The 57,671-nt window shown below is 28.2% G+C and carries 50 protein-coding genes, 1 tRNA gene and 1 riboswitch (1 of these 52 only partly in view); of the genes, 17 read left to right on the forward strand and 34 right to left on the reverse strand.

What is annotated here, in order from left to right; all coding sequences use genetic code 11:
• Nucleotides 1-448 precede the first annotated feature (448 nt).
• Complete coding sequence (gene purR, locus KQI36_RS07610) at nt 449-1,282, reverse strand: pur operon repressor (RefSeq protein WP_010297763.1); 834 nt, start codon at nt 1,280-1,282, stop codon at nt 449-451.
• Between the two features lie 53 nt (nt 1,283-1,335).
• On the reverse strand, nt 1,336-1,620 hold the full coding sequence (locus KQI36_RS07615) for an ArsR/SmtB family transcription factor (protein ID WP_010297766.1): 285 nt from the start codon (nt 1,618-1,620) through the stop codon (nt 1,336-1,338).
• A gap of 508 nt (nt 1,621-2,128) precedes the next feature.
• Here KQI36_RS07615 and KQI36_RS07620 point away from each other — a divergent pair.
• Nucleotides 2,129-2,311, forward strand: coding sequence for a hypothetical protein (locus tag KQI36_RS07620; RefSeq protein ID WP_216450411.1), 183 nt, complete (start codon nt 2,129-2,131; stop codon nt 2,309-2,311).
• Nucleotides 2,312-3,077: 766 nt separating this feature from the next.
• On the opposite strand, the gene KQI36_RS07625 is transcribed toward KQI36_RS07620, so the two are convergent.
• Together KQI36_RS07625 and KQI36_RS07630 are read right to left on the reverse strand one after the other, a co-directional pair.
• Nucleotides 3,078-4,256, reverse strand: coding sequence for a class I SAM-dependent rRNA methyltransferase (locus KQI36_RS07625; RefSeq protein WP_216450412.1), 1,179 nt, complete (start codon nt 4,254-4,256; stop codon nt 3,078-3,080).
• Nucleotides 4,257-4,482: 226 nt separating this feature from the next.
• The gene (locus tag KQI36_RS07630; RefSeq protein WP_216450413.1) at nt 4,483-5,721 is read right to left on the reverse strand and encodes a chloride channel protein; all 1,239 of its coding nucleotides are present in this window, start codon (nt 5,719-5,721) and stop codon (nt 4,483-4,485) included.
• Nucleotides 5,722-5,844: 123 nt separating this feature from the next.
• A riboswitch (Fluoride riboswitch) is annotated at nt 5,845-5,917 on the reverse strand.
• 260 nt (nt 5,918-6,177) lie between these two features.
• Between KQI36_RS07630 and KQI36_RS07635 the strand changes: the two genes are divergently transcribed.
• The 6 genes from KQI36_RS07635 (at nt 6,178) to KQI36_RS07660 (ending at nt 12,818) form a co-directional block, all read left to right on the forward strand.
• The gene (locus tag KQI36_RS07635) at nt 6,178-7,734 is read left to right on the forward strand and encodes an ABC-F family ATP-binding cassette domain-containing protein (RefSeq protein WP_216450414.1); all 1,557 of its coding nucleotides are present in this window, start codon (nt 6,178-6,180) and stop codon (nt 7,732-7,734) included.
• A 342-nt stretch (nt 7,735-8,076) separates the two neighbouring features.
• Nucleotides 8,077-8,655 carry an Ltp family lipoprotein gene (locus tag KQI36_RS07640; RefSeq protein ID WP_216450415.1) on the forward strand — a complete coding sequence of 193 codons (579 nt, stop codon included), beginning with the start codon at nt 8,077-8,079 and terminating at the stop codon, nt 8,653-8,655.
• A gap of 418 nt (nt 8,656-9,073) precedes the next feature.
• Nucleotides 9,074-9,232, forward strand: coding sequence for a hypothetical protein (locus KQI36_RS07645; protein WP_216450416.1), 159 nt, complete (start codon nt 9,074-9,076; stop codon nt 9,230-9,232).
• Nucleotides 9,233-9,522: 290 nt separating this feature from the next.
• Entirely contained in the window at nt 9,523-10,908 is a 1,386-nt protein-coding gene (locus KQI36_RS07650) for a L,D-transpeptidase family protein (protein ID WP_216450417.1), read from the forward strand.
• 301 nt (nt 10,909-11,209) lie between these two features.
• A complete protein-coding gene (locus tag KQI36_RS07655) occupies nt 11,210-11,626 on the forward strand; it encodes a hypothetical protein (protein WP_216450418.1) in 417 nt (138 codons plus the stop codon).
• 1 nt (nt 11,627) lies between these two features.
• On the forward strand, nt 11,628-12,818 hold the full coding sequence (locus KQI36_RS07660; RefSeq protein ID WP_216450419.1) for a PLL family lectin: 1,191 nt from the start codon (nt 11,628-11,630) through the stop codon (nt 12,816-12,818).
• Nucleotides 12,819-12,949: 131 nt separating this feature from the next.
• On the opposite strand, the gene KQI36_RS07665 is transcribed toward KQI36_RS07660, so the two are convergent.
• Nucleotides 12,950-13,459, reverse strand: coding sequence for a GNAT family N-acetyltransferase (locus tag KQI36_RS07665; protein WP_216450420.1), 510 nt, complete (start codon nt 13,457-13,459; stop codon nt 12,950-12,952).
• Between the two features lie 171 nt (nt 13,460-13,630).
• Here KQI36_RS07665 and KQI36_RS07670 point away from each other — a divergent pair, with 171 nt between their 5' ends.
• Nucleotides 13,631-13,936, forward strand: a complete 306-nt coding sequence (locus KQI36_RS07670; RefSeq protein WP_010297796.1) for a hypothetical protein — start codon at nt 13,631-13,633, stop codon at nt 13,934-13,936.
• 1,342 nt (nt 13,937-15,278) lie between these two features.
• Here the strand turns inward: KQI36_RS07670 and KQI36_RS07675 are convergent.
• The 5 genes from KQI36_RS07675 to KQI36_RS07695 all read right to left on the reverse strand — a co-directional run bounded on the left by KQI36_RS07675 (nt 15,279) and on the right by KQI36_RS07695 (nt 18,924).
• The gene (locus tag KQI36_RS07675) at nt 15,279-15,725 is read right to left on the reverse strand and encodes a hypothetical protein (protein ID WP_216450421.1); all 447 of its coding nucleotides are present in this window, start codon (nt 15,723-15,725) and stop codon (nt 15,279-15,281) included.
• Between the two features lie 75 nt (nt 15,726-15,800).
• Nucleotides 15,801-16,457 carry an HAD family hydrolase gene (locus KQI36_RS07680; protein ID WP_216450422.1) on the reverse strand — a complete coding sequence of 219 codons (657 nt, stop codon included), beginning with the start codon at nt 16,455-16,457 and terminating at the stop codon, nt 15,801-15,803.
• Between the two features lie 154 nt (nt 16,458-16,611).
• A complete protein-coding gene (locus tag KQI36_RS07685; RefSeq protein WP_216450423.1) occupies nt 16,612-17,955 on the reverse strand; it encodes a [Fe-Fe] hydrogenase large subunit C-terminal domain-containing protein in 1,344 nt (447 codons plus the stop codon).
• A 490-nt stretch (nt 17,956-18,445) separates the two neighbouring features.
• Nucleotides 18,446-18,521 (reverse strand) — tRNA-Pro (locus KQI36_RS07690).
• A gap of 88 nt (nt 18,522-18,609) precedes the next feature.
• Complete coding sequence (locus KQI36_RS07695) at nt 18,610-18,924, reverse strand: hypothetical protein (RefSeq protein WP_216450424.1); 315 nt, start codon at nt 18,922-18,924, stop codon at nt 18,610-18,612.
• Nucleotides 18,925-19,651: 727 nt separating this feature from the next.
• Between KQI36_RS07695 and KQI36_RS07700 the strand changes: the two genes are divergently transcribed.
• Complete coding sequence (locus tag KQI36_RS07700; RefSeq protein ID WP_216450425.1) at nt 19,652-20,530, forward strand: CAP domain-containing protein; 879 nt, start codon at nt 19,652-19,654, stop codon at nt 20,528-20,530.
• Nucleotides 20,531-20,582: 52 nt separating this feature from the next.
• Here the strand turns inward: KQI36_RS07700 and KQI36_RS07705 are convergent, their stop codons facing one another.
• The 5 genes from KQI36_RS07705 to KQI36_RS07725 all read right to left on the reverse strand — a co-directional run bounded on the left by KQI36_RS07705 (nt 20,583) and on the right by KQI36_RS07725 (nt 26,211).
• A complete protein-coding gene (locus KQI36_RS07705; RefSeq protein WP_216450426.1) occupies nt 20,583-21,893 on the reverse strand; it encodes a Na+/H+ antiporter NhaC family protein in 1,311 nt (436 codons plus the stop codon).
• A 212-nt stretch (nt 21,894-22,105) separates the two neighbouring features.
• Nucleotides 22,106-23,254, reverse strand: coding sequence for an ABC transporter permease (locus KQI36_RS07710; protein WP_216450427.1), 1,149 nt, complete (start codon nt 23,252-23,254; stop codon nt 22,106-22,108).
• A complete protein-coding gene (locus KQI36_RS07715; protein ID WP_216450428.1) occupies nt 23,254-24,375 on the reverse strand; it encodes an ABC transporter permease in 1,122 nt (373 codons plus the stop codon). The genes KQI36_RS07710 and KQI36_RS07715 overlap by 1 nt, the downstream gene beginning before the upstream one ends.
• A 9-nt stretch (nt 24,376-24,384) precedes the next feature.
• The gene (locus tag KQI36_RS07720; protein ID WP_216450429.1) at nt 24,385-25,320 is read right to left on the reverse strand and encodes an ABC transporter ATP-binding protein; all 936 of its coding nucleotides are present in this window, start codon (nt 25,318-25,320) and stop codon (nt 24,385-24,387) included.
• Nucleotides 25,321-25,830: 510 nt separating this feature from the next.
• Nucleotides 25,831-26,211, reverse strand: coding sequence for a hypothetical protein (locus tag KQI36_RS07725; RefSeq protein WP_216450430.1), 381 nt, complete (start codon nt 26,209-26,211; stop codon nt 25,831-25,833).
• Between the two features lie 219 nt (nt 26,212-26,430).
• Between KQI36_RS07725 and KQI36_RS17940 the strand changes: the two genes are divergently transcribed.
• Entirely contained in the window at nt 26,431-26,520 is a 90-nt protein-coding gene (locus KQI36_RS17940; RefSeq protein ID WP_216450431.1) for a BhlA/UviB family holin-like peptide, read from the forward strand.
• 90 nt (nt 26,521-26,610) lie between these two features.
• Here KQI36_RS17940 and KQI36_RS07735 read toward each other — a convergent pair whose 3' ends face one another.
• The 4 genes from KQI36_RS07735 to KQI36_RS07750 form a co-directional block, all read right to left on the reverse strand.
• The gene (locus KQI36_RS07735; protein ID WP_216450432.1) at nt 26,611-27,303 is read right to left on the reverse strand and encodes a hypothetical protein; all 693 of its coding nucleotides are present in this window, start codon (nt 27,301-27,303) and stop codon (nt 26,611-26,613) included.
• A gap of 583 nt (nt 27,304-27,886) precedes the next feature.
• Nucleotides 27,887-28,114, reverse strand: a complete 228-nt coding sequence (locus KQI36_RS07740) for a hypothetical protein (protein ID WP_216450433.1) — start codon at nt 28,112-28,114, stop codon at nt 27,887-27,889.
• A 332-nt stretch (nt 28,115-28,446) separates the two neighbouring features.
• Nucleotides 28,447-29,073: a response regulator transcription factor gene (locus tag KQI36_RS07745; RefSeq protein WP_216450434.1), complete on the reverse strand. Its 627-nt coding sequence runs from the start codon at nt 29,071-29,073 to the stop codon at nt 28,447-28,449.
• A gap of 56 nt (nt 29,074-29,129) precedes the next feature.
• Nucleotides 29,130-30,251 carry a sensor histidine kinase gene (locus KQI36_RS07750; RefSeq protein ID WP_216450435.1) on the reverse strand — a complete coding sequence of 374 codons (1,122 nt, stop codon included), beginning with the start codon at nt 30,249-30,251 and terminating at the stop codon, nt 29,130-29,132.
• Nucleotides 30,252-30,837: 586 nt separating this feature from the next.
• Here KQI36_RS07750 and KQI36_RS07755 point away from each other — a divergent pair.
• Nucleotides 30,838-32,208 (forward strand): aldehyde dehydrogenase, encoded by a 1,371-nt coding sequence (locus KQI36_RS07755; protein ID WP_216450436.1) that lies wholly within the window; start codon nt 30,838-30,840, stop codon nt 32,206-32,208.
• A 298-nt stretch (nt 32,209-32,506) separates the two neighbouring features.
• Nucleotides 32,507-32,848, forward strand: coding sequence for a hypothetical protein (locus tag KQI36_RS07760; RefSeq protein WP_216450437.1), 342 nt, complete (start codon nt 32,507-32,509; stop codon nt 32,846-32,848).
• A gap of 51 nt (nt 32,849-32,899) precedes the next feature.
• Here the strand turns inward: KQI36_RS07760 and KQI36_RS07765 are convergent, their stop codons facing one another.
• Entirely contained in the window at nt 32,900-33,832 is a 933-nt protein-coding gene (locus tag KQI36_RS07765; protein ID WP_216450438.1) for a PhzF family phenazine biosynthesis protein, read from the reverse strand.
• A 960-nt stretch (nt 33,833-34,792) separates the two neighbouring features.
• Here KQI36_RS07765 and KQI36_RS07770 point away from each other — a divergent pair.
• Complete coding sequence (locus tag KQI36_RS07770; protein WP_147582285.1) at nt 34,793-34,978, forward strand: hypothetical protein; 186 nt, start codon at nt 34,793-34,795, stop codon at nt 34,976-34,978.
• A gap of 71 nt (nt 34,979-35,049) precedes the next feature.
• On the opposite strand, the gene murC is transcribed toward KQI36_RS07770, so the two are convergent.
• Complete coding sequence (murC, locus tag KQI36_RS07775; RefSeq protein WP_216450439.1) at nt 35,050-36,432, reverse strand: UDP-N-acetylmuramate--L-alanine ligase; 1,383 nt, start codon at nt 36,430-36,432, stop codon at nt 35,050-35,052.
• 1,451 nt (nt 36,433-37,883) lie between these two features.
• Here murC and KQI36_RS07780 point away from each other — a divergent pair.
• Nucleotides 37,884-39,104 carry a NupC/NupG family nucleoside CNT transporter gene (locus KQI36_RS07780; RefSeq protein WP_010297847.1) on the forward strand — a complete coding sequence of 407 codons (1,221 nt, stop codon included), beginning with the start codon at nt 37,884-37,886 and terminating at the stop codon, nt 39,102-39,104.
• 557 nt (nt 39,105-39,661) lie between these two features.
• On the opposite strand, the gene fsa is transcribed toward KQI36_RS07780, so the two are convergent.
• The 10 genes from fsa to KQI36_RS07830 form a co-directional block, all read right to left on the reverse strand.
• Nucleotides 39,662-40,309 (reverse strand): fructose-6-phosphate aldolase, encoded by a 648-nt coding sequence (gene fsa / locus KQI36_RS07785; protein WP_216450440.1) that lies wholly within the window; start codon nt 40,307-40,309, stop codon nt 39,662-39,664.
• Between the two features lie 102 nt (nt 40,310-40,411).
• Nucleotides 40,412-41,119, reverse strand: coding sequence for a 2-phosphosulfolactate phosphatase family protein (locus KQI36_RS07790; protein WP_061996358.1), 708 nt, complete (start codon nt 41,117-41,119; stop codon nt 40,412-40,414).
• A gap of 24 nt (nt 41,120-41,143) precedes the next feature.
• Nucleotides 41,144-42,112, reverse strand: a complete 969-nt coding sequence (locus KQI36_RS07795; RefSeq protein ID WP_216450441.1) for a TRM11 family SAM-dependent methyltransferase — start codon at nt 42,110-42,112, stop codon at nt 41,144-41,146.
• Nucleotides 42,113-43,654: 1,542 nt separating this feature from the next.
• Complete coding sequence (locus KQI36_RS07800) at nt 43,655-44,377, reverse strand: ABC transporter permease (protein ID WP_216450442.1); 723 nt, start codon at nt 44,375-44,377, stop codon at nt 43,655-43,657.
• A gap of 3 nt (nt 44,378-44,380) precedes the next feature.
• Entirely contained in the window at nt 44,381-45,106 is a 726-nt protein-coding gene (locus tag KQI36_RS07805; RefSeq protein WP_216450443.1) for an ABC transporter permease, read from the reverse strand.
• The gene (locus tag KQI36_RS07810; protein ID WP_216450444.1) at nt 45,099-46,022 is read right to left on the reverse strand and encodes an ABC transporter ATP-binding protein; all 924 of its coding nucleotides are present in this window, start codon (nt 46,020-46,022) and stop codon (nt 45,099-45,101) included. Before KQI36_RS07810 ends, KQI36_RS07805 begins: the two co-directional genes overlap by 8 nt.
• 213 nt (nt 46,023-46,235) lie before the next feature.
• Complete coding sequence (locus KQI36_RS07815; protein ID WP_216450445.1) at nt 46,236-47,159, reverse strand: sensor histidine kinase; 924 nt, start codon at nt 47,157-47,159, stop codon at nt 46,236-46,238.
• 2 nt (nt 47,160-47,161) lie between these two features.
• Nucleotides 47,162-47,863: a response regulator transcription factor gene (locus KQI36_RS07820; protein WP_216450446.1), complete on the reverse strand. Its 702-nt coding sequence runs from the start codon at nt 47,861-47,863 to the stop codon at nt 47,162-47,164.
• A 596-nt stretch (nt 47,864-48,459) separates the two neighbouring features.
• Nucleotides 48,460-49,392: a tRNA modification radical SAM protein MnmL/YtqA gene (mnmL, locus tag KQI36_RS07825; protein WP_216450447.1), complete on the reverse strand. Its 933-nt coding sequence runs from the start codon at nt 49,390-49,392 to the stop codon at nt 48,460-48,462.
• A gap of 70 nt (nt 49,393-49,462) precedes the next feature.
• Complete coding sequence (locus KQI36_RS07830) at nt 49,463-51,481, reverse strand: sigma-54 interaction domain-containing protein (protein WP_216450448.1); 2,019 nt, start codon at nt 51,479-51,481, stop codon at nt 49,463-49,465.
• 383 nt (nt 51,482-51,864) lie between these two features.
• Between KQI36_RS07830 and KQI36_RS07835 the strand changes: the two genes are divergently transcribed.
• Both KQI36_RS07835 and KQI36_RS07840 read left to right on the forward strand, forming a co-directional pair.
• Entirely contained in the window at nt 51,865-53,031 is a 1,167-nt protein-coding gene (locus KQI36_RS07835; RefSeq protein WP_216450449.1) for a MalY/PatB family protein, read from the forward strand.
• A 28-nt stretch (nt 53,032-53,059) separates the two neighbouring features.
• The gene (locus tag KQI36_RS07840; protein ID WP_216450450.1) at nt 53,060-54,403 is read left to right on the forward strand and encodes an APC family permease; all 1,344 of its coding nucleotides are present in this window, start codon (nt 53,060-53,062) and stop codon (nt 54,401-54,403) included.
• Between the two features lie 86 nt (nt 54,404-54,489).
• Here KQI36_RS07840 and KQI36_RS07845 read toward each other — a convergent pair whose 3' ends face one another.
• Both KQI36_RS07845 and KQI36_RS07850 read right to left on the reverse strand, forming a co-directional pair.
• Nucleotides 54,490-55,854, reverse strand: a complete 1,365-nt coding sequence (locus tag KQI36_RS07845) for a DUF4179 domain-containing protein (RefSeq protein WP_216450451.1) — start codon at nt 55,852-55,854, stop codon at nt 54,490-54,492.
• Nucleotides 55,847-56,401: a sigma-70 family RNA polymerase sigma factor gene (locus KQI36_RS07850; protein ID WP_216450452.1), complete on the reverse strand. Its 555-nt coding sequence runs from the start codon at nt 56,399-56,401 to the stop codon at nt 55,847-55,849. Before KQI36_RS07850 ends, KQI36_RS07845 begins: the two co-directional genes overlap by 8 nt.
• Before the next feature lie 431 nt (nt 56,402-56,832).
• Here KQI36_RS07850 and KQI36_RS07855 point away from each other — a divergent pair, with 431 nt between their 5' ends.
• On the forward strand, nt 56,833-57,069 hold the full coding sequence (locus KQI36_RS07855; protein ID WP_216450453.1) for a hypothetical protein: 237 nt from the start codon (nt 56,833-56,835) through the stop codon (nt 57,067-57,069).
• Nucleotides 57,070-57,141: 72 nt separating this feature from the next.
• Here KQI36_RS07855 and KQI36_RS07860 read toward each other — a convergent pair whose 3' ends face one another.
• Nucleotides 57,142-57,671, reverse strand: the 3' portion of a protein-coding gene (locus KQI36_RS07860; RefSeq protein ID WP_216450454.1) for an aldehyde dehydrogenase family protein. Its footprint extends 2,119 nt past the window's final position; 530 of the gene's 2,649 nt are visible here — the last part of the coding sequence; its start codon lies off the right edge, out of view — the gene reads right to left on this strand; it ends in the stop codon at nt 57,142-57,144.

Consider the following 57,671-nt stretch of genomic DNA (forward strand, 5'->3'; position numbering starts at 1 on the left):
CTACATTTGCCACTACAATAAATTCCTTTTAAAAACTTAATTTGATATAGGTCCCTAAGTTAAATTTTAAACTTATTCATTTATCAAATGAGAAAACTCAAATTAATATTTTATCAATATAACAAATTATTTTAGCTAAGAGTTAAAAGTTGCAACGTTTCGCTAGTTAAAAGTTAATAGTGACTAGTTAAGAGTTTAGGCTTTATTGATAATCTTTTGATTTCATTGTGAAAACAACTTATGGAAAATTCACTTTGGTGCGCCTGTCCTTCTTGTTACAGCTGTAAACCATGAATTTAACTTTGTTTAGTTTAATCTCCCAAACTCAGATTTTACTCCCTTAAATTCAAAAGAAACTGGCAACCCAGTTTCATCCTGAACCCTTAACTCTTAACTTTTAACTACCTAAATCTGTGCTTGTTTTTTAATACAATAAAAGTTTGTATTCCTATAAAGTACGCTTATCAGAAGGGTTAACCATGGCTCTTCCCTCTTGGTTTATTCCATTAAATTCAATTATTGATATATAATTATCCATTAGCTTTTCTTGTCCTTCTGAATTGTTATCAACTAACACTCCACACGCTAAAAGTTCACTATCAAATTCTGAAAGCAGTTCTTTTATACCTTTGGCAGTTCCGCCGCCTCTCATAAAATCATCTATAAACACACATTTACTATTCTTTTTCATTGCTTTTCTTGAAAGTGACATTGTTTGTATTCTCTTATTTGTTCCTGATATGTAATTTACATAAACACTTGCACCTTCTGTAACTTTATTTCTATTTCTTACTGTTACTAATTGAACTCCTAAATTTTTAGCAACTTCATATGCTAGTGGAATTCCTTTAGTTTCTATTGTTACAACATAATCAACGTCTAAATCCTTAAATATTGATGATAATATTTTTGCTGCTGGAACTATTATGTTTGGATTAAATATTAAATCAGTAACATATAAAAAGTCTCCAACCATAACTCTATCTTCTTCACTTGCTATTTCACAAAGTTTATTTTCAAATTTTTCTTTTTCTTCTTCTGATATGTCTACAGTAAATTTTATTCCTCCAGCTGCTCCTGAAACAGTTTCAACTTTACCTTCTGACAATTTTTCTAAAGTCTCTCTAACAATAACTACGTCTTCACTAACTGTTGACTTTGCAGCATTAAACATTTCTGTAAATGTATTTAAGTTAACCACTTTATTTGGTGTTTCAGTTAAAACTTTAGTTATTCCTACTATTCTTTGGTTTCTACTAAACTTATCACAATCTCTTCCCATATTTAACTACCTTTCTGAATAAGAATTTTAATAAATTTATATAAAAATCTATACTACATCTCGAATAAAACTGATATGATTTCTTTCACCTTATCATTACATATATAATAATTAACTTCAAGACCATCTCTATTGCCTTTTATTATACCTGCAGATCTTAATTTTTGTAAATGTTGAGAAACTGTAGATTGAGGCAAATCCAGACAATTTTGCATGCAAGTTACATTTCTCTCACCTTGATCTAATAACCCTTTAACTATACACAATCTAACTGGATGTGCTAGTGCTTTTAGTATATCTGCATACTCTACATACAATTCTTTTATATCCTTATTCATAACATCAACAACCTTTCTACCTATAATATAAACTTTTAAATAATATCTATATATTATAATCTTTAAATATAACCATCGTGCTACATCGATTTATAACTTCTAACCTAATATAATGAAATATTTACATGATTAATTTACCTTTAAAGTAAATGTTAAGATTAAAATCTTTTATATAATACAATATTATCATATTTCCCTGTGTTTAGTCAGTATTTATATATTTTTATCATCTTTTACTGAAAATAAACCTAGTCCTGCTAACAAAATCTAAATAAGAAGTAAATTATAGTGTTACCTCCATAACAAATAAAACTTCTCTAGTTAAGAGTTATGGTTATTACTACTCACTTCGTTTCTGGTAATGCTAAATTTATTTTTTATTTAAGCAAGAATTTTTTAGGTTAAATAACAAACAAGTGAAATATTTTAAGATGTTTATTATTTTTGAATATTTGAGAAAACATTTGGAATAATAAATATAACATTTATTTCTTTAAGAGGTGATAACATGAAAAAAATTTTTACTGAAGAAGATTTGAAAAATGCTTATAATCTTGGAAAACAACAAGGTGCATTAGAATCTAATAATTTAAATAATAGTTCTAGAACAAACGAGTTTTCTTCTCAACTACCAATGGATAACTCAATTGTAAAATCCGTTGAAACAGACTCTCTTATTAGATTAAGATAAATAAAAGGCTTAGAAATTTCTAAGCCTTTTATTTATGTAGTTATAACGCTTTGCTAGTTAAAAGCTAAGAGTGAATAGTTAATAGTTGTGGTTATTACTACTCACTTCATTCCTAGTAATTCTAAACGTATTTTTAAACCTAGTTTTACTAACAAAATCTAAGCAAGCATTCACTTAAAGTTTTACCTCCATCACAAGAGGGACAGACGCGTAATTGGCTACTTTGCTATACTTTAGTATAGATGCTTTTGTTGATTTTAAATTCTCTCCAATGGTACTCAAAGTCGGTCCCCATCACCAACTTTAGCAACACACTTAAACAATTAAATCCTTATAGTACTACCTCCATTACAAGAGGGACAGGTTCATTTGTGGCTATTTTCTTCGCTTAAACTGTAGATTTCACAATTGCTCTATTTTTACAATAATATAAGCAAAGAACCAGTACCTAACAGGTACGCTGCTTTTCAGCTCAGGTACTGGTTCTTTGCTTGGTAATTTATTTTTATCTAGCCTTTTTATTGAGTACTAGAGTTTTTTATGGTGGTACAACTAAATGAACCTGTCCTTCTTGTTAAGGCTGTGCATTTTGAATATATCTTTAGTTTGTTTTATATCCTAAACTCAGATTTTACTCCCTTAAATTCAAAAGAAAGTGGTTTCCCACTTTCAACCAACATTGTCAATTGTCAAATGTCCATTGTCAATTGTCAATTTTTCAAAGACTCTTAACTCTTTAAACTCCAGTTTCCTCCGTCATTGTCAATTATATAACTTGGAAAATAAAGAATTTTAAGTAGTAAGATTCTTCATCTGCTGTCCATAATATAGGATGGTCTGGGGCTTGTGTTTTAAATTCAACTTGTCTTAATAATCTACCTGCATCTCTTGCAGCTTCGTATATAGCTTCTTTGAATGATTGTGGATCCATAAAATGAGAACAAGAAGCTGTTACTAAATATCCACCTTTTTTAACAAGTTTTATACCTCTAAAGTTTATTTTTTTGTATCCTTTTTTAGCATTTCTTATAGTTTCTCTTGCCTTTGTAAATGCTGGTGGATCAAGTATAACTACATCATACTCTTTTTTCTCATAGTTAAGTTCTTTTAAAATTTCAAAAGCATCATGACATTCAAATTTAACTGTATCTTCAAGGTTGTTAAGCTCTGCATTTTTTCTACAAAAATCTACTGCATGCTGAGATATATCTATTCCTAGAACACTCTTAGCTCCTGCAATTCCTGCATTTAATGCAAAAGACCCTGTATGTGTAAATACATCTATTACATCTGCATCTTTACATATTTTATGTATTGCTTTTCTATTTTCTTTTTGGTCTAAGAAAAATCCTGTTTTTTGACCATTTTCTATATCAACATTATATTTAACACCATTTTCTTCTATAGTTATCATAGTTTCAAAAGGCTCAGTTAAAAAACCTTTTTTAAGTTCCATACCCTCTTTTAATCTTACTTGCGCATCACTTCTCTCATAAACACCTCTTGCACCATACTCTTCTACAAGTATATCTACAATAATTTGTTTATATTGATCAATACCTAATGCTAATGATTGTATAACATATACATCTTCAAATTTATCTATTACTATACCTGGAAGAAAATCAGCCTCTCCGAATATAAATCTACAAGAAGATGTATCAACAACCTTTTTTCTATATTCCCAAGCATCTTTTAATCTTTTTCTAAAAAATTCTTTATCAATCTCTTCATTTATATCTCTTGTCATTATTCTTATAGATATTTGAGATGCATCATTTATGTACCCTTTACCTATAAACTTATCTTCCGCTGTATAAACTTCAACTATATCACCATTTGTATATTCACCATCATAACCTTGTATTTCTGTTGAAAAAACCCATGGATGACCACTTAATGTTCTTTTTCCTCTACCCTTGTCTAAATAAAACTTACAAGCCATTCTATTGATTGTCACCAAAAATTATAAGAATTAAATTCTTTAGTATTTTATAATTTAATCTTTGCAATGTTCTTTGTTTCTGGCAACATCCTCCCTTTTTTAGTTTATTTTTTGAACACTGTCTTTAGTTTCTTATATATTTTATTGTTTATTTTTTTACATTCTGATTATATTGTACAGCATAGTTTCATGCAAGAATTAATAAATATAAAATAGATTTTAAAATCTATTTTAAAATTTCTTCTATGCTGTACCCTTTATCTTTTAAGTACTTGCTTTTTTTAGGAGTCTCTATTACTTGAGCTCCATAAATACTATTATGTTCCCCTATATAATAACTTATTAGTACACTTATAATATAGTATGGTATTGCCCTATCACCAAACATTTCAATTCCAAGCATTATTGTTGCTATTGGTGTATTAGTTGCACTACCAAAAACACAGATTAAACCAAGTGCCGCTAATAACGATGGTTCTATATGAGCTATTTGTCCAATTGCACCACCTAAAGATGCACCTATATCAAATAAAGGAGTTACTTCTCCCCCCTGAAATCCAGATGCTAATGTTAGTACAGTAAGTATAAATTTCTTAATAGAATCACCTATTGAACTGGTACCATTAAAGCCTGCATCTATTAACCAAGTACTTAACCCTCCATATTCATAGAAATTAAATATTATTATTATAATAAGAACAATAAAAGATGATATTAATGCTCTAAGTAAATAATTCTTTATTTTACTAGAGTAAATTTTCTTTAAAAATTTTATACTTCTAGAGAATAGCTTACCTACAATTCCAAAAATGCAAGCTGAAATTATAGTTATAACTAGTGTATAAATATTTATATTTGGAACTGAAATTATAGAGTGTATAGAGTGTTTTATTCCAAAAAAACTTGTTACATAATCTGCAACATACGCACCTATAAAGCAAGGAAATATAGACTCATAACTTAGTTTACCAATAAAACAAACTTCAACTCCAAAGAATGTCCCAGCAAGTGGAGTTCCAAATACAGAACCAAAAGCAGAACTGATTCCTACCATTATTAAGGTTTTTTTATCTTTTCCCTCTAGTTTAAATATATTAGCTAATTTATTAGTTACGGTCCCTCCTATTTGAACTGCTGTTCCCTCTCTTCCTGCAGAACCACCTACAAGATGTGTTAAAACTGTAAATATAAATGTTAAAAATGCCATTCTTAATGGTACTTTAGTTTCCTTATGAGTGCTTTCAATAATAAGGTTGTTTCCTCTTTGAGAGCCTTTGCCATAATTATTATATATAAATGCCGTTGCTACACCAATGACTGGAATTAAATAAAATAATTGATAATGACTCATACGAAAATTAGTAACATACTCTAACGACTGCAGAAAAATAGCAGACGCACATCCCATAATTACTGCTGTTAAAATTATAAGTGTAAATAGTTTTATATGTCTTTTAAATTCCATGAAAATTTTATCTCCTTTCTATATTTATGTTTTCCAAAGTTATAGGTAAACAAACTCCCATTTAACTTTATTCAAAACTTTAAAGCTTTTTAAAATAAAAAAGACTAATGAATCTACGACAAAAAAATCATAGAAGTCATTAGTCTGTAAAGACGGTTTAGAATATTCATGGGAGAACTTCATTCCCAGTTAATAAGGCATAATCAAAGAAATACTAGGTTAGTATTCTTGCCTATATAATTTCTTATTTATTTTTCCATTCATAAATATATCATAACAGCACCTATTTTTCAATTATGCATAACCCTATTTTGTTTATATTCCACAAAATTCTTTTGACATAATATAATATAATCATTTAAACTATAAGTCGTATGAAATAAAATAGTAGACTAAAATTATAACATAATTTGAAATTAATTATAAATTATATATACATATTAAAGGAGATTGAAGATGAGTATTCTTACGGTAAAAAATATGAATCACGGATTCGGAGATAGAGCTATATTTGAAGATGTTTCTTTTAGACTTTTAAAAGGTGAACACGTTGGACTTATTGGTGCTAACGGTGAAGGTAAATCTACTTTCATGAACATAATTACAGGTAAATTAATGCCTGATGAAGGAAAAATTGAATGGTCAAACAGAGTGAGAGTTGGTTACATGGATCAACATGCACAACTTCAAAAAGGCGAAAGCATAAGAGACGTTTTAAGAGGTGCTTTTAAATATCTATTTGATTTAGAAACTGAAATGTTAGCAATAACTGATAAAATGGCAGAGGCTACCCCTGAAGAACTTGAAAAATTACTTGAAGATATGGGAACTATTCAAGATCTATTAGATAACAATGGTTTCTATGTTATAGATGCTAAAGTTGAAGAAGTGGCAAGAGGATTAGGTCTTAATGATGTAGGCCTTGATAAAGATGTTACTGATTTAAGTGGTGGTCAAAGAACTAAAGTTTTACTTGCAAAACTACTTCTTGAAAACCCAGACATATTGCTTCTTGATGAGCCTACTAACTATTTAGATGAAGTACATATAGAATGGCTTAAGCGTTATCTACAAAACTATGAAAATGCATTTATATTAATATCACATGATATTTCATTCTTAAATTCAGTAATAAACCTTGTTTATCATGTTGATAATAGACAGTTAAATAGATATGTTGGAAGTTATGATGATTTCCAAAGAATATATGAAGCCAGAAAGAAACAATTAGAGCAAGCTTATGAAAGACAACAAGCTGAAATTGCTAAATTAGAAGATTTCGTTGCAAGAAATAAAGCTAACGTTGCTACAACTGGTATGGCTAAAGCAAGACAAAAGAAACTTGATAAAATAGATAGAATTGAACTTGCACAAGAAAAACCAAAACCAACATTCAATTTTAAAGAAGCTAGAACTTCTGGAAAAATGATATTTGAAACTAAAGATTTAGTTATAGGTTATGGTTCACCTTTATCTAAACCACTAAATTTATATTTAGAAAGAGGTAAAAAAGTTGCTCTTGTTGGCGCTAACGGTCTTGGAAAAACTACACTTTTAAGAAGCCTTATGGGTGAAATAAGAGCATTAAGTGGAGAAGTTGAACTTGGCGACTATCAATATATAGGCTACTTTGAACAAGAAATAAAAGATGCAAATTACAACACTTGTATAGAAGAATTTTGGCAAGACTTCCCTGGATATACTCAGTATGAAGTTCGTTCTGCCCTTGCAAAATGTGGACTTACAACAAAACACATAGAAAGCAAGATAATGGTTCTATCAGGAGGAGAAGCAGCAAAAGTTAGACTTTGTAAAATACTAAACAGAGAAACTAACATACTAATCCTTGACGAGCCTACAAACCACTTAGATGTAGATGCTAAAGAAGAATTAAAAAGAGCATTAAAAGCATACAAAGGAACAATCCTAATGGTATGCCACGAACCAGAATTCTACCAAGACATAGTAACAGATATCTGGAATTGTGAAGAATGGACAACTAAAATAGTATAATGAAATTAAGGAGCTATTGCAAAAATCAACTAAAGGTTAGATGATCAATAGCTCTTTTTTACGTATAAATTACTTAATATACCACTAACGATGGAAAATATTCTTATAAATAAGTTGAAGAAATATAAAATATATTTTAAGAACACATTAATAAGAGAAATAAGAAAAAGAAAGTATCAGTAAGAATTTCTAATAGGGCTATCATAGGCAAAATGCTTAATTTTAACTTCAAAATATGTGAAATTAAAACAATAAATACCAAATATTGATAGACTTGGACAACAGAAATATGTATAATTAAGGAGATTGAATTATATATATTTTTAGTAGGAGGAAATTTTAATGGGTAAAATGATACAATGTAAAGATTGTTCTAAAGAAATATCATCGAGTGCAAAATTTTGTCCAAGTTGTGGAGCAAAAAACAAAAAACCATTTTATAAAAAAGTATGGTTTTGGTTATTCGTGGTAATTATTATTGGAATTATGGGTAATGCAGTTTCAAATGATTCAAAATTAGATACTGGAAATAAACAGGAAGTTAGTCAGAATCAAAAAACAGAAGAAAATGCCCCAGTAAAAGAAAATGCTCAGGTAAAAGAAAAGGCAGAAGATGTTCCAACAGAATACAAGTCTGCATTAAAAAAGGCCAAAGTATATAGCGATAATATGAGTATGTCCAAAGTTGGATTGTATGACCAACTAACATCAGAATATGGAGAAAAATTTACAGCAGAGGCAGCTCAGTATGCTATAGATAATATAAATGCAGATTGGAATAAAAATGCACTAAATAAAGCAAAAATATATCAAAAAGATATGGCAATGTCACCAAGTGCAATTTATGACCAATTAATATCAGAATATGGTGAGAAATTTACACCAGAAGAAGCACAATATGCTATAGATAATCTGGAATAAGATATACCTTATAAATACAAAAAAGCAAATTTAAGCATCTAGTATAAAATTAGGTGCTTTTTCTTTGTCTTCTACTCTTTATGCCATCTATTTATATATTGAGATTGTACTCATTTTCTTATAGAATTTTAAGCACTTTAGAGCCTGCCCAATATTTTATGTATCCAAATTTTTGTAAATAAGCTCGAATAAAGTTGAAAGGAAGATTACATAAAGGTATAATTTTGAATTAGACATATGAAAAAAATAATTAGTCAAAGATTCAAGGGATATTTGTCATAATATAAGGAGATAAAACTCTGTCATAGTAAGGCTATGTATATATGTATTTTGTTGACAAAGTATTCGTGGCAAATAGGCAAGAATGCTGACTTACTATTTATTTGATTATGCATTCTATGGTTAGGGGTGACAGTGTATGATACAGTGCGAATTATGCGAAGACTATTTTCATGAAGAGAATATAAAAGAATGTCCAGAATGTTTAAAGGAAATGTGTGAAAGTTGCTATGAAATACATGTTCCTATTTGTTTTTATGTTTCTCAGCATGGTGATATAAATACTTATGATGAGTAAATTATACTTATGAGTGGTATAAACAAGGGATACTAAAAATATGCAGTAATATTATTGTAGAATAATTTTTGAATAATGGATAACTAAAATATTTGATATTTGGGGTGGTAGGGAAAATACTATCTCTCTTTTTATATGCATTTGTTCCTATAAGATACTTTGATAAAAATTATCATATTTTAGGCGCATTATCAATATCATTACATATTATGGAAATGAAATTAATTCTATATTCTACTAAAAAATTTATATTGTCTTATTTTTTATAATAATGTAGGGGGGTAATTATTATGAAAATATTTAAAAGTAAACATAAAAAACTTGCGATAGGTACTTCTATTACTTTGGGAAGCTTTCTTATCATATATTTAGGTATATCAATATATTTCACCAACCATTTTTCTTTTGGAACCTCAATTAACTGTATTAATGTTGGAGGCAAAACGGTAAATGAGGTGAATAAAGAAATAACTTCTAACATTAAGAGCTATACCCTGGTATTAGAAGAGAGAGATGACGTTAAAGAAAAGCTTATCTGGAAGGATATTGGTTTAAAATATAATGGCCATGATAAGGTTGAAAGCTTAAAAGAGAATGAAAATCCTTTTTATTGGATTATTGGATTGTTTAATAAGAAAAAATTCAATATGCCTGAGATAATTTCTTTTGATGAGGAATTATTAGAAAAAGCTGTTAATAATCTTTCTTGCTTTAATGATAGTAATTTAGTTGAACCACAAAATGCTAGTCTTAAATATACAGAAAATGGTTATGAAATAGTAGAAAGTATTAGTGGTAATAAAGTGAATAAAGATCTTTTATATAATCATATAAAAAAAGCTATTTCTACAGGAGAAACTATAATAAATCTAGAATCAATTGATTGTTATGAAAAACCACAGTACACTTCAAGCTCTAAGGAAATTATTGATGCTAAGGATATACTTAATAAGTATGTATCTTCAAAAATTACTTACACCTTTGGAGAACATAAAGAAGTATTAGATGGCTCTAAAATTAATGATTGGCTTACGGTTGATAAAGATTTTAAAGTTGCAATTGATGAAGAATCAGTAAGAAATTATATAAACTCATTATCTCGTACCTATGATACTTATGGAGGCACAAGAAATTTTACTGCCTCATCAGGAACAGCAATAGCAGTTAGTGGTGGAAATTACGGATGGTTAATTGATAGTGATAAAGAATTGGAATACTTAATTGGAGCTATAAAAAAAGGAACTGTCACAACTAAGGAACCAGCATATGCACAAGTTGCCTTATATAGAGGAGATAATGATATAGGTAATACCTATGTAGAAATAAATCTTACAAAGCAACATTTATGGTTCTACAAAAATGGTAATCTTATTGTAGACGGAGATATAGTTACAGGCAATGCAAATAGTAAGTATTCAACACCACCAGGTACGTATCAGTTAGTTTATAAACAAAGGGATGCTACATTGACAGGTCCTAACTATGCAACACCGGTTGCCTTTTGGATGCCTTTCAATGGAGACATTGGAATTCACGATGCAACCTGGAGAGCAACCTTTGGCGGAAATATTTATAAATCAGATGGTTCTCATGGTTGTGTAAACGCACCATATAATTTAGCAGAATCAATATTTTCTAACATTGACGCTGGAGCACCTGTTATTTGTTATTTTTAACCAGTATAATAGATAAATTTAGAAACATGAATTTTATTTATTGTTGTTCTAACGTAAATAATTGCTTTAATGAACTAATAAATATTAATAAGAATTATAATAAAAATCAATCCACTATACAATATTAGATATAATATAGACTATATGATTTTTTGTATTATTAAAACTTATGAGCTTGATTTTCAAGCTCTTTTTTTTATGGAATAGTATCTTAATTATAGAGAATGATATATGTTATAACACATTGAATCAAAAACAAATATAACAAAAATTTCACTATACATGAAAGGCGTGAAAATGGATGAATAAAGTAGAAAATGAAAAAAGAAGAACAGAGCATTTATTAAAATCAAAATCACTTTATGAGGAATATTTGGATGAAAGTAATAACATTGATGAATATCATTATCTTGCAGAAGATCTAAAGCTAACAATTGATTACAAGTTAGGTAGTGATGCTAATGCTGATGATATTGAGATGTTAACGGTATATCAAAAAGAGATGTTAAAAGAAAAATTCATATTAGATGATAAATTTTTAAATAATCTTATATCTCCTGATGAATATGCTGAAAAAGTAAACCATTTAATGTCTCAATTCATAAATAAAAGTTCTAATCAATTAGGTGAAAAGAAATTTAAAATGTTATTCGATTTTAGTCCAATGGATGATATTAAAATAATTGATCCTAATATCCTAAAGAATGGAGTGATATAATATGAATTTTTTATTTGCCTATGCCCTTACAATGGGTGGTACTGGTTTAGAACACACTTATGTATCTAGCTCCGATGGTAAGGTATGGCGTTGCTTTGGAAGAAATAGTGGCGGAAGAATGATAGCAAATCATATAGGGAGCTCAAAACAAGCAGATATTATGTCAAAACCTAGTGAAACAAATGAGACTGGAATAAGATATGGTATAGATGGTGTATGTCATCAAGCAGCAAATAGGATACTTTATTTTACAAGTGAGGTTGTAGACAAAGCAGGCGGATATTCCGCTTCTAGAGCAATGTATGGAGTCTATGGAACAAATTATAAATATTCTAGCGATATATTTGTAACTAATAGGGATATAGCAATAAATATAGTAGATTGGAAGGATTGGGTAAAGCTTGGCGGTAAGTTAACATCTTCACCTGCCGCGTATTTTTATGATTTTGGTAGATTGGATGTTTTCTATAGAGGAGAAGATAATTCTCTTAGATATAGATACTGGAAAGATTCATGGAGTAGTGAGACAAATTTAGGAGGTAAACTAGCCTCAGACCCAGCCGTAGTTTCATGGGGAGTGAACAGACTTGACTTATTTTATAAAGGTGAAGATAACGCTCTAAAACATAGATGGTGGAATGGTTCTTCCTGGAGTAATGAAGAAAATCTTGGTGGAACCTTAACTTCTGCACCTACGGTATCATCATGGGATATTGGCCGATTAGATGTGTTTTATAAAGGCTCTGATAATGGGCTTATGCATAAATGGTGGAATGGTTCTTCTTGGAGTAATGAAGAAAACCTTGGTGGAAATTTAACATCAGATCCTTCAGCAGTTTCTTGGGATAGAAATAGAATAGATGTATTTTATAGAAATCAAAATAATTTGCTTATACATAAATTTTGGAATGGCTCTTCTTGGAGTAATGAAGAAAATCTTGGGATAAGAATATCGTCTTCACCATCAGCAGCATCATGGAAACAAAAGAATTTATGCGTCTTTTATAAAGGTGATGATAATGCACTTTATTATATGCAATGGGCTGGAATTTGGACCAATAGCATAAAAATAGGAGGAGGACTAAAGTTTAAACCTTCAGCTGTTTGTAGTGAAAAAAATAGAAGTAGAATAGATGTATTTGTTTGTGGCACTGATGATAATCTATATCAAATATCCACTTATTATAAATAAAAAGAACCATAAAATATTTATTAAATAGAAGTTTAAAGCACTAATTTTTATAAGATTAGTGCTTTTTCTTTGCCTTAAAATTTTATATCCAAATCAAAAATACACTCTCGATAAATATGATTTTATATAAATTAGTTAAGTTCTTCAGATAAATTTTTAAGAGCTTCCCCTTGTACTCTATATACTGTCCATTCATCCATTGGTATTGCACCCATTTTCTTATAGAATTTTATTGATGATTCATTCCAATCAAGACACCACCAATCTAATCTTCCACAGTTACGTTCTACAGCAATTCTACCTAATGCTGAAAGTAGGCATTTTCCTAATCCTAAGCCCCTCATTTCTGGTCTTATGTATAAATCTTCTAGATATAAATTAGCTCTACCTAAGAAAGTAGAAAAATTGTGGAAAAATAGCGCAAATCCAACTGGCTCATTATTATATTCCCCGATAATAACTTCAGCCTGTTTTCTTACGAATAAAGATTCATATAAAATCTCTTCTGTTGCAACTACTTCATGTAGTAATTTTTCATAATTTGCTAATTCTTTTATAAAATCAAGAATTAACTTATTATCCTTTTCTGTTGCAAACCTTATTTTAAAATTAGGTATTTTAGTTTCTAAATAATTGTTCATAACGTACCCCCATTTTTTTATATTTTTTAGTCTATATAATAAACATTAGTTTCTTTCATATAATTTTACAAGTAGTTACTACTAATTTATTTATGTTAAAACATTAATTTTATATTATTGAACTGAAAATGATAATATAATTATATAAAGTATTCATATTAGGAGGTTATTATGGTACAATGTCCAAATTGTAAAAATAAAATACCCTTTAAAAAAGTATTGTTTTTAACATCTTTTAATAGGATTCAATGTAAATCTTGTGGAAAATATCTTGTTTGCAACCAATTACGTGGTAGTTTATTTGGAGGAATTGGTGGTGGAGTTGGAGCTTTAGTACTTTTATATGCACTTAAAAGTTTCTTAAGTAAAACATTTGGAATTAAAAATATTGTTTTAATAATACTTTGGATAGTTTCATTAGTCATTGTATCTTATTATTTTACAAAACTTGAATTAGACGAGTATAATTTTCTCTAATTTATATATCTATCACAAAAGGGAGTTTGTTAGTTAAAAGTTAATAATTAATAGTTATGGTTATTACTATTCGCTTTGCTCCTAGTAATACTAAACGTACTTTTTTAAATCAGTTTCAGAAAGTTGTTACCACTTTCATCCTAAGTTCTTAATTAATAATTCTTAATCCTTAATTTTTTTAATTGTCAATTGTCCTTTGTCCTTTGTCAATTTTTCAAAACTTTCTACATCAACTAAATAAGCAACTATACCACGTTATACCTCCATCACAAATGGGACAGGCACGGTAAGTTTATTTTCTTTGTTAACACTTGATACTCTTCTAACTTTATACTTATATCTAAAAATTCAAAGCCAGTCCCGAACAACTACGCTACATAGTAGCTACCTGGGACTGGCTAACTTTTTTTATTTATGGCAATTAAAATTAAAGAGCTACTATCTATTTTATAGAACTATATTAGTCGTGCCTGTCCCATTTGTTACGGCTGTACATTTTGAATATAATTTTAGTTTGTTTTGTCTCTAAACCTCAATTTTTACTCCCTTAAGTTGAAAGAAACTGGACTAATCCAGTTTCCTCATTAATTTTTAACTATTTAAAATCGTATTCCCGTAACAAGACAAGTAAAGAACCAGTACCTACTACATTAACTTTAGCAAAGTACCTAAACAAGCAATTCATCAAAGTTCTACCTCCTTAACAAGAGGGACAGACGCGTTTGGGGCTAATTTAATATACTTTAGTTTTGATGCTTTTATTGATTTTTGTTTTTCTACAATACTGCTCGAAGTCGGTCCCAACACCTTAGTTTTAGCAAAATACCTAAACAATCAAGTCCTTACAGTATTAGCTCCATCACAAGAGGGACAGGTTCACTTACGGCTATTTTCTTCGCTTAAACTGTAGATTCCACAATTGCTCTATTTCCACAATAAAATAAGCAAAGAACCAGTACCACTATTTTAGTTTTAGTAAAACTTTTAAAAAAGTCTTATGAAGTTATATTTTATTTTCATGACCTGACCCCAAGGACGGGGGCAGCGACTGCCTAGACAGGACGTCGATTCAGCCGTTTAGTCTTGAAAATTAAATAATAAATTCATTAGAGTTTCTTTTCCATTTTTCTAAATAGCGCTTTAAATTTTCACTTACCCTAAACCAATATTTTAAAATTACAAATAAACTTATCAACAATCTAAATTAAAATTTCAATAAATTGTTGATAAGTTTGTGTTTTTATATTTTATTTGTGTATAACTTTTATTTTTTCCACAGAAAAAACAGAGCAATTTTGCTCTGTTTTAATTTACGGATATAAATATTTATTAATTTATTTGATTATGCTTTATATGAATATATATTATTTTCAACTACTTGTAAGGTTTTTATATCTTTTTCTTTTATGAACCCTTTAGTATTCTTATTTTCTCCTGGGATTATAACTTTTACTTCATACCATATTATGTTATAAACTTCACAGCAATCTAATATTTCTAAATTAGTGTCTTTTTCTAAATCTCTTAATTTAGGCATATTTATAATTGGAGCAATGTATAGCTCTGTTTTGTTTATAGTTTTTCCATGATATGAGCTTATAGGAATATATGATACTTCAACACTACCACTTTCCTTTTCAAACGCCTTTAGTTTACCTTTAAGTTCGTTATTTATTTTAGCTAAAACCCTTAATCTAGTACTTTCTTTATTTAGCTTTAACGTAAGATTATATGAATAAATTATTAGTCCCCCAAATGAAATTAAAGCTAACAATAAAATAAATCTCAATATTCCTGCCCCCTAATAAATATTACTATAATATGTAATTTATTATATGTATACTTATTAAGGTTTATGCTTTTGCTATTTTATTTTTTCTATAAGCTCATTATATTCAGCTATAAATATATCAACTAGCTTTTTCATTTCTTCATGATCTTTTAAAGAATGTTCATCATGAACACCTACAACTTTCATATTAGCAGCTTTTGCACCTTTTACTGCTGGAAGTATATCTTCAAATACTAAACATTCCTCAGGTTTTACTCCTAATCTTTCTGCAGTTAAAAGATATACGTCAGGAAAGTCTTTTCCTCTACTAACCTCATTTGTTGTAGTTATAACATCAAAATATTCATAAATACCATTGGCTTTTAAGCAAGCTTCTAGAAGGCTTGTACTATTACTAGTTGCCAATGCTATCTTTATGTTATTTTCCTTTAATATCTTAAAAAATTCCTCTACTCCACACTTAAGCTTTACGTTTGTTTCATACTCTGTATAAGCCATATCATTCCAGTGCTTTTTTATTTCTTCTACTGTATAAGGAAGTTCAAATTTATCTTTAAAGTATATAGCTACTTCATTATAACTTAAATGTGCTATATCATCTTTTAAGTTTTCTGGTTTTTCTAATTTATGGTCTCCTAAGTAATCTATATCAATTTTATCCCATACCCACATAGAATCTACAATAGTTCCATCCATATCAAATATTGCCGCTTTTATATTAGTTAACATAACGCTCACCTCTTTAGTTTATAAATTATTTTTATCTATTAATGATTAATTTATTAATAAACATATATTCAGTATATCAGAAAAGAAGAGAGTCTTAAAATAGTTTTTATCCTTAAGACTCTCTTTACTCTTTACACTTTAAAGGGCAATATGGTTATTTATTAAAACTTCTATGAAATATATTGGTTTTATCATGATTTAAAAAGTCTTTTAGAACCTTTATATCTAAATCCTTTAATATCTCTTGCATTTTTTCACTTTGAGTTGCTACTTTAAACTCTGCATTTTCAGCACATTCGTTTACCATTTTTGTTCCTTCTTCCATTTTCAAAATGGCTTTTGGTCCACCTACACATCCTCCAACGCAACCCATACCTTCTATAAAATTACCCTGTATTTCTCCACTGATTACCTTGTTTAATAGAGCTTTACATTCCTTAACCCCATTACCCTGTACTTCTGTAAGATTTTCATATTTGTTAGGGAATAATAGCTCTACTGCCTCTTTTATAGCAATAGATACACCACCGGTTCTTGCGTAAAGTCTTCCACCTCTTGAAGCATATTCTATTGTTGGAGTTTCAGAAAGTTTAGATGGGTCCACATCTAAAGCATCAAAAATTTCTTGTACTTCTTGGAATGTTAACACAAAATCGATATCTCCCAATAAATCTGGTTCTTTTGCTTCAGATTTTTTTGCTATACATGGCCCTACAAAAACTACTTTAACATCTGGATTCAATTTTTTCATTACTCTTCCTGCTGCTATCATTGGAGACACTGATGGAGAAACATGTTTTATCAAATCTCCATATACTTTTTTAATCATTGCTACCCACATAGGACAACAACAAGATGTTATCATAAAGTCATCTTCATTTTTTACCATTGCATCAAACTCTACTGCTTCTTTTAAAGTTAACATATCTGCAAAAAATGCTACTTCTACCATGTCTGTAAATCCTATATTTTTAAAAGCAGTTCTCATTTTATTTAAATTAGCACCATTAAATTGATTTGCTATAGCTGGTGCAACTGCTGCTATAACAGGTTTATCACTATTTATAAGTTCAAATAATGGTAAAAACTGAACTTTATCAACTATATTACCACTTTTACAAGCATCAACACACTTACCACAATCAGTACAACGCTCTACATCAATATATCTTCCTGTGTTTTCTTCATTCATCAAAATTGCATCAAATGGACAAGAAGCTTCACAAGCACCTTCCCCCTGCGCACAGCTTTCACAGGTACTGTTTATCTTAATTACTATCTTTTCTTTACCTGTATATTTTTTTATTCCTTCCTTTAATTTTTCTGCAAAGTCCTCACTATATCCTAAATCAACACCACATAAACTTGATAATTGTCTACATAATTTTTCTTTATCTTCATTTTCATTTTCTAATAGTTCGTTTATTTTTGTCTCAAAAACACCATTTTTATAAGCTAACATTAAATCCTTAAAATATTCACTATAATTCCTATTCATAACAGTTCTCAGCCCCTTTTATTTGTTATTTATCTTTAAATATAACATAAATTACTTTTTAGTTAATCACTATTTAGTTTTTACATTTACTGCCCTTTTATACCTAGATGTATATAACACCTATATATATGTTTAATTATATAGAAAAACAAGCTCATATTTAAGATTATTCATCAAATCTTTGTTACCAGTTGATAAAAAGTAAGTACAAATATAGTTAATTAAGAATTACTAGGAACGAAGTTAGTAGTGATAACCATAACTATTCACTCTTAACTTTTAACTAAAATAAGCTGTTAGTTATTTATAAAATATTAATTTGAGTTTTCTCATTTGATAAATGAATAAGTTTAAAATTTAATTTGGAACCCTATAAATAAAAAAAACCTTAACAAAAAGTGACCAAAATTGTGATCACTTCCTGTTAAGGTTAATTATTCATTTATTATTTATTTTATAAATAAAAAGAGAGTTGCCTATGCAACTCTCTTGGTCGGGGTGACAGGGATTGAACCTGCGACCTCATGGTCCCAAACCACGCGCGCTCCCATCTGCGCCACACCCCGGCGACAAGATTTATTATAGTACAAACCTTTTTTTGTGTCAACATTTTTTTTAAATTTTTTTCATTTTTTTAATGTTATTTTGAAAATCTTATAAAAAACTAGCTTTATCCATTATTACTAAAGCACCACCCCATAGAACTAAAATTAAAGATAATATATTAATAGTTAAATAAACTTTGCTTTTAATGGTCTTAATTTCCTCATTAATATATTTAGTTATACTTTCAATTAATTCAATAACTCCAATTGTCATAAGAATAGCTAACACTATGCAATATATATAAATTAATAATCTATTGCTATTATACTCATCAATTCTACCACCTACAATATCAATAATTAAAATCAAAATCATTGTTGCCATTGGTTTTATATTACTATTTTTATTACATATCTTCTCCATAATAACTCCCCCAGTATTTTTAAACCTAGTTCTGCTAACAAAATCTAAGTAAGCAATAAATTATGGTCTTAGCTCCATCACAAATGGGACAGGCACGGTAAATTTATTTACTTCGCTTAAAATTAGATGCTCTTCTAGTTTTGCACTTCTTAGCTAATAAATCAAAGCCAGTCCCCAACAATTCAAAAGAAAGTGGTTGCCACTTTCATCCTAAACTCTTAACTGTTAACTGTTAACTGTTAACTATTAACTATTTCTCCCCTCTAATTTTATAATTCTACCTAAAATTTCAAAGCCAATCCCAACAACTATGTTAAAGTCTAATTTCAACACAAACTCTTAATTAAATTTCCACTTTGTATCAATTCGCCTTACCCCTTTTTAAATCCTTTTTTAAATCAAATATGTAACTAAAAGTAAATTTTCATCATCTAAGTTTATTGGTTATGTTTCTATATTATTCATGTTTTACCTTTTTTAACACATTTGCTGTAAACTTAGTAATCCCAACTAGTTTACTATGATTATTCAAATTTCTGTTTTTTCTGCTTATTTGTAAAGTTATCCATCATTGCCTTTTCATACGTTTACGTGAAATAGTTCCCTGTGTACAGGCTTTCCTTTTTATTCTATACTTTACTCATTAAATAGGACTCACAACATAATGTGAATAAAATCCAAAAATAAATATCATATTGTCCTATTAGTCACAGGGGGAGTGAACAACATGAAATTTAAAATAATAAGTATTTTATTATCGGCATCATTATGCACGGGACTAGGAATTAAATATGCCCATACAGATAATGATGTAATAAACGATACGAAAACCGCTATTAAAGAAACTATTTCTAAAGATACAGAAAAGAAAACACCTGAAATACAAGGTACTAGTAGTAACAACTCAAAAGATACTACTGAACCTACTAAAGTAGATACTAACAATTCTACTGCTTTAAATAACAATTCTTCAAATAGCAATTCAACTGGAACTACTACAACACCAGCTGATAATAGTAAACCTGATGTTAAACCACCTACAAATAATGAATCAGGAAATAAAGAAGAATCCGTTCCAACACCGGAACCTACACCTACTCCAGAAGAAACACCATCAGAAGATAATTCTAACTATGAAAGCGCATCAAATAGTAATCCTAGTGGATTGCCTAGCATACCTAAAAACTATTCAGTTGAATACTTAACAGCTGTTGAAAATAGAGTTTTAGAACTTTGTAATGTAGAGCGTCAAAAAGCAGGATTATCTCCATTATCAATGGACGAAACTATGAGAAGTGCTGCTAGATATAAAGCAGAAGAAATGCTTCAATACGGATATTTTGATCATACTTCACCTTATACCGGAGGCCCCTTCGATTTATTAAATAAATTTGGAGTTAGCTACGGTACTGCTGGTGAAAACATTCAAACTAGTACAGGCTATGATAAAGCATCAGTTACTGCTGAATATCTTGTAAACAATTGGATGAACTCTGCAGGTCATAGAGCAAACATATTAAATGGAAGTTTTAATAGAATGGGTATAGGTGTTGTATTTTCTCCTAACGGAAATATTGCTTATGAATCACAATTATTTGCAGATTAAGGTATATTAAAAAAGGATGTCTAAACTTTAGACATCCTTTTTTTCTTTAGGCCTATACTGCCTTTTCTTCGGTCAATACTTTATTATCCTTTTTACTACCTTTTACTCCCAAAATAAAGATTATAGTAAATACACCCATTACCACAGGATAATATGTATATTTTAATATAGCAAATGGTGATAGTGCTGATAATGCCGCTGCTGACAATAATTGTGCTCCATAAGGTATTAAACTTTGTATAACACAAGAAAATACATCTAAAAGCGTTGCCACCCTGCTAGAATCTAAATCATATGTTTCTGATATTTCTTTTGCCATAGGTCCAACAGTAACTATAGATATAGTATTGTTGGCTGTAAATAAATTTACTATACTTACTAAAATAGCAATACCTAGTTCTGCGCCTCTTTTTGACTTTATCTTAGATGCTATAAAAGAAATTATAAATTCAATTCCACCATTATCTTTTATGATTTCAACTATACCACCAATAAGTATAGACACTATTATAAGTTCTCCCATATTTAAAGCTCCAGTTGCTATAGAATCAACTAACAATTTCAAAGTCATATCTTTAGTTATAAATCCTATTACTGCTGACATTACAACTCCACCAGTTAATACAGTTATTACATTTACACCCATAAGTGCTGATGCTAATACAAATATATATGGAATTACCTTAATAATTTGATATTCATATACCCCACCTATATTTGCAGTTTTACCAAGAGTAAGTATAACTAATATAGCCATAGTTACAATTGCTGATGGAAGGGTTATTTTAAAATTCTCCTTGAACTTGTCCTTTAAATCTGCATTTTGAGTCTTAGCTGCAGCTATTGTAGTATCTGATATCATAGATAAATTATCGCCTAATATAGATGCTCCTACAACTGCACCAACAATTAATCCAAGTGATATTCCAGTTTTCTCACTTATTCCTAATGCTATTGGCACAAAAGCTGCTATAGTTCCCATTGAAGTACCTATTGAAGTAGATATGAATCCTGCCATTAAGAAAATTCCTGGAACTAATAAAAATGATGGTAAAAAATTTATACCTAAGTTAACAGTAGATTCTACAGCACCCATTGATTTTGCTGTTTCCCCAAAAGCTCCTGCTAATATAAATATTAAACACATCATTATTATGTCTGGATTGCCTCCACCTTTGCAAAAACTAATTACCTTATCATCAAAGGTTCGTTCTCTGTTTTGTATTAATGCAACTATTGAAGCTATTAAAAATGGTACAACTACCGAAATAGCATAAAAATCTTTTAGTATTATAGCTACTCCAAAGTATATAACTATAAAAACTAAAAGTGGCATTAATGCAATTATTGATTTTTTCTTCATAATAATCCCCTCTCCCAATTCCACTTTTTACTTTTATTTACCGTAAAATAATTATTTTTTTACAATAAATTAAGAGGGCATAACATCCCCTCTTAATTTATTGTAAACATAATAATACCTTTTTCTACAATTATTGTAAAAACCTATAGATATTTAAATATCTATAGGTTTTATATTAATGAAATTACTAAATTAAGTTTATAAGTGAGTACCTAATTATAATCTTTATATATTTTTTCAGTTTTTGATGTTTTATATGCTGACATTGTAAAAAATGCTAAAGCAAATAATATCATTATAAATAAGTTTATTATTATATCATTAAAAGGCACACCTTGCTGTAAATCTAATATTGAATCCATTGCCCATCTTGTAGGTGTAAAATAGGATATTTTATTTATAAAATTAGGGAATAAACTTACAGGAACAAAGCATCCACCTATCATTAGAAAAGTTATAATTACTATATTAGAAAGCATACTTGCTTCCTGTCTAGTTTCTGTTATTGATATGCAGAATGTTCCCAGTGACACAGCTATTAATGTTACTAATAATAATATTATTCCTAACTGATAATAGTACATGCCTATTTCTAATTTCATAATGTATTTTAATCCTATTAATGATAATATAACCTGTATTAATATACTAAAAAAACTAGATAATATATTCGCTAAATAATATTGTGAACTTTTAATATCTGCTACAAATATCCTTGTGTACATATTTTTTTGCTTATCTGAATTTATCAATTCCGCTCCAGACATTGCTCTAAAAAACATGAACATTATTAAAAATCCCAAAAATACTTGTGTTTTTACATAATTACCTTTTAAATCATTTAAATTAAGCTTCTCTATCTTGATAGTTCCATTACTGTAATTTTCTAAAGCTTTAATATAACCATCATAATTTTTATCACTAGCTATTGCTAAGTCTTTAAGATTTTTAATCTCTAAGTTTAATGAAGTCTTAATACCTTTGTTCAAATTTCCCATTTCATTTTCTTTAATATCTATATATGGTTTTTCTCCACTTAATAATTTATTTTCAAAGCCTTTAGGTATAGTTATAGCAATATCTATGTCCCCTTGTGCAAATGAATTCTCTATATTAATATCACTATCTTCTTCAACATTTAACCCTTCATTATTTTTTATAGTAGATAGTATAGTCAAAGAACTTTTCGTATTATCTTCGTCTTTAACTACTGCATTCATATAACCAGACCCTGTACTAATATATTTTGATATGATTAATAAAATAATAATCGGAGCTATTGTAGTTATAATAAAAGTCCCTTTATTTTTTAAAATTAAAATCCTTAAGTTATTTTTAAATAGAGCCCAAACTTTTTTCATTACTCCACACTCTCCTTTTTAACAAAAACAGTTAATAAAACTAATGCTATTATTGTTATACCTAAATTTAAAGCAACTGATATTGTTATTATAGAATTATCATGCAGATATATCATTCTGAAAAAACCTCTATTTATCCATCTTAATGGTGATATATTGGTAGCTATTTGCATTACCGTTGGTAATTTATCTGGGAAGGCCAGATAGCTTCCGCCTAAAAAGCTCATTACAGGAAATATTACACGGTCTATAAATGCAGAAGCATTACCATTGTCTTTAAATATTACACCTAAAAAAGTTCCCATTGTAACTACCATTAAATTTAAAGAAAGTAATATTAAAAATGATATTATTAAATTATTTCCCCAATTAGTTTTTAACACAAATATTGAAAATAAATATCCTGGTAATGTTATTATTATTGAAAGCATAAAATTTCCTATAATATTTGCAAGATAATACTTTTCTATTGAAAATTTTGTTAAAAGTATTCTATCTTTAACAGATAATCTATCATCCCTTTGTATACCATATAATGAGAAGAATAATATATACATGCTCATTAACGTCAATTCTGCTATTCCATAATAATCAAAGGATGTAGGACTTTGTGTTTTTTCTATCTTTTCAACATTTATATAATCCTCTTCTAATTTGTCATTTATAATATTTATAGCATTTTCATCATTTATTTTATAAACTTCTGTTATTGCATTAAATCTATTGCTAACTATCTTAAATAATCCACTTACAATTCCTGATTCTATTTTATTTTTTTCATTTGAATATATTTTTATGGTATTTCCATCTAAATAAATAAAGCTTCCTCTTGATTTCCTAACTATATCTTTCCCTTTATCTATACTATCTGTTTTTTCAAAATAAATTATTTCAGTTTTATTATTCTTTATTATTTCATCTAAAAGTTGATTACTTTCTTTGCTACCATTATCATTATTATAATAAACAGTAAAATTTTCTATTTGATTGCTAGTGTCAAATTGATTTATTAAAACAAATCCTATTAGTGTCATTAAAAATATTGGGAATAGCATATTAAATAATAAATTTTTCGGGTATCTAATATGTCCTAAAAAAATCCTTTTTATAATTTTAAACATATAAATCACCTACTCTCTTAAACGTCTTCCAGTTAAACTTAAAAACACTGTTTCTAGATTTATATCTTCATAACCAATATCCCTTATTTCAATTTTATTTGTTATAAAATAGTTTATTATTTTATCTAAATTATTTATTTCCTTTTCAGTATTTATAGTTATTTCATTTTCATCTATAATTACGTCAGTAACACCTTTTATATTTTTAATTTCTTTTTCATTTATGGTTTCAAAATTATCAATTCTAAGAATTAAACTTTTTTTATCTGAAACTATACTTTTCAATTCTTCCTTACTTCCTTCAACAATAACCTTCCCATTATCCATAATGGCTATCTTGCTACATATCTCTTCTACCTCTTCCATATAGTGAGTGGTATATATTACTGTGGTTCCTTTTTCATTTAACTTTTTAACTGATTGTAATATATGATTTCTTGATTGTGGATCTATTCCTACAGTAGGTTCATCCATAATAACTATCTTAGGATTATGAACAATTCCACAGGCTATATTTAACCTTCTTAACATACCTCCAGAAAAATCTGATGCCCTTTTGTCTTTCATATCTAAAAGACCTGTAAACTCTAAAGCTTTTTTTACACATTCCTCTAGTTCATTCCCTTTTAATCCATAAAGACTACCAAAAAATTTTACATTTTCATAAGCACTATATTCATTGTAAAGAGCTACTTGTTGTGGCACTAAACCTAAATATTTTCTTGCAGATTTATCTTTAATACTTAACGTTTCTCCTAAAATTTTAATTTCTCCGTAAGATGAATTTAAAATCCCACATATTATATTTATAGTTGTACTTTTTCCTGCCCCATTGGGACCTAAAAGCCCATATATTTCTCCTTCTTCAATAGATAGTGAAATATTATCTACTGCTAAAAAATCTTTATATCTTTTAGTTAGGTTTTGTATTTCTATAGCTTTCATATATAAACACTCCTTATATTCGCTCAATCATTATCTTCTTAATTCTATTGTATAGAAAAACCTTCTCCAAATAACGTGGAGAAGGTCATAATCTTTATGTGACTTTAGTCATATTGTTAAAGTATTTACGCTTTTCTAGTTAAGAGTTGTAATGCTTTGCTAGTTAAAAGTTAAGAGTGAATAGTTAATAGTTGTGGTTATTACTTTAAACTCTTAATTATTAATTTTTAATACAAAAATGCTACTCTTAATAAAGGTAGTATTCAATATAGATTTCATACTCAAAATGATAATTGGGCACCTTGGGTAAGTGATAGAAGTGATTATGCTGGTATTTTGGGTACTAATATAGATAGTCTACAAATAAAAATTAGTGGATTATCTGGATACAATGTTAGATACAGGGCATATGTAAGTGGAAGATGACTTCCATGGGTAGTTGGCTTGAATAATTATGCTAGTATCTTTGGTCAAACAATTGAAGCTATACAAGTTGAGATAGTTTTTTTATTAAAAATATTCTTTGTATTTTTCTATACTTTGTATTTCATCAATATATTTAAGTCTTTTAGGTAAAAAGCTATTTACATATAATACTATTTTTTCTTTATTTATATTTTCTAATTCAAAATAAACAATTCTAGTATTATCTTCTACACAACCATCTATCCTATTTATAATTACATCTTGATTATAGATATTTTCTAAATAATCTTTAATAGATTTTTCTATTGGTTTTGAAAAACTATTATTTATTAAACATGTATCCTTTAGTTCATTAATTATAACTATGATTCCTATAATTGAAATTATTATAAATATAGACTTAATAAACCTAATACAATTACAGAAGTTGAGTTGACTGATACATTTAACAATGATACTGTGCATATCAAGACACTGAATTTAATGTATATTTAAATCAACTTGTAAATTCAAAAACTGTCACAAAAAACAAAAACATATACTCTTTGAAAAATACTTTAATCAATCTACAGATAAAGAAATGTCAATGGATGTTAGTATGCCTAGACAAGCTGTAAATAAAATTTATAACTTAACTGTAAAAAAATCAAAGAATTATTTTAATTAAACGTAAGGAATAACAATATGAATGATGAAATACTAAAAGTTGCTTTATCACAAGGTATCTGGGCTATACTAAGTGTATTTTTAATATTTTACATATTAAAGACATAAGAAAAAACGGACTTTAAACAAGAAGAAAGAGAAAAAATTATCAAAATATAAATTTTAAGTTTACTAATAAATTAGAAATAGTAAATGATGTTAAACACGATTTCTGGCAATTCTAGAGGATACAGTTTTATTATTTTTTATTCTTCTTAAAAAATCTAATTTTTCATCATTATCTCTAAATACTTTTTCAGGTATTAATAATACTTTTTTATAGTTTTTATCAAAAATATATATTTTATCATTATTTTCAAATACCTTATAAATCTCCTCAAAATCTCTAAATACTTTTTCAGGTATTAATAATACTTTTTTATAGTTTTTATCAAAAATATATATTTTATCATTATTTTCAAATACCTTATAAATCTCCTCAAAATAAAATTCATTTTGAGATTTATCTACCATACTTATAAATTTATTTGATTCTATAATTAATTGTCTTTCCATTATAATATTAGGTTTTTTCTTTATAGCATGTTTGTATGCTCTTCTTATTTGATATAAATAAATTTTAGGACGTAATTTCACTACTATAGTAGTGAGCATAATTGCAACAATGGCAGCTCCTATACATGCACTACCTATCTCTATAGCTTCATAACTAAATGACCGCTTATTCATTTCTGATAATATCCATACTATATATGCAATTGACCCCATATAACATGCAAATAAAATTATACTAAAAACTTTTATTTGAAAGATTCTTCCTTTTTTTATCTTGTCTAAAAAACATTGCATTTCTACAAATTCATCAATGGTATTGGTATACTTTAAAACCATTTACTCACCCCTTATAATATTCTCAAATATAATTTTTTCATAAATTTTTAATACTAAATTTATTATATTTTACTATACATAACAACAACTCCTATTATATTTTTTTAACTTTAACCCTTAGAAGCACTATTCTTCGCTAGTTTTTTCTAAATGACATTCCTAAAAACATACTTCTAAAACTATATGTATAGTTCCTAGTGATTGTTTATTCTATAAAAAATGTTTTAATCCTCTTTTGTTAAACTAATACCCCCGAATAATTACTAATCACAAAGATAACCTAAGAAAAGAAAAAGTACCTAAAAGCAATAAAAATCAATAGTTTCCCAGAAACTCCTCCTCAATCACAATCACCAGAGAGTAAGCCCCCCATATAAGCCGAAAAAAAAATTGACCCCCATTGTAAAAAATACTTAGATGCTTTACAAGCAAAACGAACAAAGATTATGTTAATCCTTGTTCGTTTAAACTACTTATATTACGTTTGTAAGTTTTAATAGATATATTCAATTGGTCACATATATCTTTTCTTTTAAGATCTTTTAAGACCTTCGGACAAAAGGTTTTTTATTTTTACCCTTCTTTATGATATTTTATCCTTTTCAGTTAATTTTCCATCTTGTTTTAACTTCCCTTTATATTCTTTTTTAGCTTTTACTACTTTACCATTCTTATTTAGCCTTTTTACTACCTTTTCCCATGGTGGAAGTAGTTCGTTTTGTAGTTCTCTTAAAGTTACTTTTACTCTCTTAAATTCAAAAGAAACTAGTAGCCCAGTTTCCTCCATCATTGTCAATTGTCCTTTGTCCATTGTCAATTTCTTTAAATTTTTTAACTATATTAAGGGACTGGCTAACTTTTTTTATTTATGGTAATTAAATTTAAAGAGTTACTATCTATTTTATGGAACTACATTAGTCGTGCCTGTCCCATTTGTTACGGCTGTACATTTTGAATATAGTTTTAGTTTGTTTTGTCTCTAAAACTCAATTTTTACTCCCTTAAGTTGAAAGAAACTGGATTAATACAGTTTCATCCACAACTCTTAACTCTTACCTTTTAACTCTTAACTAACTACAATTATATTTTTTTAAAACTAATAACAAAGGTTTAATTAATAAATTTGAATTAAAACTTATATATTTATAAGTTTCCTTTTAAATAATATATAGCTATTTGAGTTCTATGTTGTAATCCTGTTTTATTGAGTATTGATGATATATAATTTTTTACTGTTCCTTCTGTTATATATAAATTTGATGATATTTCTTTATTACTAAGTCCTTGTGATATTAATTTTATTATTTCTATTTCTCTTTGAGTAAATAGTTCTTTATCTAATTTTATTTCACTTTTATTTTGAAAATTACACTTTAATCGTTCTAGTACATTATCTTGTATTACAGAATTACCTTTATGAACCATTTTTATAGTGTTTATAATTTCATTTGGTGCATTATTTTTTAATATATATCCCTTTGCACCAAACTTTAATGCGTTGTCTATATATTCATCCTCATCAAAAGTTGTAAGTATAACAACTTTTGTGTTAGTTCTTTCTGTTATCTCCTTTGTAGCTTCAACTCCATTTAATATTGGCATCCTTACATCTAAAAGCGCTATATCAACATTATTTGTCAAAATATAATTTACTGCTTCTTTACCGTTTTCAAAAGTCTCTAATACATCTAATTCCTTATCTGCACTTAATATTATTTTTAAACTTTCTCTTATAAGTAAATCATCATCTGCAATAATTAATTTAAGCATAACTTCCCCCTTTACCTTATTTTAGTTAAAAGTTAAGATTAAATAGTTCTTAACTTTTAACTAACTATAGTTTCCATTGGCATTAATAATATTATTTCAAAACCTTTATAACTATTTATTATACATTTCCCATTTAACTCCATCACTTCTTGTTCTATACTATTTAACCCTATTCCTTTTTTAAAATTTAAATTCCCTATGCCGTTGTCAGCTATTTGAAGTTTAATTAATTTATTAAACACTTCTATTTTTACAGTTATATGATTACCTTCAGAGTATTTTAATGAATTTGTAGAAGCCTCCATTATAACATCTAAAAAAAGCATCCATTGTTTTTTGCTTATCTTTTCCATATCCCCTTTATGAATTACATTAAATGTGAAGTTAGTATTCTGTGTTTTTTCATTTAAAATTAACTTAATTCTATTTATCCCTATTTGCTCATCAGTAGGATTTATTTCTCTTAAAATCTTTCTTATATCGTCCATACCTCGCCTTAATACGTCAATAGTTCCATCTATCATTTCTTTTCCTTTATCCATATCACTATTTAATACAATTTTACATGCTTCCAATTGCAAAAGACTTCCAGCTATAGTATGCCCTACTTTATCATGAACTTTTTTAGATAGTTCATTTCTTTCTTTTAGTTTGTAAGTATATATTGCCTGTTTTCTATACTTACTTTGTTTTTTTAATTTTAGATTCAACTCGTCGATAGTTTTTCGTTGCATTTCTATCTTTAATGGCAAATCATAATTAATACAATTTAATTCCCAATATAATCTATAATAAATAAAATATATAGCTATAAAAATAAACAAAGAAAAAAAATCAATATCTATTTTTAAAAATACTACTATACTACAAATTAAAATTAGCAAGAAAGCATTAGACAACTTAATTAAATATAAAAATTCAATTAAATTTATAAAGAAAAATATTATTGCTAATGGCATTACTGTAATGGAAGTTATAAAAGATATTATAATCCCTGATACTAATAATAATTTTTCTATATTCTCTTTAAATAAATACACACTAAAATTAATTATTAAACATAATAAAAAATATATAACTACATATAATGCTGGGACTTTTCCTTGTATAGATTTAGTAACTATAAATATTAACGCTAAAATTTTAATATAAATATTATAATCATTTATCTTTTTCATACTACACCATTTCCTATTTTTTATAGTAACCTTATTATTAATTCTTTATTTATTATTCCCTTTCCTTTATAACCTTTTAATTTTAAATTTATTGTTTATTAAATTGCTTTTTACTTAATTTATTTTATTTTCTTGAATATACATAAGTTCAATGATATTATTTATTTAATTCTAAGGTATATTATATACTTTATCTTAATAATATACTTTATTAGGTATATTATTAAGATAAAGTACAAATATAGTTAGTTATTGAAAAAAATATTAATTTGTGTTTTCTCATTTGATAAATGAATAAGTTTAAGATTTAATTTGGAATCCTATATTATAGGGAAACAAGCTCCAATTTAAATTTATTCAACACTCTTAAAATATTTTCATACAAGATGAAGTGTTGAATTCTAAGTAATTCAGAGCATATCTCACTATTTTGGGTATCCAAGTTTTGGAATAAGTAGTTTTAAAAGTCAACTTTGAACTCTATAAATAGACTATCTTAAAATTAAATTATTTAAGAGAAGACAAATACTTTGATGGCAAAATTTATGTTTTATAGAATTATAATTTAGGAATGGAGGTTTTGTTTATGGATATAAAAGAACTTGTTGATATTCAACGTAATTATTTTCTTAAAGGTAGTACTCTTACTACTCAATTTAGATTGACTCAATTAAATAAATTAAAAGTTATTCTGCAAAATAATGAACAATTAATACTAGATGCTCTTTATAACGACTTAAAAAAATCTAATTTTGAAGGGTACGCAACAGAGCTTGGCATTGTTTTTGAAGAACTTAATCACACTATAAAAAACTTAAAAAACTGGATGCAAGCTACAAAGGTAAAATCACAACTAGCTCATTTTCCTGCTAAATGCTTTACTTATCCAGAGCCATATGGCGTCACACTTATAATATCGCCTTGGAACTATCCATTTCAACTTTCACTAGCTCCATTAATAGGTGCTATTGCTGCAGGAAACACAGTTATTTTAAAGCCATCTCAAAAAAGTCTTAACACATCTAAAGTTCTTACAAAACTTTTATGTGAAAATTTCCCTAGAGAATTTATTTCTGTTGTTAATGGTGGTAGAGATGCTAATTCAGAACTACTAAATCAAAAGTTTGATTATATTTTCTTCACAGGTAGTGTTCCTGTTGGAAAAGTAGTTATGGAAGCAGCCTCAAAAAACCTTACTCCTGTAACACTTGAGTTAGGCGGAAAAAGTCCTTGTATTGTGGATAATACAGCTGATTTAAAACTAACAGCTAAAAGACTTGTTTGGGGCAAATTTCTAAATGCTGGTCAAACTTGTGTAGCTCCAGATTATTTATATGTCCATAGTTCTGTAAAAGAAGATTTAATAAAATATATAAAACATTATATTAATAAATTTTATGGACTAGATTTTAAAAAATCAAAAGACTACCCTAGAATAATTGATGAACAAGCTTTTGATAGATTAGTAAAATATTTAAACTGCGGTAAAATTGAATTTGGTGGTGAAATTGATCGTGATGAACTTTATATATCACCAACAATTTTAAATGATATAACCTTTAATAATACTGTAATGAACGATGAAATATTTGGACCTATTTTACCAGTAATTGAATTTGATACGTTAGATGAAGTTATTGCTGTTGTAAACTATAGACCAAAACCACTTGCATTATATTTTTTCTCTAAAGATGAAAAAAATATATCTAAAATACTACAAAAAACAACCTCTGGAGGAGTTTGTATAAATGAAACTATAGTTCATGTAGCCTCTTTATACTTGCCTTTTGGAGGTGTTGGTGAAAGCGGAATGGGGAAATATCATGGAATGAATAGTTTTGAAACTTTTTCTCATATAAAATCTATTGTAAAAAAAGATTTTGCTATGGATGTTCCACTAAGATATCCTCCTTTTACTTCAACAAAGTTTGCTAAATTAAAAAAGATATTTAAATAAATATTGATAAAAAAAACTATTAATATATCCAAATTATATTAATAGTTTTTTTAGTTAAGAGTTGTGGCATTTTTTAATCTCTTTAATTAAAAATAAACTGGATTCCAGTTTCACTCTAAACTATAATCTTGTTTCCTATAATTTAAATGAATTTCTAATTTTATAGTATATAATAAAATTATAAAAGTTTTTCTATTCTTTTTTGAAGATGCTTTTAGAAACTCCTATGATGAATGTTTAAATGTAGCAAAGGAAATTCTTTTAATAAAATAATAATTTTAAAATGAGGTTTATATATATGTATGAATTTAAACAGTACAATTTAAATTTAGTAAGTGATTTTGAAATAAAAGTTTTCAAAGATAGGGAATGTGATATTGATTTAATTATTCCTTTAAATAATAGAACGTTAAATCTTATTCTAGATTCTAATAATATTGCCTCTAGAATGCAGTTTAATGAGGTAGAAAGTATCTTAATAAGACTACGTAAAGATGATAATAACATAGGAACCATCCACTTTTTAAAAGATAAAGGCATACATTCTACAATTTGTAACTTTGAAATTGATTATTTTTCTAAAAAGTTGTCTATACTAATTAATGAGTACACAGTTAAAATGAACTTTTTCAAAATCTAACCCCTCAAAGCTAGGTAATTTAGAATTACCTAGCTTTCCCTTTTTATTACATTAAATTTCTAATGGTTTTAACTCTATTTCTTCTTCACCTTCTATATAAGATTTACCACCAACTTTTATAGATATTTTTCCATTAGATATACTTCCTTTTGCTATAATTTCACTTGCATTCCCCATATACATACCTTGACGACAAATTATAGTTTTTTCTTCATGGTCCTTTAATTCATAAAAATTATTTTTAATTAAATAAGCAAGTAATGCCCCATTAGATGTTCCTGTTGCACTTTCTTCTGGTATTCCTACTGCTGGTGCAAAGTTTCTTACAATAAATCTTTCATTATTGTTACTATCTACTGCAAATGCATGAATTCCCACTACTTTTAGCTCTCTACTATAATTTATTAATAAATCATTATCTATTTTTATATTTTTTAAATCCTCTTCATTTTTAATAGGAATTAATATATCTCTAAGACCGGTAGAAACAATTTGTGGTTTCAAATTTTCAAATCCAATTTCATCTTCACATAAATTTAAGATTTTAGACAATGTCTCTTTATTTAAAGACTCATCTGAAAATTCTGGTTCAGCTTGTGACATAACAACCTCTATTTCATCCTTTGAAATTACATCTACATCTAAAATTCCAGCCTTTGTCTTTTGTTTTAAAGAAATATTATTTTGTGGTAATAATCCCATTTTAGCCAATGTGAAAAATGTAGCTATTGTGGCATGCCCACATAAATCAACTTCTTCTGTAGGTGTAAAAAATTTAACCTCATAATCGTAAACTTCTTTATTATTTTTTCTTTTTCTTTTATCCTTTGGTATTACAAATGCTGTTTCAGAAAAATTTAATTTTTTAGCTATAATTTGCATCTCTAATTCATTTATTTTTTCCCCATCCAAAACAACTCCAGCACAATTGCCACCTTTACTATCCTTAGTAAAGGCATTTACCTTATAAACTTTTATCCCCATGTTCTTCACTCCCTATTTTAGTTTTGTATCCCATAAAATTTAGGATTATATTTTCTAGATTTATTATACTATAGACACATATTATAAAACTGTAAATTTTCAGTTGACTACATATTGGATTCATGTTATTATTTTCCAAAATTAAGCCCATTAAAAATATAGATTATTCTAATCAAAGAAATAGATAGTATTTTTCATATTATACTTATCCTTTTCAATATTAACAGTAATCATATTTGTATACATTGTAATTAACAAATAAGGAGATTTATATGAAATATTGGTTTAAAGAAAGTTTAAAATTATTTTTCACAGCAGAAAAAAAGAGATAATTTCTTTTTTCTTAGGAGTAATTATATTATTTATAGGATGTTATTTAAAAGCTCCCCAACTTGAAAATGTGTACACAATAGGCATTTTAACTATGTTAACAATGGTTTGTAGATACAATTTTGTTGCTGATTATATAATTAGTTTAGATATTAAAAACTTAATTACAAACAAAAATATTATAGCTTATATAGTTAGTAAAAATATATTATCTTTTCTAATAACCTTTTTTACAATGTCAACTATTTTTCTATTACAGTTTGTTATTACAAATAAGCTATTTAGCATAAATTATTATTTAACACTTACAATATTAGGTATTTGTGTTATATCTTTAAATAATATTATATTTATTTTTCATAATAAACCTTCTAAATTAAGGTCTAATAATTATTCAGTGAAGCAAAATATAAAATTAGGATTTAAAGATTTAATAGAATCTTTACCATCTTTAATAATAGTGTTTGGAATTTATTATTTTAATCGTTATTTTTATACTATATCCTTTTATCAATGCGTATTAGTACTAGTATTTTCTATTATTTTATTAAAAATTAAATTAGTATCCTTACTAAATGACTAAAGATATTGTATATATTGTTATTACTAAATAAAAAGTGGTAGATGCATATGAATAAGAACAATAAAAGTTTATTTAGGGCTATCTGTCAAATTACATGTTTTATATTAATGCTTGTTACCTCAATATACGGATTTTATCAAAGATTATATTTAGAATCTATCATATCCGGTGCTTTGACTATACTTATTGCATTGAAAATACCAAATAGTATAAAATCTTATAAAAAGCTATAATTTAAAACATAAAAAAAGTTCTATGATAAAACTAATAATAGTTTTATCATAGACCTTTTTTATTTTATTTTTTATAAATTGTTTTCAAGAAACATTTCTCCTATTTTGTAAACATCTCCTGCACCTACTGTTAGGATTAAATCTTCTTCTTTTGCATTTTTTTCTAAATAATCTACTATTTCTTCGAAACTATGAAAATTCTTAGCATCTATTCCTGTTTCTCTTATAGCATCACCTAGTTTAGCTGAACTAACTATTCCTGTGTCTTTTTCACGGGCAGCATATATATCTGCAAGAATTAGATTTTTAGTTCCTTTAAAGCAATTTACAAAATCATCGAATAAAGTTATTGTTCTTGTATAAGTGTGTGGTTGGAAGATTACAAAAACATCTTTATGCGGATAGTTTTTTACAGCCTCTAACGTTGCTCTTATTTCTGTAGGATGATGTGCATAATCATCTACAACATTTATTCCATTCTTACATCCTTTAAATTCAAATCTTCTATGAGTTCCCCTAAAGTTAAATAATCCTTCAACTATTGATTCTTTACTAATGTTTAATGCTAAAGAACTACAAATAACAGACATAGCATTTAATACATTGTGTTTTCCTGGAACATTTAATTCTATAGAAAATAATTTTTCTTCATTTTTATAAACATCAAAAATGCCACAACCTAAATCATTATATTTAATATTTTTAGCTCTGTATTCACCATTTTCTATGCCGAAACTCATTACATTACATTTAGCATCCTTTATAACATCTATAGCATTTTTATCATCTGCATTTACAACTACATATCCATCATCAGGTATTATAGCTACAAATTTTATGAAAGCTTCCTTTACGTGATTTAAATCTCTATAGTAATCTAAATGGTCAGCTTCAACATTTAATATAACCCCTACATATGGATAAAAATTCAAAAATGATTCTTTATATTCACAAGCTTCTGTTATAAAATATTCACTTTCTCCAACTCTTACATTTCCCTCTATAGCGTCTAATTTTCCACCAACTAAAACAGTAGGGTCTATATCTTCTTTTAATCCTACATGAGCCATCATAGATGTAGTTGTAGTTTTCCCATGAGTTCCTGATATAGCAACTCCATATTTATGACCTTTCATAAGTAAACCTAAAAATTCCGCTCTGTTTAACATTTTAATTCCATCATTTTTAGCTCTTATAAGTTCTGGATTATCTTCTGCTATAGCAGCTGTATAAACAACTAAATCTACTCCATCTAAATTTGAACTATTATGTCCAATAAATATTTTAGCACCTAGTTTTTCTAACTTTTCTGTAATATAACTTTGTGATCTATCTGAACCGGATACCTTGTATTCATTTTTTATAAGTATTTCTGCAAGCCCGCTCATGCTCACTCCACCTATACCTATAAAATGTATTGTCATATTTTTATTATCTAAAAAATCAAAAGACATTAAAAACAACTCCTAACTATAAATATAAAAAATTTCCTACTATTAATTTAGTCTTACTCTTCTATCTTCGACACTATAAATTTTAAAATTTAAAATCTACATTATAATTATATACAAAAACCGTAAAAAAACACATCAAATTTGTTTTATATTAACAATACATCAAATTAGTATAGGTAAACAAGCTTCTATATTAAGTTTATCCATCAAATTTTTATTATAACAAGATGAAATTGTAAATCTAACTAAAGCTAAATTCAAAGTTCACAGCCGTAACAAGAAGGACAGGCGTACCAAAGTGAATTTTCCATAAGTTATTTTCACAGTGAAATCATAATGTTATCAATAAAACCTAAAGCAATCAAAGCCGGTCCTTAATATAGTTAATAGTTAACAGTTAAGAGTTCAGGATGAAACTGGACTGACAGTTTCTTTTGAATTAGAAGGAGTAAAATTTGAGTTTAGGAGATTAAACTAACTGAAGATATATTCAAGGTTCGCAGCCGCAACAAATGGGACAGGCACGAAAGATGTATACCCATAAAACAGAGAGTAACTCTTTAAATTTAATTACCATAAATAAAAAAAGTTAGCCAGTCCCCCTTAAAAGAGTTAAGAGTTAAGAAGTAATAGTTAATAGTTTAGGAGGAAAGTGGAGGCCACTTTCTTTTTAATCTAATGATATAATTTGCCTTGCAAATTTATATAAAAGTACGTTTAGCATTAATAGGAACGAAATGACTAGTAATAACCATAACTGTTAACTATTCACTCTTAACTTTTAACTAGAAAAGTCTCTCTTGTTATGGTGCTATAACTTTAATAAATTGCTTACTTAGATTTTGTTTAAAAATACGTTTAGAATTACTAGGAACGAAGTGACTAGTAATAACCATAACTGTTAACTATTCACTTTTAACTTTTAACTAGAAAAGTCTCTCTTGTGATGGCGCTAGAACTTTTGGGAATTGCTTACTTAAATTTTGTTAGCAGAACTAGGTTTAAAAGTACGTTTAGAATTACTAGGAACGAAGTAAGTAGTAATAACCGCAACTATTAACTATTCACTCTTAACTTTTAACTATTAAAGTTCCATTTGTGATGGATGTAGAACTTGGAGGAAGTGATTGGTTAAGAGTTTTACTTTTGCAGATTTAAAAATACGTTGTAACATTTTAACTTTTCTAATTTTTAAAATTAAATTTAATTTTAAAAATTGTTCAAAGTTTTAAACTTCTCTTTCATTAATTTTTTCTATTTTTCATAATAAAGCTTATACTTTAGCCATTTATAATGATTAATTCAAAAATTTTAGGGAATGCTATATCTATATTGCCATAAATATTTTGTTGAAAAATGTATAATTTTATTTTATATTATAATAGGTTTTTAATATATCTCTGCAGAGATGTTCAATAAAAATTGAATACAAATAATGGAGAATAGTGAATATGGATAAATTTATAGGTATTTTAGGAATAATTTCATTTTTACTAATTGCCTACCTGTTTTCATCGAATAGAAAGAAAATCGATTGGAAACTTGTAGGAATTGGTTTATCACTACAAGGTATTTTTGCCTTATTAGTACTAAAAGTTCCACTAGGACAAAGTTTTTTTGCATTTCTTAGTAAGATAATCGATAAACTTTTAGCCTTTACTGTTGAGGGAAGTACTTTCCTATTTGGAAATCTACTAGATACTCAATCTTTTGGTTTTATATTTGCATTTCAAGTATTACCTACAATAATATTCTTTTCTGCCCTTATGGCTATTTTATATCATTTAGGTATAATGCAAATCATAATTTCAGTATTTGCTAAAGGACTTGCTAAGCTTTTAGGAACTAGTGGTGCAGAAACTATTTCTGCTGTTTCAAATATTTTCTTAAGTCAAAATGAAGCTCCACTTATAGTAAAACCTTACTTAAGCAAAATGACTAGATCTGAGTTATTTGCCGTAATGGTTGGTGGAATGGCTACTGTTGCTGGTAGTGTTATGGCTGGATATGTTGCAATGGGAGTTAGTGCTAGTCACTTACTTGCTGCAAGTGTTATGGCTGCTCCAGCAGGACTTGTAATGGCTAAGATTTTAATTCCAGAAACTGAGGAACCTGTAACTAAAGGTTCTGTTGAGTTAAAAGATGAAAAAACAGCTACAAACGTAATTGAAGCTGCATCTAACGGAGCAATGGAAGGTATTCAAATTGCTATAAACGTTGGTGGACTTTTAATTGCATTCGTTGCTTTAATTGCTCTTTTAAACTATATTTTAGGACTTGTAGGCGGCATTTTTGGTGCTGACTTCTTAAGCTTAAACTGGATTTTTGGTAAATTATTTGCGCCTATAGCATACTTAATGGGAGTTCCTGGCCAAGATATCAGCGTTGCTGGAAATCTTTTAGGACAAAAGGTTGTTTTAAACGAATTTGTTGCTTATAGTAACCTTTCACCATTAATAGCTAGTAATGCACTTTCACCAAAAACAGTTATAATCTTAACTTATGCTCTTTGCGGATTTGCAAACTTCAGCTCTATAGCTATACAAATAGGTTCTATAGGAAGTCTTGCTCCTGAAAAGAGAAAAGATGTTGCAAAACTTGGTTTAAGAGCTGTACTTGCTGGTTCTTTATCAGCATTTATGACTGCTACAATTGCAGGATTATTATCTTAATTAAATTAGTCAATCTTTTATAATATATAAAAAAAAAAGATAAACCTTAAATTATAGGTTTATCTTTTTTTTATTCTATAAATTTTTTTCCATAAAACTCCCTTTTTATTATAAAAAAATAGTCTAAATTTAATTATATAAATATTAAATTATCTTAAATTAATATCTATAACCTTATATAAGTTATTCTTCGACAGTATTTATTATTTCATAAAAAAACTGTAGAAATAAACTTATTTACATTTACTCATATTAATGAAAAAATATTAATATACTAATATTTGGAAGTTAGGAGTGGTACTTTGAAAAAGATTCAAACACTTAGGTTCCTTCAAATTTTTATTTTTTTCCCTCTCCTAATAGTTCTTGCAACATATAATATGAATCAAAGAGAGGAAATTTCTTTTATAATGTTATTTACATCTTACACAGTTTTTTATGAAATATTATTACTTAAAAAGCGTAAAAAATAAATAATAATCTTTCCATAAAAAACCCCTAGAAATTTCTTTCTAGGGGTGCTTATGAATAATTAAATAAATAATCATCCTTATTAACTATTTTTTAGGTACTGTTTCCCAATCTTTTAGGAATTTTTCTATTCCTGCATCTGTTAATGGGTGTTTTGTCATTTGTAATAATACGTTTAGTGGAACTGTAGCAATGTGAGCTCCTAATCTAGCTGCTTTTGTTGCATGGATAGGATTTCTTACACTTGCTGCTATTATTTCTGTTGCTATTCCGTGTACATCGAAAATATCAACTATTTCTTCTATTAAGTTCATTCCTTCCATTCCTATATCATCTAATCTTCCTAAGAATGGACTTACATAAGTTGCGCCAGCTCTAGCTGCAAGTAAAGCTTGTGCTGCTGAGAATATTAAAGTTACATTTGTTTTTATTCCTTTTGCACTTAAAACTTTAGTTGCTTTTAATCCTTCCTCTGTCATTGGAAGTTTTATAACTATGTTTTTGTGAATTTTAACAAGCTCTAATGCTTCGCTAACCATTCCTTCACATTCTAAGCTTATAACTTCTGCACTTATAGGACCATCAACTATTGATGTTATTTCTTTTATAACTTCTTTAAAATCTCTTCCTGACTTAGCTATTAAAGATGGGTTAGTTGTAACACCACATATTATACCCATATCATTAGCTCTTTTTATTTCTTCTGTTATAGCTGTATCTATAAATAATTTCATTTATTTAGTTCACACCTTTCATTCTTTAACAATATTATAATTTACATGGTAATTATATCATAATACCTTATAATTGAGAATTCTCACTTTCCAATTGGCTTTTTATGCTTTTATAATTCCATTTTTGTACTCTGGAACTATATCTGTTATATCTTTAGATAAACAATATTCTAAGTCATCTTCCAATCCTAGTTCTAGTATTCTTTTATAGTGTGTTGCTCCCTTTACAAAGGATGTTATATCTTTATTGTTATCATAAATATACAATGATGTTGTCGCTATATCTGTTAGTTTTACACTTATTTTTTCTTTTATTCTTGATATTATGTATCCACTTGTTATAAAGTCATCCATTGAAAACTGACCATATGTTCCTGCATTTATAAATACTACATCTTTATTCTCTTTTACAATTTCATCAGCTACAGCTTGTCCGTTAATCATTGAAGCTATTATTATTCTTTCTGCACACTCTGCATTTTTTATTGCTTGTGTTCCATTGGTAGTTGTCATAATAACAGTTTTTCCTTCAATTACATCTTTAGTGTATTCTAACGGTGAATTTGAATAATCAAATCCCTCTATTTTAAGTGCATTTCTCTCTCCACCTAAAATATATCTACTTCTATCATTTTTTGCAATTTCTATAGCCTCATCAACTTCTTTTACAGGGATTACTTTTTCACAACCATTTTTAAGAGCTGTTACCATAACAGATGTTGCTCTTAAAACGTCTATAACTACAACTGTTTTCCCCTCTATTTTTTCTTTTTTTATGTCACTTGCTGATATTATAATGTCTATGTTCATAAAAATAACTTCCTTTCATATGCTTTATTTACATATTTCTATATACCTTTTAAAATTACCTTTTTTTACACAACATTTATCTATAATTTTAAAACCTTGTGAGATTATATGATTATCCATATCTTCAAAGGTTATAATTATCATTTTCTTTGCAATTTTACGAGCGGTTTTTATAATATCCAACTGGTCTTTAAGTGTTGTTGGTGAAAATAATCCATAAGGAATATCTACAATTGCAACATCAAATTTTTCTTCTATATCATGCATGTTTCCAATTGTTATAACATCTTTATAACCAAAAAACTTAAGATTTTTCTTTGCATTTTGCCCTATAGGTCTGCTTATTTCATAACCTTTAATATTTAAATCAAGTGAGCTTGCTTCTATAACAACAGTTCCTATACCACAACAAGGGTCAACTAACTTACTTTCAAAATTGTTTTCAATTGCAATATTAACTATAGCTCTAGACATTCTTACACTTAATCCATTTGAGTACGAATATGGTTTTTCATCGTGTATATGCCACTCATAATCATTCTTTTCATATTCACCAAATATCCATCTATCACCTATCTTACTTACCCCTAAAAGCACTTTAGGAGACTGTAAATTAGGGTATCCCTTTATAACAAATCCAACCTCTTTTAATGCATTAAGCCTCTCCTGATAAGATAATGGATCATTTTGTATAGCTTTAACATAACAAACTTTAAACTGTTCATAGGCTAACTTATCTTCAATAATTTTTTCAACTATTTCTTCTAAAGTATTTGCTGAATATATTATAGATATTTTTTCTTTTATAAAAGGACTTCTAGAAGGATTTACGCAGTTATTAGAAAAAATAAATTTTTCCTTTGATATATCATTAAAAATGCACTTCATTTCTAAATTACATAGTTCTTCTTCATATGTAGGATAATTGATAACGTAAAAATATTCTTTACTTTTATTTTTGTCTATTTCATTTTCCATAATTAAATCCATCATTTAAACACGTCCTTTTCACACCTTGATTGTAGTATTTTAATTTTATAAAGTCAATTAATATACCTTTATTTTCCTAAGTGGTTATTACTACTTACTTCGTTCCTAGTAATTCTAAACGTACTTTTATATAAATTTGCAAGGCAAATTATATTAATAGATTAAAAAGAAAGTGGTTTCCATTTTCAACCACCATTGTCAAATGTCCATTGTCAATTTTTAAAACACTCTACCTCAACTAAATAAGCATCTATCCTAAGTCATACCTCCATAACAAGAGGGACAGACGCGTAATTGGCTACTTTGCTATTCTTTGTGCTAGATACTTTTGCTGATTTTAGTTTCTCTCCAATAGTACTCGAAGTCGGTCCCGAACAGCTACGCAGCAAAGCTGCTATTTTAGGACCGGCTTTGATTGATTTAGGTTTTATTGATAATCTTTCGATTTCACTGTGAAAATAACTTATGGAAAATATATTTTGATACGCCTGTCCTTCTTGTTACGGATATAAACTCTGAATATAGCTTTTGTTAGTTTAATCTCTCAAGCTTAGAATTTACTCCCTTTAATTCCAAAGAAACTGGCAGTCCAGTTTCCTCCATCATTGCCAAATGTCAATTGTCCATTGTCAATTTTCTAAAAATCTCTACCTCAACTAAATAAGCAATTATCCAAGATTTTTACGCCATCACAAGAGGGACAGGTTCATTTACGGCTATTTTCTTTGCTTAAACTGTAGATTCCACAATTGCTCTATTTCCACAATAAAATAAGCAAAGAACCAGTACCCCTATTTGGATTTTAGTGAAATTTCCAAACAAGCAATTACCCCTAGCGTTGGCTCCATCACAAATGGGACTTTATCAATTAAGAGTTAAGAGTTAATAATTAATAGTTATGGTTATTACTAATCACTTTGTTCCTAGTAATACTAAACGTAATTTTATATAAATTTGCAAAGCAAATTATATTTATAGATTTAAAAGAAAATGGTTACCACTTTCCTCCTAAACTCTTAACTGTTAACTTTTAACTATTAACTATCTAAGGGACTGGCTAACTTTTTTTATTTACGGTAATTAATTTTAAAGAGCTACTCTCTATTTTATAGAATTAAATTAGTCGTGCCTGTCCCATTTGTTACGGCTGTAAACTTTGAATTTAGCTTTTGTTAGTTTTATTTCTCAAAGTTAAAATTTACTCCCTATAATTCAAAGAAACTTGTAGTCCAGTTTCCTCCATCATTGTCAAATGTCAATTGTCAATTTTTAAAACACTCTACCTCAACTAAATAAGCAATTATCCAAGATTTTTACGCCATCACAAGAGGGACTTTTCTAGTTAAAAGTGAACAGTGAATAGTTAACAGTTGTGGTTATTACTACTCTCTTTGCTCCTAGTAATTCTAAACGTACTTTTATATAAATTTATAAATCAAATTATATCATTAGATTAAAAAGAAAGTGGTTACCACTTTCATCCTGAACTATTAACTTTTAACTATTAACTATTAACTATCTAATGCCCTACGTCTAAGCCTATGACTAATTTTTCTCAATATATTTGAAACGTTTCAGTATAAAAACAGAAAGGCAACCACATAGTAACAAGACTATACTACTTCCTATCCGACTTTGGGCAGTAACATCAGAGTAACCGGAAACCCCAAATACTGCTGAAATAGGATAAAATGTTTTTAGGGTTTTTGACCTACATGCAATTATTCCAGCAAAAGAATAGATTTCAGTTAGTACTAATGCAATCCAATGTCCTTTTTTCATATATGATACCAAAGCAATAATAGGCGAGATAACAAGGAATACTCCAACACCTTGAAGAAAATATATTTTAAGAAAATCTAAAATCATTCCTACCGATAAATCATAAAAATGTAATATTGCCTCAGTGAAAAATGCTATTGCAAAGAGCAGCAAATAAATGAAAATGCTGAATAAAAAAGTAATAATCATTTTTGTAGCAATTAATTTTGTTTCATTTATAGGAATAATTAACAAAGATTTTATAGTGTCCTCATCTTCTTCACGACAAATCATATAGCTTCCCAAAAGAGAAATGAGTGCAGGAATAATAAAAATTGTTGCCAAAGGCTGAGCCATAGTCATATACCATCCTGCACTGTCTATATCATGTGTAAACCATCCCTCTATAAAAACAACACCTGCTACCATAACTGTTGCAAAAATTGTAATCCAAACAATATTTAAACGGCGAATCTTTTGGAGTTCAGCCCAAAATAAATTTCCCATTATTTACACCTCATTTCTTTTCAATGCCATATTTGCAATAAATACTGCAATAATATCCCAAACGCAAATACAAAGAAACGCTAACGGAACGTTACTTCCTTGTGACGACCAACGGGGAATATCGTTATTTCGCCCGATTATAACTGTCATACTGGATAAGGGATGTATATACATATTTACAAGCATTGTGAAAATTGGGAAAAAAGCATAAACCAAGGTGATAGAAATTGGGAGAACATATCCCTTTTGCCATGAGGTTATTGCTAAAATCGGCAACATTGCAAAAGCAATAATAACACCAATTTCTAAACATTTTTTCAGCAAATATAATACGCTCCACCATTCAAATACCACATATCCTGAAAGCACACTAACCATAACGGAAGCTACGAATGTAATTAGCATAAAACAAATGGAGTAAACCAAAACCACAAAAAATTTACTAAAAAGGTATCCCATTTTGCTGATAGGAATAATCCAAAGTTGTTTGAGCGTATCATACTGATTTTCTTCGTGCATAAGCATGGTACTAAGTATTCCCAAAATAACAGGTAAGATAATGATAGGAGTAAAATTTAATGCTGACCATCTATAATACTCTCTCGGGTCAACACCTTTACCCACAAAAAATAGTGCGAAAAACGGCATAATGAGAGCAGCTAACAACATGAGCCAAATAGTCTTTTTGCGGCGCAGTTTAAGAAATTCTGTTTGAATAAGGTTAAGCAATGCCTTCACCTCCTGTAATTTTTTTGAAATATTCCTCTAAGGTATCATGACAAAGCACCGAACTAATAACAGTTACATTCTGCATTACAAGGGCTCTATTGATTTTTCCTATATCTAAAGTAGTGTCATAAAGTCGTAGAGTTTCATCATCTTGAACAGAATAATCTTTCAAATTGAATTCTCGTTCTAAAATTAGTGAAGCTTTCGGAATATCTGAAACTTGCAACATGATATAGCTGCGGTTTTTCTTTTCCAGTTCGTTCATGCTACTTTCTTCTAAAAGAACACCATGGTCAATAATTCCAATATCATCAGCCAATAATGAGATTTCCGAAAGAATATGACTGGAAATAAGGATTGTTTTTCCATGCTCAACGCTCAATTTTTTGATAAAATCTCTTACTTCTGCAATGCCAATAGGGTCAAGACCATTTGTAGGTTCGTCCAAAATCAGTAGTTCTGGGTCGTGCATAATAGCGTTAGCAATACCAAGACGCTGCTTCATTCCAAGAGAATACTTACTAAACAACTTTTTATCTTTATAAGGTAATCCTACTACTTTCAATGCATTTTCAACTGCGTTCGGGGCAACTGTACCACGTAGCTTCGCAAAAATTTCTAAGTTTTCTGTTCCTGTCAAATTTGGATAAAAACCTGGTGTTTCGATAATAGCACCGATACGGGGATACACTCGTTTTTCTCGACCTTTAATATTCTTTCCAAATACATCAACTTCGCCGGAGGTGATTGGAGTCAACCCTAAAATCATTTTCATGATAGTGGTTTTACCTGCTCCATTACGTCCTAATAATCCATAAATACGTCCTTTTTTTACATGGAGGTTCACTGAATTAACTGCTGTCTGCTCTCCATAAATTTTCGTCAATTGTTTTGTTTCAATTATAAAATCATTCATATTAAAATCTCCTTACTTTCAATACCCTTGTTTTCCCAATATAATAACCGGTATGACGGTAGAATCACTTACAATTAAAAGTATAAATCATCAACCTTGCCATAACCTTGCCGTAATCTTGTTCTTTCCTTGCTTTTAGGCACTTCAAAAGAAATAGAAAGTCAAAGCTTGTGCCTTATTATTCACCCAAAAAAAGCCCTGCCTAAGACAGAGCTATAGAGCTTTTGGTAAAATAATAGTGAATGTTGTAGATCCTTTTAAAGTACTTTCAACGTCAATGGTGCCCTTATGAACAGATACAAGTTCTTTCGTGATAGACAATCCAAGTCCTGCTCCTGCAGTCATTCGAGATTTATCCCCTCGATACATTCTTTCAAAGATATGTGACAATTCATCACTCGGTATACCTATTCCGTTATCTGAAACCTTTACCGTGACTTGGTTTTCATCTTCGTATAAATCAAATACAAGTTTTGTGCCTTTACTATGAGCAATAACATTTTGAAAAAGGTTGTTCAAAATTCGAGTATAAGAATTTATATCAATTCGAGCAAGACATTCCCTTTCGGGAATATTAATTTCATAGTCGAAATTATTATTTTCTATAACAATAATCCAATCGGCAGCAATGCTACGAGAAAGTTCGTTAACATCGCACACTTCAAAATGAAATAGTTGTTCTCTAGCATCAAGTTTTACCCATTCAAAAAGTCGTTCTGTAAACTCTTTTAGACTGTATGCTTTACCAATTGCAACTTCGATATATTCGTCCTTTTCTTTCCCCGTGACAATGTTTTTTTCTATCGCTTCCAAGTAACCTACAAGAGATGTCAACGGTGTTTTAACATCGTGAGAGAGACTTGTCATCAAGCGTTTATATGCCTGCTCAGATTGCCTTTGACTTATAAGCGTTGCTTGCATATTTGTGGTAATTGCATTTAAGTCATAGCAAATCTGCCTTGCCATGTCATTTTCTCTTGTAAGTATTTTGCGGTTTAAATTTCCATCTTTAATGTCCGTTACAGCTTCTTGTATTACGCTGATTTGCTGTTTTGTTCTGTATAGTTTTGAACCGAGATAAAAAACAATAATTAGTAACATACCTGATAAGATTATAAGAAATTCAGTAAGCCCCATCTTTAAGCCTCCCTATTAAAGCGATACCCAACGCCTCTGACAGTTTGAATATAAAAAGTATTATCGGAGCTTGGTTCAATTTTCTTTCTAAGCTTGCTTATAAACGACATGATATTGCTACCATCAAAAGCATAGTCATCCTCCCAAACTTGTGTATAAATCTGTTTTTTTGTATAGACACGTCCTTTATTATTAGCTAAAAATAATAATAAATCAAATTCTTTTCCTGTTAAGTCAATTTGTTCATCGTTTACACAAACAATGCGATTATCTATATCTATTGTCATACCTTTAAGGATTAAATGCCCTTTTTGTGTATTGGATGTGTTGTTAAGTGTTGTAAAACGACGTATAAGAGAGGTTACCCGTGCAGTCAATTCATTGATACTAAAGGGTTTCGTTAAATAATCATCCGCACCTGTTCTCAGACCTATTATTTTATCTTCTTCGCTGTTCTTTGCAGTGAGCATTAAAACAGGCACATTGCTTATTTCTCTCACCTTTTTTAAGATACTAAATCCGTCTAAATCGGGTAACATCACATCAAGAATAATAAGAGAAAGATTGTCTTTGTTTTCGTCCAAAACTTTAAGTCCCACGCTACCGCTGAATGCTACGAGAGTAGACATCTCTTCATTATCCAAACACTTCTTTATAAGTGAGCAGAGCTCTTTATCATCATCAATCATCAGTACGGTATTCATTATTTATCACTTTCCTTTTCTTTTTTCAATCTGCCATCATTCCACTTCTCAGTATCTTTCAGTATCATCTAACTTCTTACTTATAATCTAATACATTTTATTAATGAAACAATTCAAGTTTAAACAAATTTATATATTATATATGGAAACAAGCTCCAATTTAAATTTATTGATTAAATTTTTGTTATCAATTAAGAAAAAATAAGTACAAATATAATTAGTTAATAGTTAAGAATTAAGAGTTAAAAGTAATGGATGAAACTGAATAGTCAGTTTCTTTCAATAACTGTTAACTATTCACTATTAACTCTTAACTGTAAAAATCATGCATTTACTAACTCTTAACTAAAATAAACTGCTAACTATTAGTATGATGTTAATCTTAAGTTTTCTCATTTGATAAATATAGGGAAACAAGCTCAAACTTAAATTTATTCAATAACCTTAAAATATTTTCACACAAGATACAGTGTTGAATTCTAAGTGATTCGGAGCATGTCTCACTATTTTAGGTATCCAAGTTTTGGAATTGATAATTTTTAAAGTCAACTTGGAACCCTATACATAAATTTAAAGTTCATTTTAGAACTCCATATTTAGATTTTTTTGAAATTCTTTCCTTGGTATAAATCTTTTTCTTTTAAATTATTGTCTATAGCATTTAAAACTTCCCACTTTTTAAGACTCCACATCGGCCCTATTAAAAGATTACGAGGTGCATCTCCTGTTAATCTATGTACTACCATATCTTTCGGCAATAAGGTTATAGCTTCACAAATTAAATCTACATATTCTTCTTGTGTCATAAATTCAACCATACCATTTTCATATAGTTTTTCTAATGGTGTATTTTTCATTACATGTAATAGGTGTAATTTTACCCCTTGTATACTGGTGTTAGAAATATATTTTATTGTATTTATCATATCTTCTCTTGTCTCTTTTGGTAGACCAAATATAATATGTGCTACTACATCAATATTTCTCTTTCTTAATTCATTGACAGTGTTTTCAAATGTTTCTAATTGATATCCTCTATTTATTAATTTTGCTGTTTCATCCTTAGAACTTTGAAGACCAAGTTCTACCCAAGTATATATTTTCTTTGAATATTCCTCAATTAAATCAAAAATTTCTTTATTAAAACAATCTGGTCTTGTAGCAATTGCAAGGCCTACAACATTTTGCTGACTTATTGCTTCTTCATATTTAGCTCTTAAAGTTTCTACATCTGCATATGTATTAGTGTAGGCTTGAAAATAAGCTATGTATTTTCCATCTTTCCACTTTTTACTCATCATTTCTTTTATATCTTCAAATTGCTTAGTTATAGAAAAATTTCTATTACCAGCAAAATCTCCAGACCCTCTTTCTGAGCAAAAAACGCAACCTCCTTTGCTAACTTTACCATCCCTATTGGGACATGAAAATCCTGCATCTAAAGAGATTTTAAATATCTTCTCCCCAAATTTATTTCTTAAAAAGTAGTTTAAACTATGATATTTTTTACCATTCCAATCTTTACTCATATCTAATCCTTTCATGTACATCTTTTTTCAATAAAAATAAACTTAAATATTTTTTACTTGCTTATAACCTTTATGATAAAATTTCTAACACTTCTTTTACACCCTTTTGAGTTAAAATTGTTCCTCCACGGCCTTTTCTAACAATAATAAGCTCTTCAGCTAATAAATTATTAAGTGTTTTTCTTACCTCATTTTCCGTTATAAATACACCTTTTTCTTTAGCTTTATCTAATATATTTCTACGACCAATACCTTTTAATTCTTTTCTACCTTCATATAAACATTTTAATACAAAGGTTCTACAATCTATTGAATCATCAAATTCAATGTCTTTTGATGTTTCTTCATCTTCTCTTTCAAATATTCTTTTCAAATCTTTAACTTCGATTTTATCTTTTTCAAGATAAGCCAAATATTCAATGCAGTTTCCAAGTTCTCTTAAATTGCCTTCCCATTCATAGCTCAACAAAAATTCTTTTGCCCCATCAGATAATTCATACTCTGCATCTATTTTCTCTTTTATATAATCAAACAATATTAATATATCATTTCCACGATGACGTAATGGCGGTATTTTTAATGGCAAAACATTTAATCTATAATATAAGTCATCTCTAAACTCGCCTTTTTTAACTAAATATTTTAAATTTTTATTAGTTGCAGCTATAATTCTTATATTAACGTGAATAATGCTTTCTCCGCCGATTCTCATAACTTCTCGTTCTTGAATAACTCTTAACAAACGACTTTGTAGCTGTAATGGCATTTCACCAATCTCATCTAAAAACACAGTTCCATTATGGGCTATCTCAAACATACCCATTTTTCCGCCTTTTTTAGCACCTGTAAAGGCACCTTCTTCGTATCCAAAAAGCTCACTTTCAAGAAGATTATCAGGAATAGCTGCACAATTAATAGCTACAAACTGATATTTTTTTCTACCTGATGCATTATGAATAGCTTGAGCAAACAATTCCTTTCCAACACCTGATTCTCCTGTAATTAATATAGATGAATCTGATTTAGACATTTTTCTAGCCATCTCTTTTGTATCAATAATACTTTTACTTTCCCCAATTATATCTTCAAAGGTATATTTTGCTGTATGACCTTTTTTAAGTAATTGAGTTCTTAGCTTATGCTGACTCTTTTCCTTTTCTTCAAATATGTTAGCAATTATTAAAAAACCATTTATATCTCCTGAAGTTTTAACAGGTACAGCTTGAAAAGAAATATGCTTATTATTAATACTTGTTAACTGTTGATCAATTATAATCTTTTTTTCAATAGCTTTTCTAATAGCAAAGTGATCAATAATGTCTACTACATTCATCCCAACACTTTTTGAGTTTAAACTAAATATCTCAGATGCTTTTTTATTTAATGAAATTACTACTCCGTTCACGTCTGTAAGAATAATTCCCTCATCTATAATATTTAGTAATTCAAAAAATCTACTTTCTAATATGTTGGCTCTATCTAGTAGCACAGAAACTCCACAATATGGTGTTTTTAGATTTTTAAAATGCTTTGTGAATCTTTCTTCTCTTAATAAATGTTCACAACCTATCTTTATAGCTATATCACTTAATGTTGTTATATCTAAAGTTCTATGCCCTATATCAATAACTTCCTTAACAAATTTAGGCACCTTATCTTTCTCTCCAGGTGTTAATGCAATACCAACCTTAGGAATTTTATTTTTTCCTGGATAGACAGGTATAAAATCATATTCAATTAACCCAATTTGTCTAAATAGCGCCAAGGTTTCTAGAGCCATTTCCGGACTATAATTTACTAACAGCACCTGAGAAGTTGGTGGTATTTTTATAATTTTTTGATATTGCTCTTCTGTTATGGTTGTGCTTAAAATAATTACATTTGAATCCTTTGGGATATATTTTTTAATTTCTACATATATGGAATAAAGAGAAATTAAAAATACATCTGCCTCTATTACATGATTAATTCTATCATTGTCATAAGAATAAGTGTCCACAATAATATCATCTAAAAATAAACTTTCTAACGTTTTTTTATGTAATTTTGCTACAGATAAAAAATTTGTTACAACTGCTATTCTCTTCATAACTTATCCTCAACTTTACTAAAATCTATTTAATTATGCCTTAATATGTTCATTTTAATATGAAATTAAGTATATTGCAAAATCCAATAGTTATTATTAAGGTTTTAATAGGTTAAATGGGTATAATTAACCCCATTTAACCTATTTACCTTTTTATTTTTCCCCAAAAATTTATTTAAATCTCTTGAAAATATTTTATTGCTAGCTAACGCTTATTTTAGTTAAGAGTTAAGAGTTAATAGTGAACAGTTGTGGTTATTTTTATCAACTAATAACAAGAATTTGATGTATAAATTTAAATTAGAGCTCGTTTCTATATAATTTGGCACGATATTTGCTTTAATAAAATACTAAAAAATAGACTCATCAAGGAGGATTTAAAAATGAAATATAATTTTAACACAATTACAGACAGATCAAACAATTTTGCAGCAAAATATGATGAACTAGGAGTTAAATTTGGAAGAGAAGACATTATCCCTATGTGGATAGCTGATATGGATTTTAAAACTGCTGAGCCTATAATTGATGCAATGAGAGAAAGATTAGATCAAGGAATATTTGGATATGTGTCAAGACCGGATTCTTATTTTGAATCAGTTTCACAGTGGTATAAAAAAAGACATGATTGGGATGTAAGCAGTGATTGTATGAGCCATAGCCATGGTGTTATTCCTGGAATGGTAATGATGATGCAAGAATTCACAGAACCTGGAGATAAAATAATAATTCAATCACCGGTTTATAACGAATTCTTTGAAATAGTAGAAGATCATAAAAGAGAATTACTTGTTAGTTCTTTAAAAGTAGTAAATGGTAGATATGAAATGGATTATGAAGACTTTGAAAACAAAGTAAAATCTGGTGTGAAAATGTTCTTCCTTTGTAACCCACATAATCCAGTAGGAACAGTATGGACCAAAGAAGAATTAAAGAAAATCGGTGATATTTGTATTAAATACGGAGTTCAAGTTGTATCTGATGAAATTCATTGTGAACTAGTATATAAAAATAATAAATATACTCCATTTGCTTCTATTTCAAAAGAGTTCTTTGAAAATTCTATAACTTGTGTTGCTCCAAGCAAAACTTTCAACTTAGCTGGACTTCAAACATCTATAATAATTTTCGGAAATAAAAAGCAAAAAGATACATATGATCACTTATTACAAATAAATGATATAAAAAGAAACAATTGTTTTAGTTTAGTTGCTACTGAAGCTGCATATAGACATGGTGAAGAATGGTTAGAGCAATTATTAGAATATTTACATGAAAACTTACAATTTGTAAATAATTATATAGAATCAAATATTCCAAAACTAAAAACTTATGTGCCAGAAGGAACTTATTTTTCTTGGATAGATTGCAGAGAACTTGGAATGACTGCGGAAGAATTAAAAGAATTCACTATTAATGAAGTTAAAGTAGGATTTGGTTTATGGTATGGAAAAGAAAGTGAAGGTTTCATTAGAATGAATGTTGCCTGTCCAAGATCAGTAATTGAAGAAGCTTTAAATAGATTAAAAACTGCTATAGACAAACTATAAAAAATAATTACCTATAGGGGGATTTTATATGGCTACAGAAAACAAAAACCAACTGAAAAAAACTATGAATGCCTTTCAAGGTGTAATGTATGTAATTGGTCTTGTAATTGGTTCTGGTGTATTTTTAAAACCTTCAATAGTTTTAGAAAATGCAGGTTCCACAGGAGTTGCACTTTTAATGTGGATTTTTGGTGGTGTAATCACTATAGCAGCAGCTCTTACTGTTGCAGAAATAGCTGCTTACATACCTAAAATTGGTGGTCTATACACATATTTAAGAGAACTATACGGCGATTTAGTTGGTTTCTTATTTGGTTGGGTAGGTGCTTTAATAAATTGTCCAGGTTCCGGTGCTGCTTTAGCAATAGCCTGTTCTACATTTTCAACATTTTTTATACCTATGACTGGGACTCAACAAAAAATGTTTGCTGTATCTTTAGTTATAATATTGACTATTGCTCAAATAATTTCAACTAAATATGGAGTTTGGTTGCAAACATTAGCAACAATAGGTAAATTACTACCAATCGCAGCTATAGCTATATTGGGTTTAGTAAGTGGTACTGCACATGATATAAACTTTTCAACATTACAAAATGTACAAGGTGCTGGTACAGGAGTTGCACTTCTTGGTGTTTTATGGGCATATGACGGATGGCTTAGCTGTTGTACATTAGCTGCTGATATGAAAAATCCAGAAAAGAATATTCCTAAAGCTATAGTTATCGGAATAACATTTGTAATGCTTGTGTATATCGCATTTAACGCAGCTATATTTAATATTTTACCTGGTCCAATTACTGCTGTTTCAGATAAAATAGGTGTAGATGTTGCAAGTAAACTTTTAGGGCCTAGTGGCGCAACATTTATAACAATTGGTATGATGCTTTCTGTATTTGGGGGACTTAATGGTCAATTAACTTGTGGTTCAAGATATGCTTTTGCAATGGCTGAACGTAAGGACCTACCTGCATCAAAAGTATTAGGTTCTCTTCATCCAAAGCTAGGTACACCTATTAATGCATTAATATTTCAAGCTATAATAACAATATTATATATATTATCCGGTACTTTTAACTCAATAACAGATTTAATTGTGTTTGCTTTATGGATTTTCTACACTCTAGGTACAATTAGTATATTTGTTCTTAGAAAGAAATTTACTCGTAACCCTAAACTTTATCATGTTCCTTTATATCCTATAGTACCTTTAATAGGAATAGCTGGTGGTGTCTATTTATTATATTCTACACTTAAAGATTCACCTGCTAGTGCTTTATTTGGAATAGGATTAACATTGTTAGGATTACCAGTTTACTACTATTGCAATCGCAATAACAACAAGATAGAAGATAACAACAAAGTTGCCTAATTCATTTCATTAACATATACAAAAAAACAACCTACAAACTTAAACTAGCCTCCGTAGGTTGTTTTTCTATTTTTATTTTGTATTAGTTACTCTAAATTTATTATTATTGCTTGATCCTCAAGTAATTTATATTCATATTCTGGGTACATTAAAAGTTTACTATATTTTGAGTAATCAAACCCTTTATTATAAGATGTGACTATTGCTGTATAACTATTATCTTCTCTATCTACAGCTATTTGATACCACCTATCTTCATTATATAACGGTTCCATTTCATTTCCATCATCGTCCAAAAATATTGCATCTCCTACATTAGAATGTACTAGCCCTTTTTTACGATATTTTATCTTTAAAGTATTTTTATCGGATTTTATATCTTCAACTATAACGCTACCACTTGATGACATTTCAAATTCTACTGGTAAATCAGCTATATCTTTAATAATAGGTTCAGGGTATTGCCTTGTTGATCTTGTATCTACAGGAACAAGCTTTATATATTTTGTATCTTTATTTGCCTTTAAAAATTCAAATGAATTTACTGAACCTATTTCTCCTATACCACTTACCCCTGTTGGTAATACATCTAGTGATTCTCCTTTATCATCAAACAACACAAATTTATTAAAGATTTTTTCATTATTACTTTTTATAGTTATAATGTTTCCAAGTGGTGATATTGACACTTTTTCAATATTTATATCATATTCTATATCTTCACAATTTATAATCATATGCTCATTAGGTCTAACTGATTTTATAGCCGGTTGTATTTTACTTTTATCTAATACAGTTTCTATTTTCCAATCTCCTTCAACAAGTAAAACACGTACTAGTTCCAAAACTAATTTATCATTTTCTTTTATTTCTATATTATTTAGCCCTAGCCTTGCCATTGCTTTAACTTTATATTCAGATTCAAAATATACTTCACAATCTTTCATTACTGGATGATTTTCACCAATTGTAAAATCACCGCAAGGTGCAAGATATTTAGTATTCCAAATCATCTTAATTTCTTTTTCGCTTATCTTAATAGGTTTATCACTTTCTATTGTATAAAATAAATTCATAAAGTTTTCGTCTGCTGAAAGACTATCTAAGGTAACCTTTATTCCTTTATCATCTACAGTTATGCCTACTTCATCATTAAATTTCTCAAGACTATTTTTAGATGCACTATATCTAGACTCTGTATTACTACTAAAATAGTTTTTTACTGTATTTATTGCATTTTGTACTGTTTCCGAATTAGCTGCTAATGCCGTTGTAATTGTAAGCATCATAATTGATGCAACCAATATTCCTATTTTTAAAGAAAACCTTTTATGTGATTTGATTGTATTTAAACTTTCATAGGTACTTTCCAATCTTTCATCTAAGCTTTTAGGTGTATCCCATTTTTCTTTTGATATACTTTCTTTTATCATTTCATCAAACCTATCCAAATATCTCACCCCTTTTTCCATCTTCTAATATTAATTTCAACTTAGCTTTTGCTCTACTAAGCCTAGACTTTACTGTTCCAGATGGAATGTTTAAAATCTTACTAATATCTTTTATGCTCATATCTTCATAGTAAAACAATATAACAACAGCCTTAAAATCATCTTCTAATTTATTAACTGCCCAAATTAACGTTTTTTCGCTTTTGTCTTCGTATTGTAGGTTATAAACTTCCATATCATTTTGAAGCTCTACCTTATTTCTTTTATTTAAAAGGGCATAACATTCATTTACTAAAATTCTCATTATCCATGGTTTAAAGCATTTTACATCCTTTAAAGTTTTTATATTTTTAAATGCCTTTAGCACTGTTTCACTTATGGCATCTTCTACGTCAGCTTCTATCTTTAATATCCCCTTTGCTAATCTATATAAAGATATCTTATTTTCATCTACAAGATTTATAAATATTTCTTTATCCACATAATTTTTTGCAGATTTATGATTTTTAAAATCACTAATTTTTATTACATTGTCTTTACCAATCATTAAATTCACCTCTCTACACTTAAGATAATCGAGGGCTGTAAAAAGTTCCATATATTTATTAAATTTTAAAAAAATATATTTTTAATCTAAATTCTTCTAAAAATCTAAGTAAGGAACTATATTTCTATTTAAGAGTTATGGGACTTTGCTAGTTAAAAGTTAACAGTGAATAGTTAATAGTTGTGGTTATTACTATTCGCTTTGCTTATAGTAATTCTAAACTTAATTTTATATAAATTTGCAAAGCAAATTATATGATTAAGTTAAAAGAAGGTGTTTGCTCACTTTCATCCTGAACTCTTAACTATCTTAAGGCTGTATCCTTTTCATTTAACTTTTATTGGTTTTATACCCATAAATATGTATAATATAAATATATAAATTAAAAAACAATCGTAAGTGATTATTCTAAAATACAGGGGATGAGAATTATGGAAACTAACAAAACAGATAAAGGATTTGAGCTTCTTTATTACAAATTAAGTTATAGGCGAAAATTTTTAAGAACATTATGGATGACTCCATTTTTAATTGTATGTTTAGCAATTATATGGTTGGCTAATGATAATATTATTTTAGATACAATATTTACTATCTTTTGTGTATCAATTTATCTTCTACAATTAGTTTTTACATATTTTAAATGGAAAAAAGATGAACAATCTTAAAGTAATATAATTTTAAACATAAAAAAGATAACCGGTAAAATACCTGTTATCTTTTTTTATTTATTTTATAAATTATATACTTACTCTTCTATCTACTATTCTTCTTATTTTTCCTGTTCGTCCTACTCTTTCTATTCCAAAGGGTGGTAATATTTCAATTTTTAAATCGTTAATTAAATTCTTTTTATAATCTATTCCTAAGCTTCTAATATTACTTTTTAAAGAAGTTGCTATTTTCTCCTTTAATATATCCCCTTTTAAAGCCATATCCTTATCTTTTGTTTCTATTTTAAATGTTACATCTCTCATTTCATCTACATTATCAACTACCACTTGAAAGAAAGGTGAAACTTCATTAACATTTTTTAACGCCTCATGTACATCATTTATATATATATCTGACACATTAAATCTTATAACATCATCAGTTCTTGACAATAATTTAAACTTCTTTGAAGTTCTTCCACAGGCGCATGGTTCATCAATCCACTGAATGCTATCTCCAAGTCTATATCTTATTATAGGATTAAGAAACCTACTTAAGGTTGTTACAATTGCATCTCCATTTTCATCTCTTTCAACATAACACCAATCATTCATAA

It is taken from the genome of Clostridium senegalense (assembly GCF_018916625.1).
In the GTDB taxonomy this organism is placed as follows: Bacteria; Bacillota; Clostridia; order Clostridiales; family Clostridiaceae; genus Clostridium_J; species Clostridium_J senegalense.

Excerpts from the sequence above, each read along its gene's own strand:
- purR (WP_010297763.1), bottom strand. The coding sequence starts at position 1,282 with ATGGGAAGAGATTGTGATAAGTTTAGTAGAAACCAAAGAATAGTAGGA.
- KQI36_RS07615 (WP_010297766.1), bottom strand. The coding sequence starts at position 1,620 with ATGAATAAGGATATAAAAGAATTGTATGTAGAGTATGCAGATATACTA.
- KQI36_RS07620 (WP_216450411.1), top strand. The coding sequence starts at position 2,129 with ATGAAAAAAATTTTTACTGAAGAAGATTTGAAAAATGCTTATAATCTT.
- KQI36_RS07625 (WP_216450412.1), bottom strand. The coding sequence starts at position 4,256 with ATGGCTTGTAAGTTTTATTTAGACAAGGGTAGAGGAAAAAGAACATTA.
- KQI36_RS07630 (WP_216450413.1), bottom strand. The coding sequence starts at position 5,721 with ATGGAATTTAAAAGACATATAAAACTATTTACACTTATAATTTTAACA.
- KQI36_RS07635 (WP_216450414.1), top strand. The coding sequence starts at position 6,178 with ATGAGTATTCTTACGGTAAAAAATATGAATCACGGATTCGGAGATAGA.
- KQI36_RS07640 (WP_216450415.1), top strand. The coding sequence starts at position 8,077 with ATGGGTAAAATGATACAATGTAAAGATTGTTCTAAAGAAATATCATCG.
- KQI36_RS07645 (WP_216450416.1), top strand. The coding sequence starts at position 9,074 with ATGATACAGTGCGAATTATGCGAAGACTATTTTCATGAAGAGAATATA.
- KQI36_RS07650 (WP_216450417.1), top strand. The coding sequence starts at position 9,523 with ATGAAAATATTTAAAAGTAAACATAAAAAACTTGCGATAGGTACTTCT.
- KQI36_RS07655 (WP_216450418.1), top strand. The coding sequence starts at position 11,210 with ATGAATAAAGTAGAAAATGAAAAAAGAAGAACAGAGCATTTATTAAAA.
- KQI36_RS07660 (WP_216450419.1), top strand. The coding sequence starts at position 11,628 with ATGAATTTTTTATTTGCCTATGCCCTTACAATGGGTGGTACTGGTTTA.
- KQI36_RS07665 (WP_216450420.1), bottom strand. The coding sequence starts at position 13,459 with ATGAACAATTATTTAGAAACTAAAATACCTAATTTTAAAATAAGGTTT.
- KQI36_RS07670 (WP_010297796.1), top strand. The coding sequence starts at position 13,631 with ATGGTACAATGTCCAAATTGTAAAAATAAAATACCCTTTAAAAAAGTA.
- KQI36_RS07680 (WP_216450422.1), bottom strand. The coding sequence starts at position 16,457 with ATGTTAACTAATATAAAAGCGGCAATATTTGATATGGATGGAACTATT.
- KQI36_RS07685 (WP_216450423.1), bottom strand. The coding sequence starts at position 17,955 with ATGAATAGGAATTATAGTGAATATTTTAAGGATTTAATGTTAGCTTAT.
- KQI36_RS07695 (WP_216450424.1), bottom strand. The coding sequence starts at position 18,924 with ATGGAGAAGATATGTAATAAAAATAGTAATATAAAACCAATGGCAACA.
- KQI36_RS07700 (WP_216450425.1), top strand. The coding sequence starts at position 19,652 with ATGAAATTTAAAATAATAAGTATTTTATTATCGGCATCATTATGCACG.
- KQI36_RS07705 (WP_216450426.1), bottom strand. The coding sequence starts at position 21,893 with ATGAAGAAAAAATCAATAATTGCATTAATGCCACTTTTAGTTTTTATA.
- KQI36_RS07710 (WP_216450427.1), bottom strand. The coding sequence starts at position 23,254 with ATGAAAAAAGTTTGGGCTCTATTTAAAAATAACTTAAGGATTTTAATT.
- KQI36_RS07715 (WP_216450428.1), bottom strand. The coding sequence starts at position 24,375 with ATGTTTAAAATTATAAAAAGGATTTTTTTAGGACATATTAGATACCCG.
- KQI36_RS07720 (WP_216450429.1), bottom strand. The coding sequence starts at position 25,320 with ATGAAAGCTATAGAAATACAAAACCTAACTAAAAGATATAAAGATTTT.
- KQI36_RS07725 (WP_216450430.1), bottom strand. The coding sequence starts at position 26,211 with ATGCACAGTATCATTGTTAAATGTATCAGTCAACTCAACTTCTGTAAT.
- KQI36_RS17940 (WP_216450431.1), top strand. The coding sequence starts at position 26,431 with ATGAATGATGAAATACTAAAAGTTGCTTTATCACAAGGTATCTGGGCT.
- KQI36_RS07735 (WP_216450432.1), bottom strand. The coding sequence starts at position 27,303 with ATGGTTTTAAAGTATACCAATACCATTGATGAATTTGTAGAAATGCAA.
- KQI36_RS07740 (WP_216450433.1), bottom strand. The coding sequence starts at position 28,114 with ATGGACAAAGGACAATTGACAATGATGGAGGAAACTGGGCTACTAGTT.
- KQI36_RS07745 (WP_216450434.1), bottom strand. The coding sequence starts at position 29,073 with ATGCTTAAATTAATTATTGCAGATGATGATTTACTTATAAGAGAAAGT.
- KQI36_RS07750 (WP_216450435.1), bottom strand. The coding sequence starts at position 30,251 with ATGAAAAAGATAAATGATTATAATATTTATATTAAAATTTTAGCGTTA.
- KQI36_RS07755 (WP_216450436.1), top strand. The coding sequence starts at position 30,838 with ATGGATATAAAAGAACTTGTTGATATTCAACGTAATTATTTTCTTAAA.
- KQI36_RS07760 (WP_216450437.1), top strand. The coding sequence starts at position 32,507 with ATGTATGAATTTAAACAGTACAATTTAAATTTAGTAAGTGATTTTGAA.
- KQI36_RS07765 (WP_216450438.1), bottom strand. The coding sequence starts at position 33,832 with ATGGGGATAAAAGTTTATAAGGTAAATGCCTTTACTAAGGATAGTAAA.
- KQI36_RS07770 (WP_147582285.1), top strand. The coding sequence starts at position 34,793 with ATGAATAAGAACAATAAAAGTTTATTTAGGGCTATCTGTCAAATTACA.
- murC (WP_216450439.1), bottom strand. The coding sequence starts at position 36,432 with ATGTCTTTTGATTTTTTAGATAATAAAAATATGACAATACATTTTATA.
- KQI36_RS07780 (WP_010297847.1), top strand. The coding sequence starts at position 37,884 with ATGGATAAATTTATAGGTATTTTAGGAATAATTTCATTTTTACTAATT.
- fsa (WP_216450440.1), bottom strand. The coding sequence starts at position 40,309 with ATGAAATTATTTATAGATACAGCTATAACAGAAGAAATAAAAAGAGCT.
- KQI36_RS07790 (WP_061996358.1), bottom strand. The coding sequence starts at position 41,119 with ATGAACATAGACATTATAATATCAGCAAGTGACATAAAAAAAGAAAAA.
- KQI36_RS07795 (WP_216450441.1), bottom strand. The coding sequence starts at position 42,112 with ATGATGGATTTAATTATGGAAAATGAAATAGACAAAAATAAAAGTAAA.
- KQI36_RS07800 (WP_216450442.1), bottom strand. The coding sequence starts at position 44,377 with ATGGGAAATTTATTTTGGGCTGAACTCCAAAAGATTCGCCGTTTAAAT.
- KQI36_RS07810 (WP_216450444.1), bottom strand. The coding sequence starts at position 46,022 with ATGAATGATTTTATAATTGAAACAAAACAATTGACGAAAATTTATGGA.
- KQI36_RS07815 (WP_216450445.1), bottom strand. The coding sequence starts at position 47,159 with ATGGGGCTTACTGAATTTCTTATAATCTTATCAGGTATGTTACTAATT.
- KQI36_RS07820 (WP_216450446.1), bottom strand. The coding sequence starts at position 47,863 with ATGAATACCGTACTGATGATTGATGATGATAAAGAGCTCTGCTCACTT.
- mnmL (WP_216450447.1), bottom strand. The coding sequence starts at position 49,392 with ATGAGTAAAGATTGGAATGGTAAAAAATATCATAGTTTAAACTACTTT.
- KQI36_RS07830 (WP_216450448.1), bottom strand. The coding sequence starts at position 51,481 with ATGAAGAGAATAGCAGTTGTAACAAATTTTTTATCTGTAGCAAAATTA.
- KQI36_RS07835 (WP_216450449.1), top strand. The coding sequence starts at position 51,865 with ATGAAATATAATTTTAACACAATTACAGACAGATCAAACAATTTTGCA.
- KQI36_RS07840 (WP_216450450.1), top strand. The coding sequence starts at position 53,060 with ATGGCTACAGAAAACAAAAACCAACTGAAAAAAACTATGAATGCCTTT.
- KQI36_RS07850 (WP_216450452.1), bottom strand. The coding sequence starts at position 56,401 with ATGATTGGTAAAGACAATGTAATAAAAATTAGTGATTTTAAAAATCAT.
- KQI36_RS07855 (WP_216450453.1), top strand. The coding sequence starts at position 56,833 with ATGGAAACTAACAAAACAGATAAAGGATTTGAGCTTCTTTATTACAAA.